The organism is Aquabacterium sp. A7-Y (assembly GCF_026153205.1).
Classification (GTDB): domain Bacteria; phylum Pseudomonadota; class Gammaproteobacteria; order Burkholderiales; family Burkholderiaceae_C; genus Caldimonas.
The window spans coordinates 1-48233 of record NZ_JAPFBW010000045.1; the positions used below are offsets into that span (position 1 = coordinate 1).

Annotated in this window: 43 protein-coding genes, 3 tRNA genes and 1 pseudogene; 34 read left to right on the forward strand and 13 right to left on the reverse strand. The window is 68.0% G+C overall.

Annotated elements, in window-relative coordinates; all coding sequences use genetic code 11:
• Positions 1–23: 23 nt before the first annotated feature.
• The 4 genes from OOT46_RS27630 to OOT46_RS27645 are packed head-to-tail and all read right to left on the reverse strand — an operon-like array spanning position 24 to position 3764.
• Positions 24–776 carry a phosphoadenylyl-sulfate reductase gene (locus OOT46_RS27630; protein WP_265406849.1) on the reverse strand — a complete coding sequence of 251 codons (753 nt, stop codon included), beginning with the start codon at positions 774–776 and terminating at the stop codon, positions 24–26.
• On the reverse strand, positions 773–1258 hold the full coding sequence (locus OOT46_RS27635; RefSeq protein ID WP_265406850.1) for a DUF934 domain-containing protein: 486 nt from the start codon (positions 1256–1258) through the stop codon (positions 773–775). Before OOT46_RS27635 ends, OOT46_RS27630 begins: the two co-directional genes overlap by 4 nt.
• Before the next feature lie 11 nt (positions 1259–1269).
• Positions 1270–2988, reverse strand: a complete 1719-nt coding sequence (locus OOT46_RS27640) for a nitrite/sulfite reductase (protein ID WP_265406851.1) — start codon at positions 2986–2988, stop codon at positions 1270–1272.
• Positions 2989–2996: 8 nt separating this feature from the next.
• A complete protein-coding gene (locus tag OOT46_RS27645) occupies positions 2997–3764 on the reverse strand; it encodes a sulfite exporter TauE/SafE family protein (RefSeq protein ID WP_265406852.1) in 768 nt (255 codons plus the stop codon).
• Positions 3765–3925: 161 nt separating this feature from the next.
• Here OOT46_RS27645 and OOT46_RS27650 point away from each other — a divergent pair, with 161 nt between their 5' ends.
• On the forward strand, positions 3926–4918 hold the full coding sequence (locus OOT46_RS27650; protein WP_265406853.1) for a patatin-like phospholipase family protein: 993 nt from the start codon (positions 3926–3928) through the stop codon (positions 4916–4918).
• Positions 4919–5103: 185 nt separating this feature from the next.
• On the opposite strand, the gene phaP is transcribed toward OOT46_RS27650, so the two are convergent.
• Positions 5104–5655 (reverse strand): TIGR01841 family phasin, encoded by a 552-nt coding sequence (phaP, locus tag OOT46_RS27655; RefSeq protein ID WP_265406854.1) that lies wholly within the window; start codon positions 5653–5655, stop codon positions 5104–5106.
• Between the two features lie 297 nt (positions 5656–5952).
• Here phaP and OOT46_RS27660 point away from each other — a divergent pair, with 297 nt between their 5' ends.
• The 6 genes from OOT46_RS27660 to rmuC all read left to right on the forward strand — a co-directional run bounded on the left by OOT46_RS27660 (position 5953) and on the right by rmuC (position 10801).
• Complete coding sequence (locus OOT46_RS27660; RefSeq protein ID WP_265406855.1) at positions 5953–6912, forward strand: histone deacetylase; 960 nt, start codon at positions 5953–5955, stop codon at positions 6910–6912.
• On the forward strand, positions 6893–7324 hold the full coding sequence (locus tag OOT46_RS27665; protein WP_265406856.1) for an acyl-CoA thioesterase: 432 nt from the start codon (positions 6893–6895) through the stop codon (positions 7322–7324). The genes OOT46_RS27660 and OOT46_RS27665 overlap by 20 nt, the downstream gene beginning before the upstream one ends.
• A 21-nt stretch (positions 7325–7345) precedes the next feature.
• Positions 7346–7696 (forward strand): DnaJ family domain-containing protein, encoded by a 351-nt coding sequence (locus tag OOT46_RS27670; protein ID WP_265406857.1) that lies wholly within the window; start codon positions 7346–7348, stop codon positions 7694–7696.
• Positions 7697–7739: 43 nt separating this feature from the next.
• Positions 7740–8411, forward strand: a complete 672-nt coding sequence (locus tag OOT46_RS27675) for a LutC/YkgG family protein (protein WP_265406858.1) — start codon at positions 7740–7742, stop codon at positions 8409–8411.
• A 70-nt stretch (positions 8412–8481) separates the two neighbouring features.
• Positions 8482–9477, forward strand: a complete 996-nt coding sequence (locus OOT46_RS27680) for a 2-hydroxyacid dehydrogenase (RefSeq protein WP_265406859.1) — start codon at positions 8482–8484, stop codon at positions 9475–9477.
• Between the two features lie 25 nt (positions 9478–9502).
• A complete protein-coding gene (rmuC, locus tag OOT46_RS27685) occupies positions 9503–10801 on the forward strand; it encodes a DNA recombination protein RmuC (protein WP_265406860.1) in 1299 nt (432 codons plus the stop codon).
• Between the two features lie 14 nt (positions 10802–10815).
• On the opposite strand, the gene mnmC is transcribed toward rmuC, so the two are convergent.
• The 3 genes from mnmC to earP form a co-directional block, all read right to left on the reverse strand.
• Positions 10816–12750 (reverse strand): bifunctional tRNA (5-methylaminomethyl-2-thiouridine)(34)-methyltransferase MnmD/FAD-dependent 5-carboxymethylaminomethyl-2-thiouridine(34) oxidoreductase MnmC, encoded by a 1935-nt coding sequence (mnmC, locus tag OOT46_RS27690; protein ID WP_265406861.1) that lies wholly within the window; start codon positions 12748–12750, stop codon positions 10816–10818.
• 99 nt (positions 12751–12849) lie between these two features.
• On the reverse strand, positions 12850–13404 hold the full coding sequence (efp, locus tag OOT46_RS27695) for an elongation factor P (protein ID WP_265406862.1): 555 nt from the start codon (positions 13402–13404) through the stop codon (positions 12850–12852).
• Positions 13405–13656: 252 nt separating this feature from the next.
• On the reverse strand, positions 13657–14733 hold the full coding sequence (gene earP, locus OOT46_RS27700) for an elongation factor P maturation arginine rhamnosyltransferase EarP (RefSeq protein ID WP_265406863.1): 1077 nt from the start codon (positions 14731–14733) through the stop codon (positions 13657–13659).
• Positions 14734–14790: 57 nt separating this feature from the next.
• Between earP and uvrC the strand changes: the two genes are divergently transcribed.
• The 4 genes from uvrC to OOT46_RS27720 all read left to right on the forward strand — a co-directional run bounded on the left by uvrC (position 14791) and on the right by OOT46_RS27720 (position 18839).
• Entirely contained in the window at positions 14791–16746 is a 1956-nt protein-coding gene (uvrC, locus tag OOT46_RS27705; RefSeq protein WP_265406864.1) for an excinuclease ABC subunit UvrC, read from the forward strand.
• A gap of 28 nt (positions 16747–16774) precedes the next feature.
• Positions 16775–17281, forward strand: coding sequence for a hypothetical protein (locus tag OOT46_RS27710; RefSeq protein ID WP_265406865.1), 507 nt, complete (start codon positions 16775–16777; stop codon positions 17279–17281).
• Between the two features lie 77 nt (positions 17282–17358).
• Positions 17359–17925, forward strand: a complete 567-nt coding sequence (gene pgsA, locus OOT46_RS27715; protein ID WP_265406866.1) for a CDP-diacylglycerol--glycerol-3-phosphate 3-phosphatidyltransferase — start codon at positions 17359–17361, stop codon at positions 17923–17925.
• 8 nt (positions 17926–17933) lie between these two features.
• Entirely contained in the window at positions 17934–18839 is a 906-nt protein-coding gene (locus tag OOT46_RS27720) for a DMT family transporter (protein ID WP_265406867.1), read from the forward strand.
• Here the strand turns inward: OOT46_RS27720 and OOT46_RS27725 are convergent.
• Positions 18822–19772: a LysR substrate-binding domain-containing protein gene (locus OOT46_RS27725; protein ID WP_265406868.1), complete on the reverse strand. Its 951-nt coding sequence runs from the start codon at positions 19770–19772 to the stop codon at positions 18822–18824. The genes OOT46_RS27720 and OOT46_RS27725 overlap by 18 nt on opposite strands.
• Before the next feature lie 69 nt (positions 19773–19841).
• Here OOT46_RS27725 and OOT46_RS27730 point away from each other — a divergent pair, with 69 nt between their 5' ends.
• From OOT46_RS27730 to OOT46_RS27760, 7 genes are all read left to right on the forward strand, one after another.
• Complete coding sequence (locus tag OOT46_RS27730; protein ID WP_265406869.1) at positions 19842–20729, forward strand: alpha/beta fold hydrolase; 888 nt, start codon at positions 19842–19844, stop codon at positions 20727–20729.
• On the forward strand, positions 20729–21832 hold the full coding sequence (locus OOT46_RS27735; RefSeq protein WP_416136265.1) for a tartrate dehydrogenase: 1104 nt from the start codon (positions 20729–20731) through the stop codon (positions 21830–21832). Before OOT46_RS27730 ends, OOT46_RS27735 begins: the two co-directional genes overlap by 1 nt.
• 238 nt (positions 21833–22070) lie before the next feature.
• Positions 22071–22343, forward strand: a complete 273-nt coding sequence (locus tag OOT46_RS27740; RefSeq protein ID WP_265406871.1) for an HU family DNA-binding protein — start codon at positions 22071–22073, stop codon at positions 22341–22343.
• Between the two features lie 33 nt (positions 22344–22376).
• Positions 22377–22452: transfer RNA gene (locus tag OOT46_RS27745), tRNA-Val, on the forward strand.
• A gap of 35 nt (positions 22453–22487) precedes the next feature.
• A tRNA-Asp gene (locus OOT46_RS27750) sits at positions 22488–22564 on the forward strand.
• 193 nt (positions 22565–22757) lie between these two features.
• The gene (locus tag OOT46_RS27755; RefSeq protein WP_265406872.1) at positions 22758–24653 is read left to right on the forward strand and encodes a peptidylprolyl isomerase; all 1896 of its coding nucleotides are present in this window, start codon (positions 22758–22760) and stop codon (positions 24651–24653) included.
• A 91-nt stretch (positions 24654–24744) separates the two neighbouring features.
• Positions 24745–24820 (forward strand) — tRNA-His (locus OOT46_RS27760).
• 126 nt (positions 24821–24946) lie between these two features.
• On the opposite strand, the gene OOT46_RS27765 is transcribed toward OOT46_RS27760, so the two are convergent.
• Entirely contained in the window at positions 24947–26062 is a 1116-nt protein-coding gene (locus OOT46_RS27765) for a 3-deoxy-7-phosphoheptulonate synthase (protein ID WP_265406873.1), read from the reverse strand.
• A 116-nt stretch (positions 26063–26178) separates the two neighbouring features.
• Between OOT46_RS27765 and OOT46_RS27770 the strand changes: the two genes are divergently transcribed.
• Complete coding sequence (locus OOT46_RS27770; RefSeq protein ID WP_265406874.1) at positions 26179–26901, forward strand: hypothetical protein; 723 nt, start codon at positions 26179–26181, stop codon at positions 26899–26901.
• Between the two features lie 70 nt (positions 26902–26971).
• Here OOT46_RS27770 and OOT46_RS27775 read toward each other — a convergent pair whose 3' ends face one another.
• Complete coding sequence (locus OOT46_RS27775; protein WP_265406875.1) at positions 26972–27457, reverse strand: YaiI/YqxD family protein; 486 nt, start codon at positions 27455–27457, stop codon at positions 26972–26974.
• 311 nt (positions 27458–27768) lie between these two features.
• Between OOT46_RS27775 and OOT46_RS27780 the strand changes: the two genes are divergently transcribed.
• The 3 genes from OOT46_RS27780 to OOT46_RS27790 all read left to right on the forward strand — a co-directional run bounded on the left by OOT46_RS27780 (position 27769) and on the right by OOT46_RS27790 (position 31489).
• Positions 27769–28671, forward strand: coding sequence for a hypothetical protein (locus OOT46_RS27780; RefSeq protein ID WP_265406876.1), 903 nt, complete (start codon positions 27769–27771; stop codon positions 28669–28671).
• A 263-nt stretch (positions 28672–28934) separates the two neighbouring features.
• Positions 28935–30821 (forward strand): type IV pili methyl-accepting chemotaxis transducer N-terminal domain-containing protein, encoded by a 1887-nt coding sequence (locus OOT46_RS27785; RefSeq protein ID WP_265406877.1) that lies wholly within the window; start codon positions 28935–28937, stop codon positions 30819–30821.
• The gene (locus tag OOT46_RS27790; RefSeq protein WP_265406878.1) at positions 30818–31489 is read left to right on the forward strand and encodes a LuxR C-terminal-related transcriptional regulator; all 672 of its coding nucleotides are present in this window, start codon (positions 30818–30820) and stop codon (positions 31487–31489) included. The genes OOT46_RS27785 and OOT46_RS27790 overlap by 4 nt, the downstream gene beginning before the upstream one ends.
• Here the strand turns inward: OOT46_RS27790 and OOT46_RS31065 are convergent.
• The gene (locus OOT46_RS31065) at positions 31437–31820 is read right to left on the reverse strand and encodes a LysR substrate-binding domain-containing protein (RefSeq protein ID WP_416136266.1); all 384 of its coding nucleotides are present in this window, start codon (positions 31818–31820) and stop codon (positions 31437–31439) included. The two genes, OOT46_RS27790 and OOT46_RS31065, sit on opposite strands and share 53 nt — an antisense overlap.
• Here OOT46_RS31065 and OOT46_RS31070 point away from each other — a divergent pair.
• From OOT46_RS31070 to OOT46_RS30830, 3 genes are all read left to right on the forward strand, one after another.
• The gene (locus tag OOT46_RS31070) at positions 31788–32168 is read left to right on the forward strand and encodes a CoA transferase (RefSeq protein ID WP_416136267.1); all 381 of its coding nucleotides are present in this window, start codon (positions 31788–31790) and stop codon (positions 32166–32168) included. The two genes, OOT46_RS31065 and OOT46_RS31070, sit on opposite strands and share 33 nt — an antisense overlap.
• Before the next feature lie 6 nt (positions 32169–32174).
• Complete coding sequence (locus OOT46_RS27800) at positions 32175–32366, forward strand: hypothetical protein (protein ID WP_265406880.1); 192 nt, start codon at positions 32175–32177, stop codon at positions 32364–32366.
• 373 nt (positions 32367–32739) lie between these two features.
• Positions 32740–34284: a methyl-accepting chemotaxis protein gene (locus OOT46_RS30830; protein WP_322114302.1), complete on the forward strand. Its 1545-nt coding sequence runs from the start codon at positions 32740–32742 to the stop codon at positions 34282–34284.
• A gap of 180 nt (positions 34285–34464) precedes the next feature.
• Here OOT46_RS30830 and OOT46_RS27815 read toward each other — a convergent pair whose 3' ends face one another.
• A complete protein-coding gene (locus tag OOT46_RS27815; protein ID WP_265406881.1) occupies positions 34465–35628 on the reverse strand; it encodes a hypothetical protein in 1164 nt (387 codons plus the stop codon).
• Between the two features lie 240 nt (positions 35629–35868).
• On the opposite strand from OOT46_RS27815, the gene OOT46_RS27820 reads away from it, so the two are divergent.
• From OOT46_RS27820 to OOT46_RS27860, 9 genes and pseudogenes are all read left to right on the forward strand, one after another.
• A complete protein-coding gene (locus tag OOT46_RS27820; RefSeq protein ID WP_265406882.1) occupies positions 35869–36504 on the forward strand; it encodes an SMI1/KNR4 family protein in 636 nt (211 codons plus the stop codon).
• Between the two features lie 200 nt (positions 36505–36704).
• Positions 36705–37709: an ankyrin repeat domain-containing protein gene (locus tag OOT46_RS27825; protein WP_265406883.1), complete on the forward strand. Its 1005-nt coding sequence runs from the start codon at positions 36705–36707 to the stop codon at positions 37707–37709.
• A gap of 570 nt (positions 37710–38279) precedes the next feature.
• On the forward strand, positions 38280–39584 hold the full coding sequence (locus tag OOT46_RS27830; RefSeq protein ID WP_265406884.1) for an MFS transporter: 1305 nt from the start codon (positions 38280–38282) through the stop codon (positions 39582–39584).
• Positions 39585–39616: 32 nt separating this feature from the next.
• Positions 39617–41005, forward strand: coding sequence for a NarK family nitrate/nitrite MFS transporter (locus OOT46_RS27835; RefSeq protein ID WP_265406885.1), 1389 nt, complete (start codon positions 39617–39619; stop codon positions 41003–41005).
• 70 nt (positions 41006–41075) lie between these two features.
• A complete protein-coding gene (locus OOT46_RS27840) occupies positions 41076–44867 on the forward strand; it encodes a nitrate reductase subunit alpha (protein ID WP_265406886.1) in 3792 nt (1263 codons plus the stop codon).
• A 19-nt stretch (positions 44868–44886) separates the two neighbouring features.
• Positions 44887–46410 (forward strand): nitrate reductase subunit beta, encoded by a 1524-nt coding sequence (gene narH, locus OOT46_RS27845; protein ID WP_265406887.1) that lies wholly within the window; start codon positions 44887–44889, stop codon positions 46408–46410.
• A 14-nt stretch (positions 46411–46424) separates the two neighbouring features.
• Positions 46425–47129 carry a nitrate reductase molybdenum cofactor assembly chaperone gene (gene narJ / locus OOT46_RS27850; RefSeq protein WP_265406888.1) on the forward strand — a complete coding sequence of 235 codons (705 nt, stop codon included), beginning with the start codon at positions 46425–46427 and terminating at the stop codon, positions 47127–47129.
• Positions 47126–47929, forward strand: coding sequence for a respiratory nitrate reductase subunit gamma (gene narI, locus OOT46_RS27855; RefSeq protein ID WP_265406889.1), 804 nt, complete (start codon positions 47126–47128; stop codon positions 47927–47929). Before narJ ends, narI begins: the two co-directional genes overlap by 4 nt.
• A gap of 12 nt (positions 47930–47941) precedes the next feature.
• Positions 47942–48233, forward strand: a pseudogene (locus OOT46_RS27860) (peptidylprolyl isomerase); the annotation flags it as partial.

The following is a 48233-nucleotide window of genomic DNA, read 5'->3' on the forward strand; positions in this document are numbered from 1 at the left end:
TTGTTCAACGCTCACGGGGGCGTTCATGCGCGGGCTCCAATCATCGATACGGCAGCGGGTTCGTCATGCTTGACGTGCAGCCCGCACTCTTTGGCTTTTTCGTCTTCCCACCACCAGCGGCCGGCGCGGAAATCCTCACCGACGGCGATCGCGCGGGTGCACGGTGCGCAGCCGATGCTGGGGTAGAACTGGTCGTGCAGCGGGTTGTAGGGCACCTCGTAGGTGGCGATGTAGTGCCACACGTCGTTCCAGGTCCAATCTGCGAGCGGGTTCAGCTTGGTGCGGCCCTGGTCGTCGACGTCGCTGAACGGCACCTCGCCGCGGTTGGACGACTGTTCGCGACGCAGCCCGGTGACCCAGGCGCTGCGCTGATCGAGCATGCGCGACAGCGGCTCCAGCTTGCGGATGCCGCAGCACTGCTTGCGCAGGTCGATGCTCTCGTACATCGCCTTCTCGCCGTGGCGGCCGACGAAGTGCACCACGGCGTCGGCGACCGGACGGTAGACCTCGACCTTGAAGCCGTAGCGCTGCTCGATGCGGTCGATCAGCGCGACGGTCTCGGCATGCAGCGCGCCGGTCTCCAGCGTGCCGACGGCGATGGGGATCTGCTCGCGGGCGATCAGGTCGGTCAGCACCATGTCCTCGGCACCGAGGCTGGTGGCCTGCACGATGGCGCCGGCGTGCTGAGTGGCGGCGGCCTGCAGCAGCGCCGTGGTGTGCGCGAGCTTGGCCGCGAAACCTTCCGAGGCGCGGGCGTAGAGGGAAATCGCGTTCATGCCGCGGCTCCTCCCTGGCGCACGAACAGCGGCTGGTGCTGCACCACGTCGCCCTGGTAGTAGCCCGGGAAAAAGCCGAGCGCGCGCTGGGCGTACTCGACGTTCTGGCCTTCTCGCAGGACCACGGCGTCGAAGCCGGTGCGGGCCATCAGCGGCATCATGTCGACGACAACGTCGCCAACGCCGCGTACTTGGCCGGTGTAGCGATAGCGCTTGCGCAGCAGGCTGGCCTGGCTGTAGGCGCGGCCGTCGGTCCACTTGGGGAAGTGGAGCACGACCAGGTCCAGGCGCGGCAGGTCGTCGGCCAGGGCCTCGATGTCGGCATCGTTGGGGAAGGACACGCCGGCCTTGAGCCCCTCGGGCCATGACGCGCGCACCTCCTGCCACTGGGCCCAGCTCAGCAGTGTCTGGGGGGCGGGCGTCACGGTGGCGCCTTCCGGGGCGGCGGTCCAGCGGTCTTGTCCGGTGGTGATGAACTGCATAGGTCTACTCCTCAGGCCGCCAGTGCCTTGTTGTGCTGGCCGGTGGTGCGGCGCACCGCGTTGGTGGCAGTCTTGAACGGCTCCAGCCCGATACGCTTGACCGTGTCGATGAAACGCTCGTTGGCGGCGCGCTGGCTGCGGTAGGTCTCGACCACCGCCTCGAGCACGTCGGGCACCTCGTCGGCCGAGAAGGACGGGCCGATCACCTTGCCGGCCACCGAGGGGCCGCTCTGCGCGCTGCCGTCGGATCCGCCCAGCGTGATCTGGTACCACTCGGAGCCGTCCTTGTCGACGCCGAGAATGCCGATGTGGCCGCTGTGGTGATGGCCGCAGGAGTTGATGCAGCCGCTCATGTGGACGTCGATGTCGCCGATGTCGTAGAGCTCGTCCAGGTCCTGGTAGCGCTCGGCGATGGCCTCCGCAATGGGGATGGAGCGGGCGTTGGCCAGCGCGCAGAAGTCGCCGCCGGGACAGGCGATCATGTCGGTCAGCAGGCCGATGTTGGGCGTCGCGAAACTGTTCGCCTTGGCCACCTGCCACAGCGCGTAGAGGTCGGCCTCGCGCACCCAGGGCAGCACCAGGTTCTGGTCGTGGGTGACGCGCAGCTCGCCGACGCTGTAGCGGTCGGCGATGTCGGCCGCGGCTTCCATCTGGGCGTCGGTGATGTCGCCGGGGGCCTGGCCGACGCGCTTGAGCGACAGCGTGACGGCACGGTAGCCGGGCAGGCGGTGGGCGTGCACATTGCGCTCCAGCCAGCGATGGAAGGCGGGCGGGGCATCGGCGACCGGCGTGCCGAGGGCATCCTTGGCGGCCTTGAGGTCGACGCCATCGGGCACGTCGAAGTACTGCGCGACACGGTCCAGCTCAGCCTGCGGGATCAGGTGGGCGTTGCCGTCCACGTCGTGCTGCAGGATCTCCTGGAACTCGCGCTCGACCGCGTCGATGAAACGCTGGCCCTCGGCCTTGACGAGGATCTTGATGCGCGCCTTGTACATGTTGTCGCGCCGGCCGTAGCGGTTGTAGACCCGCACCACGGCCTCGATGTAGACCAGGATCTGCTGCCAGGGCAGGAACTCGCGCACCACGGTGCCGGTGATCGGCGTGCGGCCCATGCCGCCGCCGACCAGCACCTTGAAGCCGACCTCGCCGTCCGGGTTGCGCAGCAGGTGCAGGCCGACGTCGTGCCAGGCGATGGCGGCGCGGTCCTCGGCGGCGCCGGTCACCGCGATCTTGAACTTGCGCGGCAGGAAGGCGAACTCCGGATGCAGCGAGGACCACTGGCGCATCACCTCGCAATAGGGGCGCGGGTCGATCACTTCGTCCGGCGCGATGCCGGCGAAGGCGTCGCTGGTGATGTTGCGGATGCAATTGCCCGAGGTCTGGATGCCGTGCATGTGGACCTCGGCCAGCTCGTCCATCACGTCCGCGGCCCGGGCCAGCGGAATCCAGTTGAACTGCATGTTCTGACGCGTCGTGAAGTGACCGTAGCCGCGGTCGTAGGTGCGCGCGATGTGGGCCAGCCTGCGCAGCTGTTTCGAGCTCAGCTCGCCATACGGCACGGCGATGCGCGCCATCGGCGCGTGGCGCTGGATGTACCAGCCGTTCTGCAGGCGCAGCGCACGGAAGTCGTCCTCGCTGAGGGTGCCCGCGAGGTTGCGCTCCAGCTGGTCACGGAACTGCGCGGCGCGTTGCTTGACGAAACGTTCGTCGAACTCGGTGTATTGATACATCGTGGATCTCAGTGAATGACTTTCAGGCCGGCGGCCACCAGCGATCCGCACAGCAGGGTGCGGACGATACCTTCCGGCATTTTCCGGGTGAGCTGCGCCCCCAACCAGATGCCCGGGATCGAGCCGAGCAGCAGCGCCGCCAGCAGTTCCCAGTTCACGTGGCCCAGCGTCGCGTGGCCAATGCCGGCCACCAGGGTCAGCGGCACCGCGTGCGCGATGTCGGTGCCGACCAGGCGTTTGGCATCGAGCTGGGGGTACAGGAACAGGATCAGGGTGGCGCCGATCGCGCCGGCGCCGATGGAGCTCAGCGAGACCAGCACGCCGAGGATCAGGCCGGCCAGCACGGTCAAGGCCGGCTTGCGGTGCTCGGGCATCCAGCGCTGCAGGCGCAGGGCGACCGTGTGCCAGGTCTTCTTGAAGGCGACCGTGACGGCGGTCAGCAGCAGCGCGATGCCGAGCGAGAAGGTGAGCGCGCTGGCCCAGCCCTTGGTCACGCCGGTGAAGTGCATCAGCGCGATGGTCGCGGTCGCTGCCGGGATGCTGCCGGCCAGCATCAGGCCGGTGATGCGGTAGTCGACATGGCCGTGGCGGTGGTGGGCGATCGAGCCCGAGGTTTTGGTGATGGCCGCAAACCAGAGGTCGGTGCCGATCGCCACCGCGGGGTTCAGCTTGAACACCGACAGCAGCAGGGGCGTCATGAGCGAGCCGCCGCCGACGCCCGTCATCCCGACGATGGCGCCGACCGCAAAGCCGCTCAGAACCGCGATTGCATCCATGGAATCCTTTCTTGTTCGGACCGCGGTGCAGACGCACCACGGCGAGTCCCGGACTGTAGAAGCGCTCCATATAAAAGAGAACTAACGAATTGTTGGTTGTTTATCGAATATCGTTATTTGGAAAGCTTTCGGCACACAGGCCCTCGATAAAATCGCCGCCCATGCAAGCTCCAGCTTCCCTTGCCGGCGCCCTGCGTGGCGCCGCCTTCTCCCGCCTGGCGCGGCGCGTCCTGGTGGTCCTGGCCGCGACCGCGCTGGCGGCATGCCAGACCCCGCCCCCGGCGCCACCCGACGAGCCGCCGCCCATCACGCCGCCGCTCGCCCCGATCGAGCCCGTACCGCCCCCGGCCCCGGCCGCCGTGCACAAGCCGAGTCCCAAGCCGCCGCGCATCGGCCTGGCGCTCGGCGGTGGCGCGGCGCGCGGCTTCGCCCACATCGGCGTGCTGCAGGTGCTGGAAGAAAACGGCATCAAGCCCGATCTCGTGGCCGGCACTTCGGCCGGCAGCCTGGTGGCGGCGCTCTATGCGGCCGGCAAGACGCCGTCGCAACTGGTGGCACTGGCCGACTCGATGGACGAACTGACGATCACCGACTGGTCCTTCCCGCTGCGAGGCGTGATCCGGGGCGAGGCGCTGGCGAAATACGTCAACCAGCAGACCGGCAACAAGCTGATCGAGCAGATGAAACTGCCGCTGGGCATCGTCGCAACCGACCTCGGCAACGGCCAGGCGGTGTTGTTCCAGCGCGGTGATGCGGGCGTCGCGGTGCGCGCTTCCAGTGCCGTGCCGGCGGTGTTCCAGCCCGTGCGCATCTCCGGGCGCGAATATGTCGACGGCGGTCTGGTGTCACCGGTGCCCGTCCGTTTCGCACGGCAGATGGGGGCCGACGTGGTGATTGCGGTCGACATCTCCTCGCCGCCCGAAGGCAACCCGCTGGGCGACGCGATGCGCATGCTGCTGCAGACCTTCGCGATCATGGGCCGCAGCATCAACCAGTTCGAGCTGCGCAATGCCGACGTGGTCCTGACGCCGCGGCTCAGCGGCGTGTCGGGCGCGGACTTCACGGCCCGCGGCAAGGCCATCCAGGCCGGGCGCGATGCGGCAGAAGCGGCCCTGGCCACCATCAAGGCCAAGGTCGCGCCGCGGGCCCGATAAGGAGCGCCGCCGGAAAGAAAAAGCCCGACGGCAAGCCGTCGGGCTGAAGGTACCTTGAAAGGAGGGTTTCGAGAGGTACCGAGGAGACAACCTTTCAGGGAGACCGTGAAGACTCACGGTATCTCCACAGATCGGGGGAGAACGGAGAAGTTCAACCCCGACACAAAACATTACTCCGTCGGCGCTCAAACCACCGGGCGCTTCGGCTTGGCGGCTTGGGTGGCCTTGACCGCGGTGTTGGCCATCGCCTGCAGGTTCGCTTCCGTGACGTCGGCAGCCTGCTTGGCGGCCTTGTGAACACTTTCGAAGGCGTTGTTGGCGGCGGCCACGGCCGACTTCACCAGGGCCACGGCGTTTTCGGTGCCGGCCGGCGCGTTTTTCACGGCGCTGTCGACCACGGCGAGGAACTTGCGCTGCGCTTCGGCCAACTGGGCTTCGGCGACGCGGGTCACTTCGGCATTGGTCGAGGCGGCGATGTCATAGACGTGGCGGCTGTAGGCGGCGGCCTTCTCGGCGCTCGGTTGCAGCAGGCTGGTCTGCAGGGCGAGCAGTTCCTGGGCGTCCTTGGCGGACAGCACGGCCTGGGCATGGTCGGCCACTTCGCCCAACGAAGCCTTCGCCACCTGGATGTTCAGCTCGACCAGCTTCTCCACGCCTTCGAAGGCCTTCTGGGTCAGGCCGAAGAGCGTTTCGACATTGGTCTTTTGGGCGGCGATCAGTTGTTCTGCGGTGAGCATGTTCGGAAACCTCCTGAGGTGACGACGGGTGAGGATCGGACTGGTTGAACTTGGAGCTGCTTATGTTGCAACGCAGCATGAGCTCAGTATAAGGATTCGAGGAAGCCTTGCAAGTCCTCATTGTTGCAATGCAGCAATTTAGGGCCCGTGCTCTAGGACCGCCCCGCCGAGCGGACATTCGGGCCCGGGCCTTGCTCGAAGCCGGACACCGTGGCGCGCCCGCCGGGTCCGGCTCCGCGGGCACAATGGGCCGGTTCCGACCCGTGCCCTCGGCCCAGCGCCGCCGGCCTTCGATTCGTGCAAGCGTTCTACTCCGACCACTTCGTCCTGCCCCTGCCCGAGGGGCATCGTTTCCCCGCCGCGAAGTACCGGCTGTTACGGGAGGCGGTCGAGCGTTCGCTGCCGCGGGTGCGCTTGTGCGAAGCGCCAGCTGCAACCGATGGTGAGCTGGCGCTCGCGCACGAGCCGGCCTATGTCTCGGCCGTCAGCGAGGGCTGGCTGAACCCGGCACAGCAGCGCGAGATCGGCTTCCCGTGGTCGCCGCAGGTCGCCGAGCGCTCGCGCCGCTCGGTCGGAGCCACGGTGGCTGCCGCGCGGGCCGCACAGCGCGAAGGTATCGCCGCCAATCTGGCGGGCGGCACCCACCACGCGGACGCGGACAAGGGCAGCGGCTACTGCGTGTTCAACGACGTGGCGGTGGCGGCACGGCTGATGCAGGCGGAATCGCACCGCCTGCACCGGCGGCTGCTGCGGGTCGCGGTCATCGACCTGGATGTGCACCAGGGCAACGGCACCGCGGCGATCTTCCGCGACGACCCGACGGTGTTCACGCTGTCGCTGCACGGGGCGCGCAACTTCCCCTTCCGCAAGGAGGCCGGCGACCTGGACGTCGAACTGCCTGACGGCTGTGCTGACGAGGCCTATCTCGCTGCGCTGGAGCTTGCCCTCGAGACGCTCTGGCAGCGCCATGCGGAAGCGCCGCCGGGCCTGATCTTCTATCTGGCCGGCGCCGATCCTTACGAAGGCGACCGGCTCGGCCGGCTCAAGCTGACCGCGGCCGGGCTGGCCGAGCGCGACACGCGCGTGTTCGAGGCCGCGCGCCAGCGCGGCATCCCGGTGGCGCTGACGATGGCGGGCGGCTACGGCCGTGTCATCGAGGAGACCGTCGCCATCCAGTTGCGGACGCTGGCCCTGGCGTCCGAGCATCACCAACGCCTGCAATTCCCGTCTTCGCCCCATGTCCCGACCCCAGCCTGAAGCCCGCAGCGCCTACCGCCACTTCCTGCCCATCACGACGCGCTGGATGGACAACGACGTCTACGGCCACGTCAACAACGTCGTCTACTACAGCTACTTCGACACGGTGGTGAACCACTACCTGATCGCCGAAGGCGCGCTGGACCTGCACGCCGGCGAGGTCATTGGGCTGGTGGTCGAGACGCAGTGCAACTACTTCTCGTCGCTGAGCTTCCCCCAGCGCGTCGATGCCGGGCTGCGGGTGGCGCATGTCGGCTCGTCCAGCGTGCGCTACGAGGTCGGGCTGTTTGCCGAAGGCGAGGCGCAGTGCGCGGCGCGCGGCCACTTCGTGCATGTCTACGTGGATCGCGCGACGCGACGCCCGGCCGTGCTGCCGCCAGCCCTGCAGGCGGCGCTCGACAAGCTCAGGTAGAGCCGCCCGACAGGAGATCGCATGTCGCCCCTGGAACGCATCGCAGAGGAACGTATCGCTCGTGCCGTCGAAGCCGGTGAGTTGTCGGGCTTGCCCGGCGAAGGCCGGCCGCTGGAACTGGACGAGAACCCGCTGGTGCCCGCAGAGCAGCGCGCCGTGATGCGGGTGCTGAAGAACGCGGGTTACGTGCCGGAAGAGCTGGCACAACTGCACGAACTGCGCACGCTCCAAGCAGCGCTGGACGGCTTGCCGGCCGATGAGGCCGAGAAGGCGCAACACCGGCTGCTGCGCCTGCGCATGGCACTGGAGAAGGCGGGGCTGGCCTCCTCGAGCCGCGCCGACTGGTTCCGGCAGGTGGAACCGCGTCGTTGAGCGGGAGGCCGATGCCGCGTCGTCGATTTCTATAATCCACGCGATGGACACCCCCCTGGCGCGCGAGCGCATCCTGGCCCGCATACGCAGCCGCCAAGCGCGCGGCCCTGGAGCGCGTCCCGCCGAGGAGCGCGAAGCGCGCGACTGGCTGCGAGCCCACCCGCGCGGACCCTTGCCCGCGCTGCCGGCCGACCTGCTCGGCACCTTCCGGCAGATGGCGGTGCGTTTGCAGACCACGCTGGACGAGGTCGCCTTGTGGCGTGATGCCCCGGCCGCGGTGGCCCGTTTCCTCGCCGCGGCCGGACTGCCGGCCCGTGCGGTGGCTTACGACACCCTGCGCCACCTCGATTGGCAGGGCGCCGGGCTGGACGTCGAATTCCGGCCTCCGCGGGACGAGGACCCGAACAGCGTCACTGGCTGCTTCTGTGCGGTCGCCGAGACCGGCTCGCTGGTGTTCGCCTCGAGTCCCGGCACCTGGACTTCGGCCCATCTGCTGCCCGAGACCCATGTGGTGCTGCTGCCCGTCTCGCGCATCGTCGCCTGTCAGGAAGATGCCTTCGACCTGATGCGGCGCGAACTGGGCGAGATCCCGCGCGGTTTCAACACCGTCTCCGGTCCCTCGCGCACCGGCGACATCGAGCAGACCATCGTGCTCGGTGCGCACGGGCCCTACCGCGTGCACGTGGTGCTGGTGCACCAGCCGGCCTCGGCATGAGACAGCCGCGCGCCATGCGTCGTTTATCAACGGGGGCCGACGGTGGCCCCGACAACAGGAGTCTGGTTTGATGAAGCCCAAGGTGTTGGTCGTGCGCAAGGTCTTTCCGCAGGTGCTGGAGCGCCTGGGGGAGTACTTCGAACTGGAAGTCAACGACACCGAGCATCCCTGGACCGCCGAAGAGCTGGCGGCCCGGCTGCCGGGCAAGGTCGGCGTCTACCTGATGCCGACCAACCGCATCGATGCCGCCGCGCTCGAAGCCGGCACCGAGCTGCGTGTGGTCGCGAACATGTCGGTGGGCTTCAACAACATCGACGTGCCGGCCTGTACCGCACGCGGCGTGCTGTGCACCAACACGCCTGATGTGCTGACCGAGACCACCGCCGACTTCGGCTTCGCCTTGATGCTCGCCGCGGCCCGCCGGCTGTCCGAGTCGGAGCGCTTCCTGCGTGAAGGCCGCTGGGGCAACTGGAGCTTCGACGTGATGATGGGCCGCGAGGTGCACCGCAGCACGCTGGGCATCCTCGGCATGGGCCGCATCGGACAGGCCATCGCGCGGCGTGCCGCCCACGGCTTCGACATGCAGGTGCTCTACCACAACCGCTCGCGTCTGCCGGCCGAGACCGAGGCGGCGCTGAAGGCCCGCTACGTGAGCAAGGAAGAGCTGCTGCGCGAGTCGGACCATCTGATGCTCGTGGTGCCCTACAGCGCGGAGACCCACCACACGATCGGCGCGACCGAGCTCGCGCTGATGAAACGCAGTGCCACCTTGACCAACATCGCCCGCGGCGGCGTGGTCGACGACGCTGCGCTGGCCGAGGCGCTGCGCGAACGTCGCATTGCCGCCGCCGGCCTCGACGTCTTCGAGGGCGAGCCGCACGTGCACCCTGCGCTGCTTGATCTGCCGAATGCCGTGCTGACCCCGCACATCGCCAGCGCCACGATGCGCACCCGGATCGCGATGGCGCAGCTGGCGGCCGACAACCTGATCGCCGGTCTCGGCTTCGGCCCGCGCGCCGGGCAGCCGCTGTCGCCGCTGAACCCCGAGGTGCTGCAGCGGGCGTGAGCGCCTCGCTGCCACAATGGCGGCGATGAAACCTGACCTGTGGTGGCTGCTCGCGCTCGGCGCGCTCCATCTCCTCCTGCTGATCTTCCTGCTGCTGGCCTGGAGCCGGCGCGCCCAGCCGGCCTCGCGCGATGAGCTGGAGGCGGCCCTGCTGCGCCTGCAGGGCGACGGCCTGGCCCGGCTGGAGCGAGAGCTGCGCGACGAGGTGGGCCGCAGCGGCCAGGGCACGCGCCAGGAGCTGGGCGCCACCTTGTCCAACTTCCAGCGCAGCCTGATGGCTCAACAGGGCGACGTGGTGCGCACTCTGCATGCCCAGTTGAGCGCCTTGTCCGACGCCAACGAAAGACGCCTGGCCGAAGTGCGCACGACGGTCGAGCAGAAGCTGTCGGCCCTGGCGGCCGACAACGAACGCAAGCTGGAGCAGATGCGCCAGACGGTCGACGAAAAGCTCCACGCGACCCTGGAGCAGCGCCTGGGCGAGAGCTTCCGCCAGGTGGCGGACCGCCTGGAGCAGGTGCACCGCGGCCTCGGCGAGATGCAGAGCCTGGCGCAAGGCGTCGGCGATCTCAAGCGGGTGCTGAGCAATGTGAAGGCGCGCGGCATCTTCGGCGAAACCCAGCTGGCCGCGCTGCTGGAACAGGTCTTCACGCCCGAGCAGTACGCGACGAATATCGCCACCGTGCCGGGCAGCCGCGAGCGGGTCGAGTTCGCGATCCGCCTGCCGGGTCGCGGCGAGGGCGGCGGCCCGGTGTGGTTGCCGCTGGACGCGAAGTTCCCGCGCGAGGACTACGAGCGCCTGCTTGACGCGCAGGACCGCGCCGACCGCGAAGCCGCCGAGGCGGCCGCCCGCGCGCTGGAGCTGCGCATCCGCGACGAAGCCCGCAGCATCGCGGCCAAGTACCTGGCCCCGCCGCACACCACCGACTTCGGCGTGCTGTTCGTGCCGACCGAGGGCCTGTATGCCGAGCTGCTGCGCCGGCCGGGCCTGGTGGAGGCCTTGCAGCGTGAGCACCGCGTGACCCTGGCCGGACCGACCACGCTGCTGGCGATGCTCAACAGTCTCCAGATGGGCTTCCGCACACTCGCGCTGGAGCGGCGTTCGTCAGAAGTGTGGAGCGTGCTGGGGGCGGTGAAGACCGAGTTCACCAAGTTCGGCGACGTGCTCGACAAGACGCGCAAAAAGCTGGAGGAAGCCAGCCACACCATCGAGGCGGCCCAGACCCGCACCCGTGTGATGGGCAAGGCGCTGAAAAACGTCGAGGCCTTGCCCGAGTCCGAGGCGCTCGGGCTGCTGCCGGGCGGGGTGGCCGCGGAGCCGGACTGAGGGGGCAGGGGACTTCAGCCAGCCTGCCGGCGAGCGGCGCGGCTCACGAAACGGGCCGCATCGAGGGCGTCGCGCAGATCGTTCTCCAGCGGGCAGGCATCGCCTGCGACCCAGGCCGCCAGCACTTCGGCGCCGAGCAGCGACCAGGTGATGCCGCGGGAGGCGAGGCCGGTGTAGACGTACAGGCCGGCGTGGCGCGGCACATAACGCGCATGGTCCAGGCGCAGGCCGCCCCGGTCCAGACAGCGTTCGTCCGGGACCGGCCCGATGACCGGCAGCCGGTCGTCGCTGACGTTGCGCCAGCCGACGCGGCCGCTCAAGGTGCTGGCATCGACGTCGGGCATCGAGCCTGTCAGCCGGGCGAGCTGGGCGAGGTTGTGTTCATGGTCGGCCCAGCGCACCGAGGGGTCGGCATCGCCGGGGCCGGTGGTCGCCCCGCACCACACGCGTCCGTCGTGGGGCGGCAGCACATAGCCTGCGCCCGCCACCGGCAAGCGGGCCGGGCGCAGGCCGGACGCCGTGGCGGGCAGCGACGTGGTCTGCCCGCGCACCGCCGACAGCGGCCAGTGCCGCGGCCCGAGCAGGCGCGCCGCATCGGCCGAATTGGCGAGCACCACCACCGGCGCCCGGGCCACCACCGTCCCCGTGGCATCGAGCAGTTCGCGATCCTCGCCCGCTTGCCGCAAGGCGGCCACCTCGACACTCCCGCGCCAGCGGATGCCGGGCGCATCGCGGAGCAGCGCCGCGCACAAGTCCCCCGGCCGCAGCCACCCGCCGCCCGGGTAGTACCAGGCCGGCAGCTGCAGCGGCAGCCCGCTGTGTTCAGAGGCCTGCCGGGCGTCCAGGCCCTGGACGTAGTCCGGCGGCAGCGCAAGGGCGTCGAGTTGCCGGGCCATCGCGTCGACCTCGTTGTGTGCTTCCAGCCTGAGCAGGCCATCGCACTGGCCGGCGATGGGGTGGGCGCGGCGGAGGTCGCGCAAGCGGCGTTCGAGGTGGAGCGCGGCCGCACGGTTGAAGCGCGCATGCGCACCGTCCTGCGGGTTGACGATGCCGTGGAAGAGCCCGCCCGCATTGCCCGACGCTTCGCGGGCCGGCACGGGATGGCGATCGAGCACGGTGCAGGACCAGCCGCGCCGTGCCAGCGCCACGGCCGCTGTGCAGCCGGCCAGCCCGCCGCCCACGACCACCGCTTCGCGCGAGGAAGCGGGCGCGCCCTGCCAGGCGGCCAGGCGCGGCGGCACAAAACGCGGCTCGAAGCGGGCCACCGTCATGTCGCGTTTGCCGCCGAAGCCAGCCGCCGCCTCGACGCTGAAGCCGGCTTCGGTGAGTCCGTCGCGCACCGCGCGCGCCGCGCTCCAGGTGGCCGCCGTCGCGCCCGGGGCGGCGAGCCGGCCGAGGCCTTTCAGCACCCGGCGCTCCCACATGCCGGGGTTCTTGCTCGGGGCGAAGCCGTCGAGGAAAAATGCGTCGACCTCGGCCCGCAGCTCGGGCAGCAGCGCAGCGACTTCACCGAACCCGAGCAGCAGGCGCACCCGGCCGTCTTCGAAGTCCAGCGCGTGGAGATTGGGCGTCAGCGCGGGCCACGACGTCACCAGCTGCGAGGCCAGTTGCGGCAGGGCGTGCGCCGCGTGCACCCGGGCCAGGTCATCGCGTGTCGCCGGGTGCTTCTCGATCGAGATGAACTGCAGGCGTTCAGAGCGCGCCGGGTCCTCGCGCCAGGCCTGCCAGGTGGCGAGAAAATTGTTGCCCAGTCCGAAGCCGGTCTCCAGCACGACGAAGTCGCGCCGCCCCCGCCAGCGTCCGGGCAGGCCGTTGCCGCCGAGGAAAACATGGCGCGCCTGAGCCAATGCACCGGCGCTGCTGTGGTAGACGTCGCCGAAGTCGGGCGCCCAGGGCAGGCCGGCCTCGTTGAAGGCGATCCGGGCAGGGCGCAGCGCTTCGGTTTTCATCGGCAGGGCAGGGCAGGGCAGAAACAACAAAGGGCACCGGTGGTGCCCTTCAGTATCGACGCGAGGCGGCCCGGGGGCCGCCCGTCGCTTGCATCGCGCTCAGACGCGCTTGCGGTACTCGTGCGTGCGGGTGTCGATTTCGATCTTGTCGCCCTGGGCCACGAAGATCGGCACCTGGATTTCGAAGCCGGTGGCGATCTTGGCGGGCTTCAGCACCTTGCCCGAGGTGTCGCCCTTGACGGCTGGCTCGGTCCAGGTGACTTCGCGCACCAGGGAGGTGGGCAGCTCGACCGAGATGGCCTTGCCGTCGTAGAACACCACTTCGACCGGCATGCCGTCTTCGAGGTAGCTGATGGCGTCGCCCATGTTCTCGGCCTCGACCTCGAACTGGTTGTACTCGGAGTCCATGAAGACGTACATCGGGTCGGCGAAGTAGGAGTAGGTGCACTCCTTCTTGTCCAGCACGATCTGGTCCATCTTGTCGTCGGCCTTGAAGACGACTTCGGTGCCCGAATTGTTCAGCAGGCTCTTGAGTTTCATGCGCACGGTCGCTGCGTTGCGGCCACCGCGGCTGTATTCGGTCTTGAGCACGACCATCGGGTCCTTGCCCTGCATGATCACGTTGCCGGCGCGAATTTCCTGTGCGATTTTCATATCAGTCCCTTTTGGGGTCGGTCGAAAGATGGTGGGAGATGGGGGCGCGCATGATCGATGCAAGGACCTACTTCGGCTTCGCCTTCCGTTCCCGTTCGCATTTCACGGATCCGGCATGGGGCTGGGCCCAGGTCTTGAGGTTCTTGATCTTCTTCTGGTCTTCTTGTCTTGTCGGTCTGGACTGGCCTCGCCAGGCCAGGTCCTTCGCCCCGGCAATCTTCTCGCCGTCGGACGCGCGCAAAGCCCAAGATTCTACCCTGTCCGGCCGAGAAAACCGAGCAGACGGCTGCAAAGATCGGCTTCGGCGAGCAGGGTTTCACGCCAGCGCAGCACTTGCGCGGACCAGTCGGCCTCGTCGGGCCAGGCCGGCCAGGCTCCGGCACCGCCGTTCCAGGCCTGCCAGAGCGTGCGCACCGCGGTCGCGAGCGGCTCGCCCGCCCCCGCCAGGAACCGCGCCAGGAAGGCCTCCAGCTTGTCGAGGTGCACCTGGTCGTGCTGCGGATAGATCTGCCAGACGAAGGGTCGGCCGGCCCATATCGCGCGCACGACCGAGTCTTCGCCGCGCACGAAGTTGAGGTCGGTGGCCCACAGCAGGCGGTCGAATTCGGGCTGGGGCAGCGCCGGCAGGAAGCCGATGCGCAGTGCGCCGTGCTGCACCACGGAGCCGGGCTCGGGCGTGAGGCCGAGCCCGGCGGCCACCTGGGTCGCCGCGAGCCCGGGCGTGACCAGCAGCAGCTGCGGTCGCTCCGCGAGCCGCGCCAGCAGGCCGGGCAGGGCGGGGTTGTCGTAGCAGAACAGGCTGGCGACGCGCTCTCCCGCGTGCGGTGCGAAGCCCAGCCGCTGCAGCCAGGCCCCCCGGTCGAAACCGGCCTGCTGCGCGAGCAGGCCCGGCTCACGCAGCAGGCCGCCGGTGCGGGGCGTGAAGCCCGGGTAATAAAAACGCTTGTCCAGGCCCGCCCCCGGCCCGCTGAATTGCGGCGAACGCAGCCCGTGCGAGCGTTCGACATAAGACTCGGCGCTCAGGTATTCGAGATTGATCCAGGCGGGCGCTGGCACGCGCGCGGCCATCTGTGCAACGAACCCGGGTGGCAACTCGCAGCCGAAGGCCTCGACGACGACGTCGCCCACCTGCGCCGTCGAAGCGGCTTCGTCCCAGCGCCGCACTTCGACGCCCGGCGCGCCGGCCGGCGCCATCCAGGCCAGCGGGGCGGCGTCGTCGGTCCACAGCCGCACCCAGTGGCCGCGCGCGGCCAGGTCCGCGCTCAGCCGCCAGCACACGCCGAGGTCGCCGTAGTTGTCGATCACCCGGCAAAAGACTTCCCATTGCATGACGTAATTATTGAAGATCGTGACGAGTGCACCGGAGCCGCTTGGCACAATTTGGGGATGACCGAGCCTGTGGAACCTCTGATCCCTCCCGCATCCGCCGTGCCCGCCGCCGACGGGCCCGACGCCGACGGGCCCGACGCCGCGCGCGAGAAGCTGCTCGCCGAAGTTGCAGCGCTGCCCGCCCTGCCGGGGGTCTACCGCTATTTCGACGCCGAGGACCAGGTGCTCTACGTCGGCAAGGCACGCAACCTCAAGAAGCGCGTCTCCAGCTATTTCCAGAAGAACCACGGTGGCACGCGCATCGGTCACATGATCTCGAAGATCGCGCGGATGCAGACGACGGTGGTGCGCTCGGAAGCCGAGGCCCTGCTGCTCGAGAACAACCTCATCAAGACGCTCAACCCGCGTTTCAACATCCTCTTCCGCGACGACAAGAGCTACCCCTACCTGAAGCTTGCCACCCACGAGTACCCGCGCATGGCCTACTACCGCGGTTCGGTGGACAAGAAACACGCCTATTTCGGCCCCTACCCGAGCGCCTGGGCCGTGAAGGAGTCGATCCAGCTGCTGCAGAAGGTGTTTCGGCTGCGCACCTGCGAGGACACGGTCTTCAACAACCGGACCCGGCCTTGCCTGCTGTACCAGATCAAGCGCTGCAGCGGCCCCTGCGTCGGCCACATCAGCCCCGAGGACTACGCCCGCGACGTCGGCAACGCCCAGCGTTTCCTGCAGGGCGAGCAGCAGGAGCTGATGGACACCCTGCAGGCGCGCATGATGGGCCACGCCGAGCGGCTGGAGTTCGAGAAGGCGGCCGAGATCCGCAACCAGCTCGGCGCGCTGTCGCGAGTGCTGCATCAGCAGTCGGTCGACACCGGCAGCGACAAGGACGCCGACGTGCTCGCGGTGCGGGTGCAGGGCGGCCGTGCCTGCGTCAACCTGGCGATGGTGCGCGGCGGCCGCCACCTGGGTGACCGCGCCTACTTCCCGGCCCACGTCGAGGACGCGACAGCCATCGGCACCGAGGAGGTCGAGGACGCCGCCGAACGCCCCCCGGTGGACGTGCAGGTGCTGGAGGCCTTCATCGCCCAGCACTACCTGGACGGCGGCGTGCCGCCGCTGCTGGTGCTCAGCCACGCGGTGGACAAGGCGCTGATCGAGGCCTTGTCGGAGTCCTCGGGCGTCAAGGTGACCACCGTGCACCAGCCGCGTGAGCAGCGCCGCGCCTGGCTGGACATGGCCTGCAAGGGCGCCGAGCTGGCGTTGGCGCGGCTGCTGGCCGAGGAAGGCTCGCAGCAGGCGCGCACGCGCGCCCTGGTCGAGGCGCTGGACCTCTCGCCTGAAAACCTCGACACCTTCCGCATCGAGTGTTTCGATGTCAGCCATACCGCCGGCGAGGCGACGCAGGCATCCTGCGTCGTGTTCGAGGCGCACCGCATGCAGTCCTCGCAGTACCGGCGCTACAACATCGAAGGCGTCACCGGTGGCGACGACTATGCGGCGATGCGCCAGGTGCTGACGCGCCGCTACGCGAAGCTGGCCGAGGCTGCCGAGAAGGGCGAGGCGCGCCTGCCCGACCTGGTGCTGGTCGACGGCGGCCGCGGCCAGGTCGCGATGGCGCGCGAGGTGTTCGAGGAACTGGGCCTGGACCTGGGGCTGATCGTCGGCGTCGAGAAAGGCGAGGGCCGCAAGGTCGGCCTGGAGGAGCTGGTGTTCGCCGACGGCCGCGAGAAGGTCTACCTGGGCAAGGACTCGGCCGCGCTGATGCTGGTGGCGCAGATCCGCGACGAGGCCCACCGCTTCGCGATCACCGGCATGCGGGCGCGGCGCGCTTCGGTGCGCACCGGTGGCTCGCGGCTGGAGGACATCCCCGGCGTGGGGCCGAAAAAGCGCGCCCGCCTGCTGCAGCGTTTCGGCGGCCTGCGCGGGGTGGGCGATGCGAGTGTCGAGGACCTGGTGTCGGTCGAAGGCATCTCGCGGGAGCTGGCAGAAGAGATCTACCGCGCCCTGCACTGAGCGGGGCGGGCCACTAGGAGAGGGTGAGATGAAGTCGGAAGTGAAGACTCAGCGCGGCGTCGCCGCGGGCGGCCTGCTGGTCGCGCTGGCAGCTCTGGCCGCCACGGCCATCGGACTGGTCGGTTGTGCCCAGCAGACGGTCGAGAAACTGCCCGGCGGGCCACCCCCGGTGGCCGGCAGCAAGCCGCCTGCCCGCTACGAGTCGCCCGCCACCAGCTGGGACCAGTACCGAGTGCGCGCCGGCCAGCGCATCGCCCAGGCCAACCAGGGCAGCGTCTACCTCGACACGCCGCCGGACATCCTGCTGGCCATCCCGGTGCTGGAGGTCGAGCTCAACGCCGACGGCAGCATCCGTCGCATCCAGGTGCTGCGGCATCCCCGCCAGGCGCGCGACACCACCCAGCTGGCGATCGACGCGGTGCGCCGTGCGGCGCCTTTCGGCGACGTGTCGCGCCTGCCCAAACCCTGGCGTTTCCCCGAGACCTTCCTGTTCCGCGACGACCGCAAATTCAAGCCGCGTTCGATCGACGGTTGACCTGCGGCGGGGAGGGCGGAGGCCCGGCTGCGAGGGCTCACCGCCCTCGCTGTCCAACTTGAGCCACAATCCGGCGCATGTTCTTCAATCTCCCCACGTTGCTGACCTGGGCGCGCATCGTCGCCATCCCACTGATCGTGGGGGTCTACTCCGTGCCGCTGAGCACGCCGACGGCCAATCTGGTCGCCACCGTGTTGTTCGTCGTGTTCGCGCTCACCGACTGGGCCGACGGCTGGCTGGCACGCAGGCTCAATCAGACCTCGTCCTTCGGCGCCTTCCTCGACCCGGTGGCCGACAAGTTCCTGGTGTGTGCCTCGCTGCTGATCCTGGTCGAGCTCGACCGGGTCAGCTCGCTGGTGGCGCTGGTCATCATCGGGCGCGAGATCGCCATCTCGGCACTGCGTGAGTGGATGGCGCAGATCGGCGCGCTCAAGAGCGTGGCCGTGCACATGCTGGGCAAGGCCAAGACCATGACCCAGATGATTGCGATCCCCTTCCTGCTCTACGACGGCACCGTGCTGGAGGTCGTCGACACGCGCATCTGGGGCAGGGGGCTGATCTACATCGCCACCGTGCTCACCATCTGGTCGATGGTCTACTACCTGCAGAAGGCGCTCCCCGAAATCCGCGCCAAGACCCGCTGAGCGCCGCCATGCAGTCGCGGCAAAGCGGCCTGGTGCAGGCCATGCCCTGGGTGTTCGTGCTGATCTGGAGCACCGGCTTCATCGTGGCGCGCTACGGCATGCCCTATGCGCCGCCGCTGAAGTTCCTGGCGCTGCGGTTCGCCTTCTCGATCGCCTGCTTCCTGCCGTGGATCGTGCTGGCACGGGCGGCCTGGCCGCGTGGCACAAGGCAGTGGGCCCACCTGGGCGTCACCGGCGTGCTGCTGCACGCGGGCTACCTCGCCGGGGTCTGGGCGGCGGTGAAGGCCGGCATGGGCGCGGGCACAATCGCGCTCATCGTCGGGCTGCAACCTGTGCTCACCGCGGTCTGGCTGGCCGCCCGGGGCGGCTCGGACACCCGGGCCAGCGCACGGCAGTGGCTGGGGCTGGCGCTCGGCTTCGCGGGGCTGGCGCTGGTGGTCGGGCGCAAGCTGGGGGTGGGCGAGCTGAACCGCCTCAACCTCGGCCTGGCGGTGTTCGCGCTGTTGTCCATCACGGTCGGCACGCTGTACCAGAAACGCCATGTCGCGTCCTGTGACGTCCGCACCGCCAACACGGTGCAGCTGCTCGCGGCGCTGGGGGTGTCGCTACCCCTTACGCTGCTGGAGCCCGAGGCCATCGTGGCGCATCCGCACTTCATCGGCGCGATGGCGTGGTCGGTGCTCGGCCTGACCCTGGGCGGCAGCTCGCTGTACTACCTGCTGATCCAGCGCGGCGCGGCCACCCGCGTCACCAGCCTGCTTTACCTCGTGCCGCCTTGCACCGCGGTGATGGCCTGGATCCTGTTCGACGAAACGCTCGCGCACACCACCCTGCTGGGCATGGCGCTGGCCGCACTCGGCGTCTGGCTGGTGGTCAAGTCGGCCGCGGCGCCGGTCTCAGCGCGGGCCGGCTGAAGGCCGGGCCCAGGGCGGCGACGCGAACCACTTCACCAGGTGGTCCTGCAGCAGCCTCAGGCGCAGCGGGGCTGCGCTGCCCTGGGCGCGCTGCGGCGCGATCCAGTGCACGTCGGCGTCCAGCATGGCATAGCCGGGCAGCAGGTGCACCAGCCGGCCGTCGGCAATGGCCTCGTGTACGTCCCACAGCGAGCGCAGCATGATGCCGTGGCCGGCAAGGGTCCAGTCGCGCACCACCTCGCCGCTGTTGCTCGACAGCGCGCCCTGCACACGCACGGTGACCGGCCGGGCCTCGCGCCGCCGCTCCACCGGCGAGAGCCGCCAGTGGGTCGGGCTGCCGTCGTGCTCGCGCACCACCAGGCAGGCATGCTGCTGCAGGTCCGCCGGCGTGGCCGGCCGGCCGCGGCGTGCCAGGTAGTCCGGCGCCGCCACCAGCACCCGCCGGTTGATCGCCAGCTTGCGGGTCACGGCATGGGGGTCGCGCGGCGCCCAGAGCCAGACCGCGGCATCGACGCCGCCGGTCGTCAGGTCGGGCAGCTGCTCGGTCAGGTTCAGCTGCACTTCCACCTGGGGATGGCGGCGCTGGAAATCGCCCAAGGCCGGCGCCACCCAGGCGCGCCCGAAACCGAAGCTCGAAGCGATGCGCACCAGGCCGCGCGCTTCCTTGCGGCGCTCCTGCAGCTGGTCTTCCAAGGCCTGCAGGCCGTCAAGCAGCTGCCGCGCCTGGCGGCAGAACAGCTCGCCTTCCTCCGTCAGAGCGAGGCGCCGTGTGGTGCGGTTGAACAGTCGCACGCCCAGGCGTGTCTCGAGCGCGGACAGGCGCTTGCTGACGGCGGGCGGCTCCAGCTCCAGCTGGCGGGCAGCGCCCGCCAGGCTGCCCTGGGCGGCCACCTGCAGCACCAGGTCAAGATCGGGTCTGTCGATCGAATTCATTCCTGCCAGGAAAGAGAGGCTTGGCCGATTATTGCTTGCGGCCCTGCCTTCGGTTCGCACAATGGGGGCATGTTCAGTGCCTACAGCTCACACACGGTCGACCTCGGTCCGGTTCGCCTGCACCTGCGTTCGGGCGGCAGCGGTCCGGTGCTGCTGCTGTTGCACGGTCATCCGCAGAGCCATGTGATGTGGCACCGGGTCGCCGACACCCTGGCACGGCACTTCACCGTCGTCGCGATGGACCTGCCCGGCTATGGCGACTCCTCGCGGCCACCGGCCGACGAGGCGCACGAGAACCACAGCAAGCGCCGCATGGCCGCGCAGGTCCACGCGGCCATGTGCCGCCTCGGCTGGCCGCGCTATGACGTCTGCGCGCATGATCGGGGTGCCCGCGTCGCGCACCGGCTCGCGATGGACACGCCCGATGCGGTGCGCCGGCTGATGTTGCTCGACATCGCGCCCACCTTGGCGATGTACGAGGGCACCGGCGAGGACTTCGCGCGGTCCTACTGGCACTGGTTTTTTCTGGTCCAGCCGGCCCCGCTGCCGGAGCGGCTGATCGAGGCCGACCCGGTGTTCTACCTGCGCAGCGTGATCGGCCGCCGACACGCGGGGCTGGCGGCGTTCGATGCGGTGGCCCTGGCCGAGTACGAGCGCTGCATCGCCGTGCCGGGCTCCGCGACCTCGATCTGCGAAGACTACCGTGCTTCGGCGGCCATCGACCTGGTGCATGACCGCGAGGACGTCGCGCAGGGCCGGCGCCTGGAACAGCCGCTGCGCGTGCTGTGGGGGGCGCAGGGTGTGGTGGCGCGCTGCTTCGACGTGATGTCACTGTGGCGGGAGAGGGCCGCGATGGTGAGCGGCCGCTCCCTCGATGGCGGCCACTACATCGCCGAGGAGCAGCCGGACGCGCTGGTCAAAGAGATGCTCGAGTTTTTTGTTCAAGGAGTGAAATGATGACCACGGCAAGCAAGAGCACCTTGCGCATCGCCGCCATCGCGGGCGATGGCATCGGCAAGGAAGTGATGCCCGAGGGCCTGCGCGTGCTCGACGCCGTGTCGCGGCGCTTCGGCATCAAGCTGGAGGTCGACGAGTTCGAGTTCTCCAGCTGGGACTACTACGAGCGGCACGGCCGCATGCTGCCCGAGGATTGGAAGGAGCAGATCGGCGGCCACGACGCGATCTTCTTCGGTGCGGTCGGCTGGCCCGAGAAGATCCCCGACCATGTCTCGCTGTGGGGCTCGCTGTTGAAGTTCCGGCGCGAGTTCGACCAATACGTCAACCTGCGACCGGCGCGCCTGATGCCCGGCGTGCGCTCGCCGCTGGTGCGGCGCGACGGCAGCCCGCGCCGGCCCGGCGAGATCGACATGATGATCGTGCGCGAGAACACCGAGGGTGAGTACTCCAGCGTCGGCGGCCGCATGTTCGAAGGCACCGAGCGCGAGGTGGTGATCCAGGACACGGTGATGACCCGCACCGGTGTCGACCGGGTGCTGAAGTTCGCCTTCGAGTTGGCGCAGTCGCGCCCCAGGAAGCACCTGACCTCGGCCACCAAGTCCAACGGCATTTCGATCACCATGCCCTATTGGGATGAACGGGTCGAGGCAGCGGCGCGGGGATATCCCGAGGTGAAAGTCGACAAGTTCCATATCGACATCCTGACGGCCCACTTCGTGCAGAGACCCGAGTTTTTCGACGTGGTGGTGGCGAGCAACCTGTTCGGCGACATCCTCAGCGACCTGGGCCCGGCCTGCACCGGCACCATCGGCATCGCGCCCTCTGCCAACCTCAACCCGGACCGGCGGTTCCCCTCGCTGTTCGAACCGGTGCACGGCTCGGCACCGGACATCGCCGGCCGCGGCATCGCCAACCCCATCGGCCAGATCTGGTCAGGCGCGCTGATGCTCGACTTCCTGGGCCATCGCGAAGCGCACGATGCCGTGCTGCAGGCGGTCGAAACCGTGCTCGATCCCACGAACGGGGGCCCCCGGACCCCTGATCTGGGCGGCGCCGCGTGTACCCGGGACATGGGACAAGCCATCGTCGACGCCTTGCGCTGATCCCAGTGCCGGCGCGGCCTGACAGGGCGTTGTCAAGCGTGGAAGCACGCGGGATCCTTCACTCTTTAACCTCCCCAAATGCGCATAGAATCCGCAACCGCGCTTGACACTGAGTAGGGCGGTGGCTGTAATTGGTCGCGCAGTAGACGATACACACGGGCGCGCGACCTGTTGCTCATGCGCGTTTCATCCGGCCATGCCGAGATTCAACTGAGACACCTTTGAGAGGGGGTACTTTGTGAACAAGACCGAGCTGATCGAGCACATCGCCAAGCAGGCCGACATTTCCAAGGCGGCCGCGACGCGCGCCGTGGAGGCCATGATCGGCGGCGTGAAGACCACGCTGAAAAAAGGCGGGACCGTCTCGCTGGTGGGTTTCGGCACCTTTGCCGTGGGCAAGCGTGCGGCGCGCAGCGGCCGCAACCCGCGCACGGGCGCCACCATCAAGATCAAGGCAGCGAAGGTGCCGAAGTTCCGTCCCGGCAAAGCTCTCAAAGACGCACTAAACTGATGTTTTCTCGCCGCGGTCCGCGGCGCGTTTCCCGGGTGCTTAGCTCAGTTGGTAGAGCGGCGCCCTTACAAGGCGTAGGTCGGGGGTTCGAACCCCTCAGCACCCACCACCGGGAAGCGGCAGCGGACACAAGCGGTATCCCGGGGAGTGGTAGTTCAGTTGGTTAGAATACCGGCCTGTCACGCCGGGGGTCGCGGGTTCGAGTCCCGTCCACTCCGCCAAGCGCCCTGGTGGCTTCCCGCCGCGGCGATGGCAACACGATGAAGGCGAACCTCGGTTCGCCTTTTTTGCATTCATTCTTCTCTCTCAGGCCGTGGGCGGCGAGTTGCCGGTCTGACGTGAAGCGCGAGGTATCGATCTTGGCTCCGCGCCCCGGCGCGGTTCACCGTCGACTTTGAGTCCGAGGTTCCTTCGATGTTTGAATTCGTCCGCAACAACACGCGTGTCCTGTTCTTCCTGCTGTTGTTGCTGATCATTCCCGCCTTCGTCGTGGTGCAGGGCTACAACCAGTTCGCCGAGCGCGCGGAGACCGTCGCCAAGGTGGCCGGCCAGGAGATCACGGCGCCCCAGCTCGATGCCGCGCACCGCCAGCAGGTCGAGCGGGCCCGCGCGCAGATGCCCGGCATCGACAGTGCGATGCTCGACACGCCGGAGATGCGCCGCCAGACGCTGGAGGGCATGGTGCGCGAGCGCGTGATGCTGGCCGCCGCGGACAAGCAGCACCTGGTCACGACCGACGAGCGCCTGCAGCGCCTTTTCGTCACCGATCCCCAACTGGCCTTCCTGCGCAACCCCGACGGGACGCTGAACAAGGACATGCTGGCCGCCCAGGGCATGAGCGCGCAGATGTTCGTGCAGCGGCTGCGGCAGGACATCTCGATGCGCCAGGTCATGCAGGGCGTGAGCGACAGCGCGTTGTCCACCCCGGCGGTCACCGACATCGCGCTCGACGCCTTCCTGCAGCAGCGCGACATCCAGGTGGCCCGCTTCGACGCCAAGGACTTCATCGCGAAGGTCAATCCGAGCGAGGCCGAGCTGAACGCCTATTACAAGGACCCGGCCAACGCGGCGCAATTCCAGTCGCCTGAGCGCGTGAAGATCGAATACGTGGTGCTCGACCTGGAGGCGATGAAGAAGGATGTCACCGTGAGCGAAGAGGATCTGCGCAAGCACTACAAAGAGAACGAAAAGCGCTACACCACGCCGGAGGAGCGCCGCGCCAGCCACATCCTCGTGAAGGCCGACAAGAGCGCCCCGGCAGCGCAGCGTGCGGCCGCGAAGGCCAAGGCCGAGAAGCTGCTGGCCGAAGTGAAGGCCAAGCCCGAGAGCTTCGCCGAGGTGGCGAAAAAGAACTCCGACGACCCCGGCTCCGCAGTCAACGGCGGCGACCTTGAGTTCTTCGGCCGCGGCAATATGGTCAAGCCCTTCGATGACGCCGCGTTTGCGCTGAAGAAGGGCGAGATCAGCCCGGTGGTCGAGAGCGACTTCGGCTTCCACATCATCCTGCTGACCGACAGCCGCGGCGGTGCGACCAAGCCTTTCGAGGAGGTGCGCGCGGAGCTCGAGAACGAGGTGCGCACCCAGCTCGCGCAGCTGCGCTACAGCGAGGCCTCGCTGCAGTTCGGCAACGTGGTCTACGAGCAGGCCGACAGCCTCAAGCCGGTGGCCGAGCAGCTGAAGCTGCCACTGCAGACCGCCGAGAACGTCACTCGCACGCCGGCTCCCGGTGCGCAAGGTGCGCTGGCCAATCCCAAGTTGCTGGCGGCGGTTTTCAACGACGAGTCGCTGCGCTCCAAGCGCAACACCGACGCCGTCGAGATCGGGCCGAATCAGGTGGCCGCGGCCCGCGTCATCGAGCATGTGCCGGCTCGCGTGCGCCCCTTTGAGGAAGTGAAGGCGCAGGTGCGCGAGCGTGTGGTGGCTCGCCAGGCTGCGGAGCTGGCCAGGAAGGAAGGCGAGGCCAAGCTGGCCGCCTGGCAGAAGGCCCCCGACAGCGCCACGCTGCCGGCGGCGGTGAAAGTGTCCCGCCTGCAGCCCGGCGAGGTGAGCCGCCCGGTGGTCGAGGCCGCGCTGAAGGCCAAGGCCGACAAGCTGCCGGCGTTCACCGGGGTTGACCTGGGCACGCAGGGTTATGCGGTGGTCCGCATCAATGCCGTGAGCGGCCGCGCCAGCGTGCCGGGCGTCGAGCAACTGCCGCAGCAGTACACTCAAGCCTGGGGTGCTGCCGAGAGCGAGGCGTATTACGAAGCGCTGAAGAACCGCTTCAAGACCAAGATCACCTACTCGCCGAAGCCGGCCGCCGCCGAGTGATCGGCTGCGGGGCCGACCCGGGCGGTCCCGAACATCGACGAAATCTCTTGCACAGGTTCTCCGAGATGTGGCTATAATTTCGGATTCTCTGGTGGCTGTAGCTCAGTTGGTAGAGTCCAGGATTGTGATTCCTGTTGTCGTGGGTTCGAGTCCCATCAGCCACCCCAAGATTCAAGAGGCCCTCCGCGTGAGGGCCTCTTTGTTTTGCGCGTGCTATTTCGGGCGGTAAGAAGCGGAGTCGACGGGCTCCGAGTCAGCATCCGGTGACTTTGCGGCCCTCGAGATCGCCATCCTCATCCACGGCGGGTCTTCACGGCCTGCGCCAGGCCGTGCAGCACCGCCTCGGTCTGGCTCCAACCGATGCAGGCGTCAGTGATCGAGACGCCGCGTTGCAGCGGCAGACCCGGCTTCAGGTCCTGCCGCCCTTCCTCGAGGTGGCTCTCGATCATCAGCCCTGCGATGCGGCGCTCGCCGGCGGCGAGGCGGCGCGCGATGTCGGCCGCGACATCGATCTGGCGCCGGTGCTGCTTGGCCGAGTTGGCGTGCGAGCAGTCCACCATCAGCGTCTCGCGCAGCCCCGCCTTGGCCAGCGCGGCGCAGGCAGCGTCGATACTGGCCTCGTCGTAGTTCGGTCCCTTGGAGCCGCCCCGCAGGATGACGTGGCAGTCGTCGTTGCCGCGGGTCTCGAAGATCGCCGCTTGGCCCATCTTGGTCATGCCCATGAATGCATGGCTGGCGCGCGCCGCCTGCAGCGCGTCCACGGCGACCTGCACGCCGCCATCGGTGCCGTTCTTGAAGCCCACCGGGCAGCTGAGGCCCGAGGCCAGCTGACGGTGGCTCTGGCTCTCGGTGGTGCGCGCGCCGATCGCACCCCAGCTCACCAGGTCAGCGATGTACTGCGGGCTCAACAGGTCCAGGAACTCGGTGCCACAGGGCAGGCCCAGCGCGCTGATCTCCAGGAGCAGCTCACGCGCGCGGCGCAGCCCTTCGTTGATGTGGAAGCTGCCATCCAGGCGCGGGTCGTTGATGTAGCCCTTCCAGCCCACCGTGGTTCGCGGCTTCTCGAAATACACACGCATCACCAGCAGCAGCTCGCCGCGCAGTTCGGCGTCGAGCGCCTTGAGGCGCCGCGCGTACTCGATGGCCTGATCGTGGTCGTGAATCGAGCAGGGGCCCACCACCACCAGCAGCCGGTCGTCGCGGCCGCGCAGCACCTGCGCGATGCGCGTGCGCGCCGCCTCCACCAGCGTCTGCACGGCCTCCGGGATCGGCACTTCGTCGAGCAGCAGCGCGGGTGAGATGAGCGGCCGCACGGCGCGGATGCGCACGTCGTCGAGGCGGGTGAGGTCCTGCGTGCTGTCGGCGTTGCCAGCCTCTTGGTCGTGCAGGGGGTCGTCGATGCGGGTCATGGCGTGCGTCCTGTAGGGATCCTGTCCTGGCCCGGCAGAACTCTCATGAGCCTGCCGCCGGACCGGATTTCGGGGCTCGGGGAGCCGGTCAGGACGAGATGCTATCAGCGCGGGACATGGCGCCCTGCGGCGCGATTCGGCGGGCGAGCATCGTACCGCGCAGGCCCACCACAATGACCGTTCGGATGTTGCCCCGCTGCCAGGCGGTGATCCGTGCGGCACACTGCGCAGCCCGGCAACTGCGACAAGAGAAAACCCATATGGCCATCAAGCGCATCAAGAAGGAACAGGTCGACGCTGGCAAGAAAGAGCTGCCCCGAAAGCTGGCCTACCTGCAAGAAGAGAAGATCGACTACGAGGCGGTCACCCACAACGAGGACACCGACGAGTGGAGCGTTGAAATGTCCTCGGTGGCCTTCCGTGCCCTCGCGCGCAAGCGGGCTGAGCTCAAGGAGCTGAAAGCCGAGCAGAGAGACCTGGTGCGCCAGGCAGCGCTGGTGCCGGAGCTGCAGAAAGACCGGGAACAGCTCGCCGCCCTTCGTGAACAAAGCGAAGCGACCCAGAGCGAGCTGCGCAAGGCCTTGCGCAGGATCAAGCTGCTGGAGAAGGCGCTGGGTATCGAAGCCGGCGCCAAGCCGGGTGCGGCCATTCCGGTGGCCGGCGAGGTGCAAGGCCAGACGGTTCCGCTGGCCGCGACAGCCGCCGTCGACAACGGCAAGGGCAAGCGCGCGCCCAAGGTGTCGACGGCCAAGGTGGCCCAGCAGGCCGCCACGGCGGACCCGGGCGACGATGCCGGCCTTGCCACGGATGCCATGGCGGAGGCCCTGCCGGCGGTGTGACCGGTCCATTCGCGGCGGTTCTCGCCTGGACCGCTTCCTCGGCCTCGCGAAACGGGAGGGACTGCAGTTCTCAACGAGAGCGCCGTGGCTGGGGCCAGCGCCCCGCCAGATACAGGTCCAACTGCCGTGCGAAGGCCTGACGGTCGGCCGCCGACAACGCGCTCGGTCCTCCGGTGTCGATGCCGCTGCTGCGCAGACTGTCCATCAAGTCACGCATGCGCAGGCGCTCGTCAATCGTGTCGGGGCTGAACGGTTCTCCGCGCGGCGAGACGGCGTGGGCATCGCGCGCCAGCACCAATGCGGCCAGCCCGATGTCTTGCGTCACGACGAGATCGCCGGGGGCCACCTGTCGCGCGATCTCGTCATCGGCGACATCGAAACCCCGCGCCACCCGGAGCGTGCGGATGTAGGGCGACGGCGGCACATACAGGTCCCGGTTGGCGACCAGCGTCATCAGCAGCTGCGAGCGCACGGCCGCGCGAAACAGGATGTCCTTGATGACCTTCGGGCAGGCGTCGGCATCGACCCAGAGGCGGCGGGAGGGCCGGTCGCTCATCGCTGAACGCCGAAGGTGCCGCGTACCGTGCGACGGGCTGGACCGGCCCCGGCGACATGGCCGGGCGACGGTCTCCTCATCCGCACCTGCGCGGTCTTGCAATCCCCGGAAGTGGACATTCGAGATTCCTAGGTGGCAGCATTTCCGGTCTCCGCGCGAGCGGTCGACAGGTAGACAGGTGCCAGTATGCCGGGTCCCGCTTTCAGAGCCGGTGCAGGTTCGCAAACCTGCCCGGTGCTTCGCGTCACACGACTCCGCGGGGTTCCGACGGGGTAGTCTGGACTGCCTTCAATCCTCGGAGGCACATCGTCATGGATCCTTCTCGTCTCGGACGCGGCTCTCCCTATGGCTCGAGCTACGGCTACTCGTCGAGCGCCCCGGCCAGCACCTACCACCGCGACTACCACCGGCCCCGCCCTGCAAACCAGCCCGGCCCGCTGAACGCGCTGCCGCCTTCCCACGCGAGCGGGCACGGCGGCAGCTTGCGCCTGGCCCAGCTCCCGGGCAGCGCCAGCATCCCGCCGGAACTCCAGCAGCATTCCCAGCATGCCTTCATGCACCAGCCCGCCGGCCTGCCGCCGCCGACGGGTCCCAATCCGCACACCGCGCCCTATGGGCAGGGGCTGATGCAGTACCCAGCCGATCGGCACGCGATCCAGGCGGCGCACCAGCAACTGCAGTCCAATGGCTACCAGTTCGCCGGCTACCACGGGACCAACCAGGCGTCGATGGAATCCATCTACCACCGCGGCCTGGACGCCTCGCGTACCGGGTCGGCCAGCGGCACCGAGAAGGGCAGCGGGTTCTACGCCTCGCACCAGCCGGGTTACGCGGAAGACTGGTCCGACATGGCGACCCAGACCGGAGAAGATCCCAAGCCCCCCTACTACGAAGCGCCGCGCTATCAAGGCAGCCGGGGCCAACCGGCGGTGGGTCGGGTGTACGTCCAGGGCATGGACACGATGCAGCCGGGCCGCGACCTCGCCTGGGGCGTCCAGCCGTCGGCCGGAGACCCGAACCACGACAAGGCGCTCCGGGCGCACCATAGCAGCTCACCTCCGCATGCGGAACTGGAGGTCGTCATTGCGCCGCACGCCTACCACAACGTGGCGGTGATCCCCTCGGGCGGATCGGAGTGGGACCAGGCCCATCTGCGCGGGTCCCGGGCGAACTGGCCCTCACACGAGGCGCCGCCCGACTACGGGCGGCGGTGATCACACGGGCGGGAGGTCCCGAACGCCGCGCTTCGGCGCGGCCCGCCCTCTCGACGTCCTTGTCGGGCGAGCAGCGCCGTGATCTCTTGGCGGCTGGTGAAACGGTGCCCAACGGCCGAGTCTCCAGCGCTCTTCCCATTCAGCACACTGGCCGAGCTTGCCGCACATCAAAGCCCGGCCGCACCCCCATGCGGTGGAGGCTCTGCACCTGACTTCTTGATGCCGATCAAGGCTGCATGCGCATGCTTGAGGATCATCGGCGCATGAAACGAACGCACTGGCCCCTGGCCTCCAAGCTGCTGGGCATCGGCCTCGCCTTCCTGCTGCTGGCGCTGCTGTCCATCGCGATGACCTTGTGGGTGTCCTGGCAGCTGGAGGGGGGAGCCGCTGCCGTGAACGAAGCCGGCCGGCTGCGCATGCAGACCTATCGCATGGCACTGCAGGCGCAGCCCGGCGCCAGCGACGCCGAGCGGCGCCGCACCGTCGAGGCGATGGAGGCTGGCCTGGAGCGATTGCGCGTCGGCGACCCGTCGCGGCCGCTGTTCGTGCCCTGGAACGCCCACACCCGCCTGCAGTTCGCCGACCTGCAAGCCCGTTGGCCGGGGCTGCGCGAGCCCTGGCAAAGGCGGGCGTCGCCGGCGCCCCTGGAGCAGGTGGATGCCTTCGTGGCCCGCGTCGACGCATTTGTCGCCAGCATCGAGCAGCAGTTGTCCGACTGGACGGCGGTCCTGCGCGGATTCCAGTTCGCGATGGTGCTGCTGGCGATCGCGAGCACGGTGGTGCTGATGTACACCGGCCACCTGTTCGTGCTGGAGCCCCTGCAGCGCCTGCGCAAAGGCTTGGCGCAGGTGGCCGACGGCAACTTCGCGGCCCGGGTGGAGAAGACCTCCGATGACGAGTTCGGCCAGCTGGCGCAAGGCTTCAACACCATGGCCGCGCACCTGCAGGCGCTGTACGGCCAGCTCGAAGCCAAGGTCGCCGAAAAGACCGAGAGCCTGGAGACCAAGCGCCAGCGCCTGGCGGCGCTGTACGAGGTGAGCGCCTTCATCGCCAAGGCGGAATCGCTGCCGGCGCTGGCGCAGGGCTTCGCGCCGCTGATGCGCCGCATCGCACAAGCCGACGCCATCGCGGTGCGCTGGTCCGACGAAGGCAACGAGCGCTACCTGATGCTGGCCTCGGACGGCTTGCCGGCCGCGCTGAGCGCCCAGGAGCAGTGCCTGCAGGCGGGCCACTGCCATTGCGGCCAGCCGGTGCAGCAACCGCGCATGCGTGTCATCCCGATCAACTCCAGCGAGCCGCCCGCGGGCGGCCGCTGCTCGCAGCTGGGCTACCGCATGCTGCTGACCCTGCCGGTCGCGCTGCACCAGCGTGTGTTCGGCGAGATCGACCTGTTTTATGCCGAGCCTCGCGAGGTGGGTGAGGAAGAGCGTGCGCAGTACGAGACGCTGGCCAGCCATCTGGCCGGCGGCATGGAAAGCCTGCGTGCGGCGGCGCTCGACAAGGAGGCCGCGGTGGCGCAGGAGCGCACACTGCTGGCGCAGGAGCTGCACGATTCGATCGCCCAGTCGCTGGTTTTCCTGAAGATCCAGGTCGCCTTGCTGCGCCAGGCGATGAAACGCAGCGACGACGGCGCGATGCAGCGCAGCGTCGACGAGCTGGATGCCGGTGTGCGCGAGTGTTATGGCGACGTGCGCGAGTTGCTGCTGCACTTCCGCACGCGCACCAACGACGAGGACATTGCCACCGCGCTGCGGGCGACCTTGCAGAAGTTCGAGCACCAGAGCGGCTTGAACACCGAGTTGCAGATGCACGGGCATGGCGTGCCGCTGCCCGCCGATGTGCAGATCCAGGTGCTGCATGTGCTGCAGGAAGCGCTGTCCAACATTCGCAAGCACGCGCAGGCGAGCCACGTGGTGCTGACCGTGGAGCCGTCACCGGTGTGGCGTTTTCAGGTGAAGGACGACGGCTGCGGCTTCGATCCGCAGGCCCGGCAGGCCGAGACCCATGTCGGCCTGCGCATCATGCGGGAGCGGGCGGCGCGCGTGGGCGCCGCGGTGGAGCTGGCGTCGACGCCGGGGCAGGGGACCTGCGTGACGCTGACCTTGAAACATCAACCAGACGAGGCGGCCGCCGCCGGAACAAGCACATGACTCACGACCCGCCCATCCGCCTGCTGGTGGTCGACGACCACACCTTGTTCCGGCGCGGCCTGATCGCCTTGCTGAGCCAGTACGCCGACTTCCAGGTCGTGGGCGAAGCGGCTGACGCCGGCGAGGCGCAGCGGCGGGCGCTGGCGCTGCAGCCCCAGGTGATCCTGCTCGACAACCACCTGTCCGGCGTGTCGGGGATCGCGGCCTTGCCGGCGTTGAGGGAAGCGGCACCGGCCACCCACATCCTGATGCTCACCGTGAGCGAAGACGAGAAGGATCTCGGCAATGCGCTCAAGGGGGGCGCACGCGGCTATGTGCTGAAGACGGTGGACGGTGACGAACTGGCAGACGCGATCCGGCGTACCGCGCGCGGCGAGGCGGTGGTCAGCGCTGACATGACGGGCAAGCTGGTGAGCGCATTCAAGGCGATGAGCGACCCGGTGCCCGCCGCGGCGGCACCGTCCGGCGACCTGCTGGACAGCCTGTCGCCGCGCGAGCAGGAGATCCTGCGCTTCATCGCCCAGGGGGCCAGCAACAAGGCCATCGCCCGCTCGCTGGACATCGCCGAGACCACGGTCAAGATCCACGTGCAGCACATCCTGCGCAAGCTCAAGCTCAGCTCCCGGGTGCAGGCGGCGGTGGTATTGGCCGGGCGTTCCGGCGTCTGAAAGGCCCGGTCCGGGGCTCTTCAAGTAAGCTTGAACGGCGGGCGGTGACGACAGTGCCGAGGTCGCTGTCCGCCTGGTCGCGATGTTCACAAATGGTCGTTACCAGGTCGCGCAAGAACAAGGGAGTCTGCTCGACCTCCCGCACGACCACAAAGCGGTTCCGTACCGCCCAGGCGTCCGAGAGTGGAACCACCGCAATCCGCATGTGGCTGGCATAGCGACGTGCGGCCGATTCGGGCGCAATCCCCAAGCCAACATCCGCCTCCGCCATCAAGCACACGGCCTCGAAGCTGTCGACTTGAATCCTCGGGCGCAGTGGTGGCTGTCCCATGGCTCCACCGCGAGCGGGTGCGTCACATGCCACCTTTATCCGTACGGCCCGTTCCCGGCCGGCGATGGCAGGACGGTGATGTTCGGGCTGCAGAACGAGCGTGAGTGGCAGGCGTTCTGCCATGTGGTGCTCGAGAACCCGTCCTTGGGGGACGATCCTCGTTTCGCGTGCAACGCGCTGCGCAACGCGCACCGCAGCGAGTTGCGTCACCTCATCGTCGAGTGTTTTGCATCGCTCAGCAGCAGCGAGGTGCGCGAGCGCCTGGATCGCGCGCAGCTCGCCAGCGCGGACGCTAACGAGCTGCGCGACGTGTGGCGGCATCCGCAGCTGGCGGCGCGCCGGCGGTGAACAGAGGTGGAATCGCCCGTCGGTGCCCTGCCTGCACTCAAGCCGCCGGGCCTGAACGACCGGTTGGAGTATCGGATGGACCCGATCCCGGCGCTCGGCGAGCACAACAGGTCCATCTTCCGAGAGCTGGGGCTGGACGAGGCAGACGTCGGCGACGGTCCCTATGCGGGTGGTTTTCGCGAGGACATGGTGCCATGACACTGTTGACTTGCCCAGGACGGCACGACGGGCCGCGACGACGTCGTTGCCCCGACGCAATGCTTTAGATGTTCCACATCTGATTGCCGCTCTTGTGCATGGTTGCCCTCGCTTTCAAGGCTTCGAGGTGACTCCACGGTGGACCGCCGCAAGGGTTCGCTTCGTGGTGCCGCATCTGATGGAGGTGTGATGGCGGCATGCTCGCCTGCAGAGGCCTTCGTACACACAAACAAATTTTGCTCAAGTTCATGCCCGTTTGGCCGATGTCCCAAAGACCTTCCTGACAGAGGCCCGGCTTGCCTGGCCCTCCGATCACGCCTGCGCGCGGCGCGCGGCGGGTCGGCGGCGCCATGCCATCTGGACCGGCAGACCCATGTTGATCAAGAACCTGAGCATCAAAACCCGGCTTATCTTTGTGCTGTCTTTCCTTGCCGTGCAATTGGCCGTCGGCGCCCTCATTGGCATCTTCAGCCTGCGCGAGGCCAACCAGTCGATGGCGACGATGTACGACGACCGCCTCGTCGCGTTGGGGCAGTTGGACCGCGTGATTCGATTGTTGAACCTCAACCAGACGCTGCTGGCGCAAGCCCTGGTGCTGCCGCCCGACCGGGTGGCGACACATCTGCGCGCGGTTGACGAGAACGCGGCCCAGATCGACCAGGTGTGGAAGCAATATCTCACCACCTATCTGACGCCGGAGGAAAAGGCGCTGGCGGGCGAACTCGACCAGGCGCGCCAGAAGATGCTGCACGACGGCCTGCGGCCGACCTTGGCCGCGCTGCGAGGCGGCGACGTGTCCAAGGCGACCGAACTGCTGATCGGGCCGGTCACGGCACTCTTCATTCCCACCCGTGAAGCGGGTGACAAGCTCATCAGCCTGCAACTGAACGAGTCGGCGGCGCTACGCGCCGCGGCCCAGGCGCGCTACGAACTGGTGCGCAACTGGTGCACCTTAGGGGTCCTGTTTGGGCTGCTGGTGGCAGCCTGTGTCGGCGTCTGGCTGGTGCGCTCCATCGTCGGCCCGCTCTCGACCGCGGTGCGCCTCACCGAGCGCGTTGCCGAGGGTGACCTGACACAGCGCATCGAAACGACCGCCGGCGACGAGACCGGGCAGTTGCTCAAGGGCCTGCAACGCATGAACGAGGGGCTGGTGAGCATCGTGTCACGGGTGCGCAACAGTTCCGATTCCATCGCGACGGGTTCGACGCAGATCGCGAGCGGGAACCAGGACTTGAGCCAACGCACCGAGGAGCAAGCCAGCAATCTCCAGCAGACCGCCGCGTCGATGGAGCAACTGACGGCGACGGTCAAGCAGAACGCTGACACGGCGCGTGCAGCGACGCAGTTGGCCCACGGTGCGTCGGCGGCAGCGGCAGAAGGCGGGCGCGTGGTCGGGCAGGTGGTATCGACGATGAACGACATCACGCAGGCGTCGCGAAAGATCGCCGACATCATCGGCGTGATCGACGGCATCGCTTTCCAGACCAACATCCTCGCGCTCAACGCTGCCGTGGAAGCGGCGCGCGCGGGCGAGCAAGGCCGCGGGTTTGCCGTCGTGGCAGCCGAAGTGCGCAGCCTTGCTCAGCGCTCGGCCCAGGCCGCGAAGGAAATCAAGGTGCTGATCGGCGACAGCGTCACGAAGGTGGAAAGCGGTTCGGCCCTGGTCAACGAAGCGGGCGAGTCGATCACCGACATCGTGCGGCAGGTGAGCCGGGTGCGTGACCTGATCGAGGAGATCAGCTCGGCCACGGCGGAGCAGAGCAGCGGCATCGGCCAAGTGGGCGACGCGGTGCAACAGCTGGACCAGGTCACCCAGCAAAACGCCGCACTGGTCGAAGAAAGCGCCGCGGCCGCTGCCAGCCTGAAACACCAGGCGGGCGAGCTGGCCCGGATGGTGGCGGTGTTTCGTCTCGCCTGAGCGACGGCACTGGGGGGCGTCGGATCTTTGGAGGTCAGACCGTCCGGTGGCCGAGCGGAAGAGGTGCTGGCGCTGCTCAGATGCGCGGTCGATGACACCCGCGGCCGGGAGGACAGGAAGCGTTGAGCCGGTCCCGGCGCGAGAAACACACGGCGAGGAGGCTGCGCCGTGCTACATGGATCACGCTGCTGCCTGTGCCTCGCTCACGGTCAGCTCCACCGCGTCGCCTCGATAGCTCAGCGCGGCGCTCAAGCCTGCGGCAAGAGGCGAACAGCTGTAGTCCTTGAACTCCCCGGTGAGGGCCGATGCCCGCAGCAGCGTCCACCTGCCCGGGCCGATGCCGTCCGGCAGCACCACCACCAGGGTGCCGCCCCGCAGCGAGACCGGGCCGCGCACCTCCAGCGAGGCACAGCGTCCGGCGTCGAGCACGGGGATCTCCAGCGTACAGCGGCCCAGCGTCAGCGCGCCGGAAAAGATGCCGCCCGCTCCCGCGGTCGCCAGGCGACCTGCCCAGAGCTCGAGTTGCGGCGTCGCGAGTTCGCCTGCCAGCTGCACCATTGCTTGCCCCGTCGTCTGCTGGAAACTCTCCACGCCCAGGTAGCTGCCGGGGCCGATGATGATGCTGCCGTGGTTGTCGAGCACGGGCGTATCGACCCGGGCATCGATCAGTTCGAGGCGCCCGCTGCCCTCCAGCCCCGAGGGGGAAATCTCGTATCTGCCGGCCGCCTCTCGGCCGGGCACCGGCCGGCCGCCGGTGCCGGTGAACAGCACCTCGCCGTGGTAGCGGATGCTGCGGAAGAGGCGGCTCTGCGGCGCATCGCCCGAGGCACGCGCGAACTCCAGCCGCGCCCCGCTGCCGACCTGCCAATGCGCGATCCCGTGCAGTGCACCGGTCCCGACATCCACCCGCATGCGGCCGCCGATGCTCACGCTGCCTTCGATCCAGGTCTGCGAAGCAGGGCCTCCCAACAGCACCAGCTCCGCCCCCGCGCGGACCTGCACGTCTCCGGCGTTCTCCCAGGCCGGCCCGGCCACGTCGCTGCTGTCGAAGCAAAGCCGGCCCTGTTGCACCTCCAGCCGGCCCTTGTTGCGGAATCGGCCTGTCGGCGCGAGTTTGATCTCGGTCGCACCGGGGCCTGTTTTGCAGTAGGTGCTCTGGATCTCGAGCTCGCTATGGACGGTGCAGTCGTGCCCCTCCGGGCCGGCCTCGTCGACGAGGCGGCCACCGTGGCAGATGAGCGTCTTGCTCTCGAAGGCCGCGAGCGGACGGTCCGGCGGCCAGTGGGCGTCCCTGTGGACGCGCAGTTCGATCGCGGCCGCGGGCGGCTGCCAGGAACTGTTCATGTTCGACTCTCCCTGATGATCTTGATATAGGCGCGCTTGCCGCGCTTCGCCGGCAAGCGCTGCGGCGCCGGCCGGGCCTGCATTGTCATCGGGTGAGGGGGTGGGGCCACTGTTGGGAATGACAGGGTGCGCCCGGCTGTCGCCGGGAGGCCAGCCTGGCACTCCTCACAGCTTGGCTGCGCAGCGGGCAGCCACTATGGTGCGCGCCACCAACGAGAAGGCACAAGGAAGAGGGGTTGAATGAAAAACGACATCTGGGACCGCCTGGATCCGTGGCTGGCCCGGCACGCGCAGGAACTGTGGGCGGTGATGAATCCGCCCGCCACGATGGCGCAGATCGAGGCGGCCGAGCACCGGCTCGGGCATGCGCTTCCGGCAGATGTGCGGGCCGCTTATCTGCGGCACGGCGGTACGGCGGATTCGACCCGCGAGGACGGGCCCTATTTCTTCCACTATGCCGCCTGGTGCAGCCTGGAGGCGATGGTCGAGGATTGGGAATCCCACTGCAAGCTCATCCGGACCTGCAGGGAGGATCCCGGCTACGCAGAGCTGTTCCCCGAAGAGGACGAGTCGTGGCGTGATCTGGAGGTGCGGCCGGAATGGGGCAGTCCGAACCGGATCCCGCTGGGCCGCACCAACACGGCCAACACGCTGTTCATCGACCTGCAACCCGGACCGGCCGGCGTGCGCGGGCAACTGCTGACGGACGGCGGCATGGGGGAAGCCAAGGTGGTGGCGTCCAGCCTGGGCCAGTACCTGGAGACACTCTGGGCCCGCATCGAGCAGGACCAGATCTGGTGGCATCCCGACAAGGGCTGGGTGATCGCCGCAACCGGCGCCCATCTTCTTGGGTGGAACCCTTTGTATGGCATGTGAGGGACTCAAGCCGTGCAAGGGAGGGCGTGCAAGCCGACGCTTTCTTCCCCCCCATGCGGGTGGAATGCACAAGGCCCGCAACGCCCTACACTGCGCCCGGCATGGCGGCCATGGATGTACAGGCTGGCCTGTGCAATCCCTGAGCTCCTCCGCATCTCATGGTTCCTATCACTCCTGCTATCAGACCCCTTCCGTTCATCATGCAATCCTTGAAGCGAGTTCGCGCGCTGGCCTGCGTTTTCGTCGCCTTCACGGCCGCTGGACAGGCTTTCGCTGCAAAGCCGTCGCTGCAGGATCAATTGATCGAGGAAATCACCAGCTACGACGCCAAGGCCGACCCGGCAGCCAACCTCAAGAAGATCGAGACCTTGCTGAACAAGGGCGCCAAGATGGACGTCCTGTCTCGAGAAGGTGGCTTTCATCCCTTCCAGATCGCGATCTACGCGAACCGCGCGGACGTGGTCGATCTGTTCATACGCAGGAAGTACGACGTCCAGCAGGCGTTCGACTCCAACGGCAACACACCCCTGATGTACGCGATGCTGCAGAAAAATTCACAGCCGGAATACCTGCAGAACAAGAGAAAAATCGTCGCGTCCCTGCTGGCGGCCAAGGCGAACCCGAACGTGGTCGCCGGCGGGGCCAATTCACCTTTGCACAGCGCAGGGGGCGGCATGTATCCGCCCGACCTGGTCCTGATGGAGATGCTGCTCAAGGCCGGAGCCGACCCCAACCTCGACATCGGCAACGGGATGACTGCCCTGTTCAGTGGTGCCACCGGGAGCCTGGCGGCGCTGAAGTTGCTGCTCCAGGCCGGGGCCGATCCCCATGTCGTGGCGTCGAACGGCCTGACACCGCTGCACGCGGTCTGCGAGCGGGATCTCGACGACGTCATCGGAACGACCTACCGGCCCGATCCCGAGGCTGCCGAGCGGATCAAGCTGCTGAAACATCCGGAGCGGGACCTCAATGCCATGCCGCAGCATGTCGGGATGAAAACTCCGCTGGCGCTTAACGTCCAGTACTACAACCCCGACTGTATCGGTGCGCTGATCGCTGCGGGCGCGGACGTGAATGGGATCGCCAAGCATCCGGAACCCAATGAAACGGGGACGATGACGGTGCTGGAATACGCCCGCAAGTACAAGGTCGCACGGGGGCAAGTGCTCGAAGTGCTGCAGCAGGCGGCTTCAAAAGCGAAATGACCGGCGCCGGCTCCTGCCGGAGAAAAAAAGGGCGATCAAAACGGACGCCTGGCGCACGTGCGTTGCGTCGCTGACGGCGAAATGGCCCGGCCAGGAAGATCGCCGCTCCCCCGCCGGGCGCCCAGTTCCGTGCCGTCTGCACCATCGGCTTCAACATGAAGGCCGGCCACGTCACCCTGCAGAATGGCGTGACGAAGTCAATCGCAGCACGGCTGTCGCCGTGCTGACCAGGCGGTTGCCGTGCCCTGTCATGGCGCTGGCCCGTGGCTCAAGTTGCGCTCGATGCAACGGCGCTCGATCGGACGCGGGCCACGCTCTCTGCCGCGCGGGCTCCTGAGCGCAAAGTCGCGGGCGAAGGCGAGCCGCCTGCCCATCTTGCCGCCGCGGCGCGCGCCGCGCTTTGACGCCGCGCAAGCGCGCCGCCGATCGCCGCGGCAGTAGTTCTTCTGGACAAGCCCGGGCGCCGGGCATCGTTCTTCCGCACCACGTCGCTCCGCCTTGGGAGGGATGCCCGGCCCGTGCGGCGAGCGCAATAGTGGCGACATGGAGAAGAAGAGAAGGAGATCCTCCATGTCTGTCCCCCTCACGACAGCTGCCGCCACCAGCCCGCGTGCGGCCGCGGCCGCCGACTCGCCCCAGCGCCGCAGGCAGGCGCTGTCGGTGCTGATCGTCAGCACCTGGGCCTTCACCGTGTGTTTCATGGTCTGGATGGTGTTCGGCGTGATCGGCATCCCGATCAAGAAGGCGCTCAACCTCAACGCCACCGAGTTCGGGCTGCTCACCGCCATGCCGGTGCTCACCGGCTCCCTGATCCGTGTACCCCTGGGCATCTGGACCGACCGCTTCGGCGGCCGCATCGTGATGACGGCGCTGATGGCGTCCACCGTGCCGGCCATCTGGCTGATGGGCCATGCCACCGCCTACTGGCACTTCCTGGTCATCGGCCTGTTCGTCGGCCTGGCTGGCGGCTCGTTCTCGGTCGGCACGCCCTACGTCGCACGCTGGTTCCCGAAGAACCAGCAGGGTTTCGCGATGGGCGTGTACGGCGCGGGCAACTCCGGCGCCGCGGTCAACAAGTTCATCGCGCCGGCGCTGGTGGTGGCCTTCGGCTGGGCCATGGTGCCGCAGGTGTATGCGGCGGTGATGCTGGGGACCGTGGTGCTGTTCTGGATGTTCAGCCACTCCGATCCCGCCCACCGGGTGCCGGGCACCGTCACCTTCACCCAGCAGCTGAAGGCCCTGAAGGATCCGAAGGTGCTGAAGTACTGCCAGTACTACAGCATCGTGTTCGGCGGCTACGTCGCGCTGAGCCTGTGGATGGTGCAGTACTACGTGGGCGAGTACGGCCTCGACATCCGGGTCGCCGCGCTGCTGGCGGCCTGCTTTTCGCTGCCCGGAGGCGTGCTGCGGGCCGTGGGCGGCTGGCTTTCCGACAAGTACGGTGCCCACAGCGTCACCTGGTGGGTGATGTGGGTGAGCTGGGTCTGCCTGTTCCTGCTGAGCTATCCGCAGACCGAGTTCACGGTGCTCACCGTCAACGGCAGGCACACCTTCGAGCTGGGCCTGAACGTCTATGGCTTCACGGTGCTGATGGCGGTGCTCGGCGTGGCCTTCGCCTTCGGCAAGGCCAGCGTGTTCAAGTACATCAGCGACGAGTACCCGCACAACATCGGCGCCATCAGCGGCATGGTCGGCCTGGCCGGCGGCCTGGGCGGGTTCGTGCTGCCGATCCTGTTCGGCGCCCTGGTCGACCTGACCGGTGTGCGCTCCAGCGCCTTCATGCTGATGTACGGCGTGGTCTGGGTCTCTCTCACCTGGATGTACTTCACCGAGGTGCGGCGCACCGAGGTGATGGGCCGGCGCCTGCCTGCCTGACCCCCCCTTTACCTCGACCCATGGAGAACCTGATGGCTTCTTCCTCCCTGATCGCGCACTGGAACCCCGAAGACCGCGGTTTCTGGCGCACCCGCGGCGCGTCCATCGCGCAACGCAACCTGTGGATCTCGATCCCCGCGCTGACCCTGGCCTTCGCGATCTGGATGGTGTGGTCGGTGGTGGTGGTGAACCTGCCCTCGGTGGGCTTCCGGTTCTCCACCAACCAGCTGTTCTGGCTGGCCTCGTTGCCGGCCCTGTGCGGCGCCACCCTGCGCATCTTCTATGCCTTCGCAGTGCCCATCTTCGGCGGACGTCGCTGGACGGCGATCTCCACCGCCTCGCTGCTGCTGCCGGCCGCCGGCATCGGCATGGCGGTGCAGAACCGCGCCACGCCCTACGAGGTGTTTGTGCTGCTGGCCCTGCTGTGCGGCTTCGGCGGCGGCAACTTCGCGTCCAGCATGGCCAACATCAGCTTCTTTTTCCCGAAGGACAAGAAGGGCACGGCGCTGGGGCTGAACGCCGGCCTGGGCAACCTCGGCGTGTCCCTGGTGCAGTTCGTGGTGCCGCTGGTCATCGCCGCCGGTGCCTTCGGCGACTGGGGCGGCGAAGGCCAGAGTTTCATGAAGGCCGGCAAGGCCACCACGATCTGGCTGCAGAACGCCGGGTATGTGTGGATCCCGTTCATCGTGCTGTCCTCGCTGGCCGCCTGGTTCTGGATGAACGACCTGGCCGAGGCCAAGGCCTCCTTCGCCGACCAGGCCGTGATCTTCAAGCGCAAGCACAACTGGCTGATGTGCTGGCTTTACCTGGGCACCTTCGGCAGCTTCATCGGCTATTCAGCAGGTTTTCCGCTGCTGATCAAGAGCCAGTTCCCCGGCGTGAACGCGCTGCAGTACGCCTGGCTCGGCCCGCTGGTCGGCGCGCTGGCGCGCCCGCTGGGCGGCTGGCTGGCCGACAAGGTGGGCGGCGCGCGCGTCACCTTCTGGAACTTCATCGCGATGGCCCTCGGTGTGGTGGCGGTGCTGCAGTTCCTGCCGCAGGGCGGGCAGGGTGGCAGCTTCCCGGCCTTCCTGGCCTCCTTCCTGGTGCTGTTCACGGCCTCGGGCATCGGCAATGGATCGACCTTCCGCATGATCCCGGTGATCTTCCTGACGGAGCGCCAGCGTGCCGCGGCGGGCCAGCCGAAGGCGCTGCAGGACCAGGCCGTCAAGGATGCCAACAAGGAAGCGGCCGCCGTGCTCGGCTTCAGCTCCGCGGTGGGCGCGTACGGCGGATTCTTTATCCCCAAGGCCTACGGCACCTCGGTGTCGATGACCGGCTCGATGGACGCGGCGCTGTACTTCTTCATCGGGTTCTACCTCACCTGCGTGATCGTCACCTGGTGGACCTACAGCCGCAAGAACGCGGAGATGCCGTGCTGAGGGCGCTGCCTGCGCCGGTCCGGCGTACGGACGTCCGCCTCTCAAGCTGCTCGCACATTCGGAGTTTTCGATGAGTCACTTTCTGGACCGCCTCACGTTTTTCGCCCAGCCCAGGGAGAGCTTCTCCAACGGCCATGGCGTGACCACCGGCGAAGACCGCAGCTGGGAGGACGCCTACCGGCAACGCTGGCAGCACGACAAGATCGTGCGCTCGACGCATGGCGTCAATTGCACGGGCTCCTGCTCCTGGAAGATCTACGTCAAGGGCGGCATCGTCACCTGGGAGACCCAGCAGACCGACTACCCCCGGACACGCTGGGACCTGCCCAACCATGAGCCGCGCGGATGCGCCCGCGGCGCCAGCTACAGCTGGTACCTCTACAGTGCCAACCGGGTGAAGTACCCGATGGTGCGCGCGCGTCTGCTCAAGCACTGGCGCGAGGCACGGGCGACGCGGCACCCGGTGGAGGCCTGGGCCGCCATCGTCAACGACCCCGCCAAGCGGGCCGACTGGCAGAAGCAGCGCGGCCTGGGCGGTTTCGTGCGGTCCAGCTGGGACGAGGTGAACGAGATCGTCGCGGCTGCCAACGTGCACACCATCAAGCAGCACGGGCCGGACCGCATCATCGGCTTCTCGCCCATCCCGGCGATGAGCATGGTGAGCTACGCCGCCGGCAGCCGCTACCTGAGCCTGATCGGTGGCGTGTGCATGAGCTTCTACGACTGGTACTGCGACCTGCCGCCGAGCAGCCCGCAAATCTGGGGCGAACAGACCGACGTGCCGGAATCGGCCGACTGGTACAACAGCACCTACCTCATCGCCTGGGGCTCCAACGTGCCGCAGACGCGCACGCCGGACGCGCACTTTTTCACCGAGGTGCGCTACAAGGGCGCCAAGACGGTGGCCGTGACGCCGGACTACGCCGAGGTGAGCAAGCTGGCCGACATCTGGCTGCACCCGAAACAAGGGACCGACGCAGCCATCGCGATGGCGATGGGCCACGTGGTGCTCAAGGAGTTCTACTTCGAAAAGCGCTCCGCCTACTTCGACGACTACGCACGCCGCTACACGGACTTGCCGCTGCTGGTGCGGCTGAAGGAGCAGGTGCTCGACGACGGCCGCAAGGTGCTGGTGCCCGACCGCTACCTGCGCGCCAGCGATTTCCACGGCCATCTCGGCCAGCAGCACCACGCCGACTGGAAAACCGTGGGCTTCGACGCGACCGGCAAGGCGGTGCTGCCCAACGGCTCCATCGGCTTCCGCTGGGGACCCGAGGGCGACCCCGACAAGGGCAAGTGGAACCTGGAGAACAAGGAGGCGCGCCACGGCAACGAGGTGCACCTGAAGCTGTCGGTGCTGGAGCGCGATGCGGGTGCGCAGGCGCACGAGATGGTGTCCGTCGGTTTCCCGTACTTCGGCGGCATCGAGTCGCCGCAGTTCACGGCCAACCAGCAAAGCGACGTGCTGGTGCGCCGCGTGCCGGCGGTGAAGCTGACGCTGGAAGAGCAGGGCGAGCCGACGCCGGTCCTGGTGGCCACCGTGTTCGACCTGCACACGGCGCACTACGGCGTCGATCGCGGCTTCGACGGCGACGACTGCCCCACGAGCCACGACGACAACCGGCCCTACACGCCGGCCTGGGCCGAGAAGATCACCGGCACGCCGCGCGACCAGATCATCACCGTGGCCCGCCAGTTCGCCGACAACGCGGACAAGACGCACGGCAAGAGCATGGTCATCATCGGCGCGGCGATGAACCACTGGTACCACTGCGACATGAACTACCGCGGCATCATCAACCTGTTGATGATGTGCGGCTGCATCGGTCAGAGCGGCGGCGGCTGGGCGCACTACGTGGGCCAGGAAAAACTGCGGCCGCAGACCGGCTGGACGGCGCTGGCCTTTGCGCTGGACTGGATCCGGCCGCCACGCCAGCAGAACTCCACCAGCTTCTTCTATGCGCATACCGACCAGTGGCGCTACGAGAAGCTGGGGGTGGATGAGGTGCTGTCCCCGCTCGCCGACAAAAACGCCTTCGGCGGCAGCATGATCGACTACAACGTGCGTGCCGAACGCATGGGCTGGCTGCCGAGCGCGCCGCAGCTCAAGGCCAACCCGCTGCAGGTGGTGAAGGACGCCGTCCGGGCCGGGCAGGGCGGCGATGTCAGGCAGTACGTTGTTGACGGACTGAAGCGCGGATCGATCGAGCTGAGCTGCGAAGACCCCGACCACCCGGCCAACTGGCCGCGCAACATGTTCGTGTGGCGCTCCAACATCCTCGGCTCCTCCGGCAAGGGGCACGAGTACTTCCTGAAGCACCTGCTGGGCACCAGTCACGGCGTGCAGGGCAAGGACCTCGGCCACGACGAAGCCAAGCCGGAGGAAGTGGTGTGGCACGACAAGGCGCCGGAAGGCAAGCTGGACCTGCTGGTCACGCTGGACTTCCGCATGAGCACCACCTGCCTGTACTCGGACATCGTGCTGCCCACCGCCACCTGGTACGAGAAGAACGATCTCAACACCAGCGACATGCACCCCTTCATCCACCCGCTCAGCGCGGCGGTGGACCCGGCCTGGCAGGCCCGCAGCGACTGGGAGATCTACAAGGGCTTCGCGAAGACCTTCAGCGAAGTCTGCGTCGGCCACCTCGGCGTGGAGAAGGACGTGGTGCTGACGCCGCTGATGCACGACACGCCCGCCGAGCTGGCGCAGCCCTTCGGCGTGCAGGACTGGAAGCGCGGCGAGATCGACCTCATCCCGGGCAAGACGGCGCCGCAGATCACGGTGGTGGAGCGCGACTACCCCCATACCTACCAGCGCTTCACCTCGCTGGGGGCCTTGATGAACAAGCTGGGCAATGGCGGCAAGGGCATAGGCTGGAACACCGACACCGAGGTGGAGCAGCTGGGCGAGTTGAACGGCCTGGTGCAGGAGCCCGGCGTCAGCCAGGGGCGCCCGAGGATAGAGACCGACATCGATGCCGCCGAGGTGGTGATGATGCTGGCGCCCGAGACCAACGGCCACGTGGCGGTGAAAGCCTGGGAGGCCCTGGGCCGCCAGACCGGCCGCGAGCATGCCCACCTGGCGCTGCACCGCGAGGACGAGAAGATCCGCTACCGCGACATCCAGGCACAGCCGCGCAAGATCATCAGCTCGCCCACCTGGAGCGGGCTGGAAAGCGAGAAGGTCAGCTACAACGCCGGCTACACCAACGTGCACGAGCTGATCCCCTGGCGCACCCTCACCGGGCGACAGCAGTTCTACCAGGACCATCCCTGGATGCGGAACTTCGGCGAGAGCTTCACCAGCTACCGGCCGCCGGTGGACTTGAAAACCATCGACGTCGTGAAGGGCCGCAAGCCCAATGGCGAGAAGGAGGTGGTGCTCAACTTCATCACGCCGCACCAGAAGTGGGGCATCCACTCCACCTACAGCGACAACCTGCTGATGCTGACGCTCAACCGCGGCGGGCCGGTGGTGTGGCTGAGCGAGGACGACGCCAGGAGGGCCGGGATCGAGGACAACGACTGGATCGAGCTCTTCAACGCCAACGGCGCGATCGCCGCCCGCGCGGTGGTGAGCCAGCGCGTGAACCCCGGCATGGTGATGATGTACCACGCGCAGGAGAAGATCATCAACACGCCGGGGTCGCAGATCACCGGCCAGCGCGGCGGCATCCACAACTCGGTGACCCGCATCGTGCTCAAGCCCACCCACATGATCGGCGGCTATGCGCAGCTGAGCTACGGCTTCAACTACTACGGAACCATCGGCACCAACCGCGACGAGTTCGTGGTGGTGCGCAAGATGAACAAGGTGGACTGGCTCGACGACGAGCCGGCCGCGGCGACCGCGGTCTGAGACAACAAGGAGTGATGCAATGAAAGTACGCGCTCAGATCGGCATGGTCCTGAACCTGGACAAGTGCATCGGCTGCCACACCTGCTCGGTGACCTGCAAGAACGTCTGGACCAGCCGGCCCGGCATGGAATACGCCTGGTTCAACAACGTCGAGACCAAGCCGGGCATCGGCTACCCCAAGGAATGGGAGAACCAGGACAAGTGGAAGGGCGGCTGGATCCGCCAGGCGGACGGCTCCATCGAGCCGCGCCAGGGCGGCAAGTGGAAGCTCCTGATGAAGATCTTCGCCAATCCGAACCTGCCGCAGATCGACGACTACTACGAACCCTTCACCTTCGACTACGACCACCTGCAGTCCGCCAAGGAAAGCAGGGCCGCGCCCACGGCGCGCCCGCGCAGCCTCATCACCGGACAGCGCATGGAAAAGATCGAGTGGGGCCCGAACTGGGAGGAGATCCTCGGCGGCGAATTTGCCAAGCGCTCGAAGGACAAGAACTTCGACGAGGTGCAGAAGGAGATCTACGGCCAGTTCGAGAACACCTTCATGATGTACCTGCCGCGGCTGTGCGAGCACTGCCTGAACCCGGCCTGCGTCGCGTCCTGCCCCTCGGGCTCGATCTACAAGCGCGAGGAAGACGGCATCGTGCTGATCGACCAGGACAAGTGCCGCGGCTGGCGCATGTGTGTCTCGGGCTGTCCCTACAAGAAGATCTACTACAACTGGGAAAGCGGCAAGGCCGAGAAGTGCATCTTCTGCTACCCGCGCATCGAGGCCGGGCAGCCGACCGTGTGCTCGGAGACCTGTGTGGGTCGTATCCGCTACCTGGGCGTGCTGCTGTATGACGCCGACCGCATCGAGGCGGCGGCGAGCGTGGAACACGACCGCGACCTGTACCCCGCGCAGCTGGGCGTGTTCCTCGATCCCAACGATCCGAAGGTGATCGAGCAGGCCCGTGTCGACGGCATTCCCGATGCCTGGATGGAGGCGGCCCGCAAGAGCCCCGTCTACAAGATGGCGGTGGAGTGGAAGGTGGCGCTGCCGCTTCACCCCGAGTACCGCACCCTGCCGATGGTCTGGTACGTGCCGCCGCTGTCGCCCATCACCGCCGCCGCGCATGCGGGGCACGTGGGCATCAACGGTGAGATCCCGGACGTCAACCAGCTGCGCATCCCGGTGAAATACCTGGCCAACCTGATGACGGCCGGCGATACCACGCCGGTGGTGCGCGCGCTGGAACGCATGCTCGCGATGCGCGCCTATCAGCGCAGCCGGCACGTGGACGGCATCGAGAACCTGCAGGCCCTGCAGCAAGTGGGCATGACGCCGGCCGAAGTGCAGGAGATGTACCAGATCATGGCCATCGCCAACTACGAGGACCGTTTTGTCATCCCGAGCAGCCATCGGGAGTACGCCGAGAACACCTTCGACATGAAGGGGGGCTGCGGCTTCTCCTTCGGCAACGGTTGCTCCGACGGGACCAGCGAGGCCAGCCTCTTCGGCGGCAGGAAGCGCCGCACCATCCCCATCCAGGCCACACTGTGAAGGAGCCCGGCCGCATGAACACCTCACTCTCGACATCGACGCCGGGCGACGCGCTGCGCGCGCTGGCGCGGCTGCTGTGTTATCCCGATGACACGCTGAGGCACCACCTGCTCGACGTGGCCGAGGTGCTGTCCACCTGCAGCGCCCTGTCGCCCGCGGCTCGGCGTGGCCTGTCCGGGCTGAGCGCACATCTGCTGCACACCGACGGGCTGGACGTGGAGGCCGAGTACGTCGACCTGTTCGACCGGGGTCGCCGCACCTCGCTGCACCTGTTCGAGCATGTGCACGGCGACTCGCGAGACCGCGGTCCGGCCATGATCGACCTGCGGCAAACCTATGCCGCGGCCGGCCTCTACCTGGCCGATGGTGAGCTGCCCGACTTCCTGCCGGTGGTGCTGGAGTTCGTCTCCACGCAGCCGCCGGAGACGGCGCGCCAGTTCCTGGCCGAGATGGCGCACATCCTCAATGCCATCCACAGCGCCTTGACGGAGCGCTGCAGCCCGTATGCCGCGGTGATCGCCGCCACCCTGGAGCTGGCCGGCGAGCCGCTGCAGGCCGTGGCCCTGCCCGCGGAGCACGACGTCGACGCCAGCTGGGCCGAGCCCGAAGCCTTCGGCGGCTGCAGCGCCGCCGGCCAGCAGGCGCCCGGCCAGCCGCAGGCCATCCACATCGTCCGCAGCCAGCGACCCGCACCCACCCCCCCGGGAGCCGCCGTATGAAAACGCTCGACACCTTCCTCTTCGGTCTCTATCCCTACATCTGCCTGACCGTCTTCCTTGTCGGCAGCCTGATCCGCTTCGATCGCGACCAGTACACCTGGAAGAGCGACTCCTCGCAGATGCTGCGCACCGGCAGCCTGCGCTGGGGCAGCAACCTGTTCCATGTTGGAGTGCTGTTCCTGTTTTTCGGGCACAGCTTCGGCATGCTCACGCCGCACTTCGTGTACGAACCCTTCATCAGCGCCGGCCACAAGCAGCTGGTCGCGATGATCTCGGGTGGCCTGTTCGGGCTGCTGGCCTTCATCGGTGTGACGCTGCTGCTGCACCGGCGCCTGTGGGACCCCCGCATCCGCGCCACCTCGAAAACCAGCGACATCGTGCTGCTGGTGTTGCTGTGGCTGCAGCTGGCGCTGGGCCTGGCGACCATCCCGCTGTCGGCCCAGCACCTCGACGGCGGCATGATGGTGAAGCTGGCCGGCTGGGCGCAGCACATCGTCAGCTTCCGCCCCGGCGCGGTCGAGCTGCTGGCGGACGCCGGCTGGGTGTTCAAGCTGCACATGGTGCTCGGCATGACGGTGTTCCTGGTGTTCCCGTTCACGCGCCTGGTGCATGTGTGGAGCGGCTTTGCCTCGGTGCTGTACGTGCTGCGGCCTTACCAGCTGGCCCGCAGCCGCCGGCTGAACCTGCCGGCCGCGCACCTGGCGCCGCGCCATCAGCCCGCCGGCGACCTGGCGCGACCTGTGCCCCATGCCGCCTCCAGCCAGACGCAGGGCACCGGCGCCACCGTGCGCACGGCCTGAAGGAGCCATGTCATGTCAACACAAGTTCTGACCCCCCTGGCCGGCGTCGCGCGTGTCGGCGGCGTGCTCCTGCACGCGCCCGAGGACCGGCTTTCCCGCGAGGAGCTGCGCCAGCGCGCCTGCACGGAGCTGCTGCGCCAGCGTGCGCAGCAGGCCGGCCTGCTCGGCTCGGACGACCCGGCGAGCCCGGACGGCGCCCTCAGTGCCGCGGCCGCCGAGGCGATCGAGCGCCTGCTCGATCGCGAGCTGCAACTGCCCGAACCCGACGAGACGGCCTGCCGCCGCCACCATGCCGCCCACAAGG

Bases quoted from the DNA above. Each gene is read 5' to 3' on its own strand.
- OOT46_RS27630 (WP_265406849.1), bottom strand. From the start codon at position 776: ATGAACGCGATTTCCCTCTACGCCCGCGCCTCGGAAGGTTTCGCGGCC.
- OOT46_RS27635 (WP_265406850.1), bottom strand. From the start codon at position 1,258: ATGCAGTTCATCACCACCGGACAAGACCGCTGGACCGCCGCCCCGGAA.
- OOT46_RS27640 (WP_265406851.1), bottom strand. From the start codon at position 2,988: ATGTATCAATACACCGAGTTCGACGAACGTTTCGTCAAGCAACGCGCC.
- OOT46_RS27645 (WP_265406852.1), bottom strand. From the start codon at position 3,764: ATGGATGCAATCGCGGTTCTGAGCGGCTTTGCGGTCGGCGCCATCGTC.
- OOT46_RS27650 (WP_265406853.1), top strand. From the start codon at position 3,926: ATGCAAGCTCCAGCTTCCCTTGCCGGCGCCCTGCGTGGCGCCGCCTTC.
- phaP (WP_265406854.1), bottom strand. From the start codon at position 5,655: ATGCTCACCGCAGAACAACTGATCGCCGCCCAAAAGACCAATGTCGAA.
- OOT46_RS27665 (WP_265406856.1), top strand. From the start codon at position 6,893: ATGTCCCGACCCCAGCCTGAAGCCCGCAGCGCCTACCGCCACTTCCTG.
- OOT46_RS27670 (WP_265406857.1), top strand. From the start codon at position 7,346: ATGTCGCCCCTGGAACGCATCGCAGAGGAACGTATCGCTCGTGCCGTC.
- OOT46_RS27675 (WP_265406858.1), top strand. From the start codon at position 7,740: ATGGACACCCCCCTGGCGCGCGAGCGCATCCTGGCCCGCATACGCAGC.
- OOT46_RS27680 (WP_265406859.1), top strand. From the start codon at position 8,482: ATGAAGCCCAAGGTGTTGGTCGTGCGCAAGGTCTTTCCGCAGGTGCTG.
- rmuC (WP_265406860.1), top strand. From the start codon at position 9,503: ATGAAACCTGACCTGTGGTGGCTGCTCGCGCTCGGCGCGCTCCATCTC.
- mnmC (WP_265406861.1), bottom strand. From the start codon at position 12,750: ATGAAAACCGAAGCGCTGCGCCCTGCCCGGATCGCCTTCAACGAGGCC.
- efp (WP_265406862.1), bottom strand. From the start codon at position 13,404: ATGAAAATCGCACAGGAAATTCGCGCCGGCAACGTGATCATGCAGGGC.
- earP (WP_265406863.1), bottom strand. From the start codon at position 14,733: ATGCAATGGGAAGTCTTTTGCCGGGTGATCGACAACTACGGCGACCTC.
- uvrC (WP_265406864.1), top strand. From the start codon at position 14,791: ATGACCGAGCCTGTGGAACCTCTGATCCCTCCCGCATCCGCCGTGCCC.
- OOT46_RS27710 (WP_265406865.1), top strand. From the start codon at position 16,775: ATGAAGTCGGAAGTGAAGACTCAGCGCGGCGTCGCCGCGGGCGGCCTG.
- pgsA (WP_265406866.1), top strand. From the start codon at position 17,359: ATGTTCTTCAATCTCCCCACGTTGCTGACCTGGGCGCGCATCGTCGCC.
- OOT46_RS27720 (WP_265406867.1), top strand. From the start codon at position 17,934: ATGCAGTCGCGGCAAAGCGGCCTGGTGCAGGCCATGCCCTGGGTGTTC.
- OOT46_RS27725 (WP_265406868.1), bottom strand. From the start codon at position 19,772: ATGAATTCGATCGACAGACCCGATCTTGACCTGGTGCTGCAGGTGGCC.
- OOT46_RS27730 (WP_265406869.1), top strand. From the start codon at position 19,842: ATGTTCAGTGCCTACAGCTCACACACGGTCGACCTCGGTCCGGTTCGC.
- OOT46_RS27735 (WP_416136265.1), top strand. From the start codon at position 20,729: ATGACCACGGCAAGCAAGAGCACCTTGCGCATCGCCGCCATCGCGGGC.
- OOT46_RS27755 (WP_265406872.1), top strand. From the start codon at position 22,758: ATGTTTGAATTCGTCCGCAACAACACGCGTGTCCTGTTCTTCCTGCTG.
- OOT46_RS27765 (WP_265406873.1), bottom strand. From the start codon at position 26,062: ATGACCCGCATCGACGACCCCCTGCACGACCAAGAGGCTGGCAACGCC.
- OOT46_RS27770 (WP_265406874.1), top strand. From the start codon at position 26,179: ATGGCGCCCTGCGGCGCGATTCGGCGGGCGAGCATCGTACCGCGCAGG.
- OOT46_RS27775 (WP_265406875.1), bottom strand. From the start codon at position 27,457: ATGAGCGACCGGCCCTCCCGCCGCCTCTGGGTCGATGCCGACGCCTGC.
- OOT46_RS27780 (WP_265406876.1), top strand. From the start codon at position 27,769: ATGGATCCTTCTCGTCTCGGACGCGGCTCTCCCTATGGCTCGAGCTAC.
- OOT46_RS27785 (WP_265406877.1), top strand. From the start codon at position 28,935: ATGAAACGAACGCACTGGCCCCTGGCCTCCAAGCTGCTGGGCATCGGC.
- OOT46_RS27790 (WP_265406878.1), top strand. From the start codon at position 30,818: ATGACTCACGACCCGCCCATCCGCCTGCTGGTGGTCGACGACCACACC.
- OOT46_RS31065 (WP_416136266.1), bottom strand. From the start codon at position 31,820: ATGGGACAGCCACCACTGCGCCCGAGGATTCAAGTCGACAGCTTCGAG.
- OOT46_RS30830 (WP_322114302.1), top strand. From the start codon at position 32,740: ATGTTGATCAAGAACCTGAGCATCAAAACCCGGCTTATCTTTGTGCTG.
- OOT46_RS27815 (WP_265406881.1), bottom strand. From the start codon at position 35,628: ATGAACAGTTCCTGGCAGCCGCCCGCGGCCGCGATCGAACTGCGCGTC.
- OOT46_RS27820 (WP_265406882.1), top strand. From the start codon at position 35,869: ATGAAAAACGACATCTGGGACCGCCTGGATCCGTGGCTGGCCCGGCAC.
- OOT46_RS27825 (WP_265406883.1), top strand. From the start codon at position 36,705: ATGCAATCCTTGAAGCGAGTTCGCGCGCTGGCCTGCGTTTTCGTCGCC.
- OOT46_RS27830 (WP_265406884.1), top strand. From the start codon at position 38,280: ATGTCTGTCCCCCTCACGACAGCTGCCGCCACCAGCCCGCGTGCGGCC.
- OOT46_RS27835 (WP_265406885.1), top strand. From the start codon at position 39,617: ATGGCTTCTTCCTCCCTGATCGCGCACTGGAACCCCGAAGACCGCGGT.
- OOT46_RS27840 (WP_265406886.1), top strand. From the start codon at position 41,076: ATGAGTCACTTTCTGGACCGCCTCACGTTTTTCGCCCAGCCCAGGGAG.
- narH (WP_265406887.1), top strand. From the start codon at position 44,887: ATGAAAGTACGCGCTCAGATCGGCATGGTCCTGAACCTGGACAAGTGC.
- narJ (WP_265406888.1), top strand. From the start codon at position 46,425: ATGAACACCTCACTCTCGACATCGACGCCGGGCGACGCGCTGCGCGCG.
- narI (WP_265406889.1), top strand. From the start codon at position 47,126: ATGAAAACGCTCGACACCTTCCTCTTCGGTCTCTATCCCTACATCTGC.